General features: G+C 37.2%; 57 protein-coding genes and 1 riboswitch (1 of these 58 running past the window's edge). Of the genes, 43 read left to right on the top strand and 14 right to left on the bottom strand.

Translation table 11 applies throughout. From position 1 onward, the window contains the following. From EUBDOL_RS00730 to asnS, 7 genes are all read left to right on the top strand, one after another. Window positions 1–1,341, top strand: a 1,341-nt coding sequence (locus EUBDOL_RS00730; RefSeq protein WP_083781321.1) for a peptidoglycan bridge formation glycyltransferase FemA/FemB family protein, incomplete at its 5' end; no start/stop codon positions are given. 24 nt (window positions 1,342–1,365) lie between these two features. Continuing rightward, the gene (tsaE, locus tag EUBDOL_RS00735; protein ID WP_004797495.1) at window positions 1,366–1,836 is read left to right on the top strand and encodes a tRNA (adenosine(37)-N6)-threonylcarbamoyltransferase complex ATPase subunit type 1 TsaE; all 471 of its coding nucleotides are present in this window, start codon (window positions 1,366–1,368) and stop codon (window positions 1,834–1,836) included. Beyond that, window positions 1,814–2,416, top strand: coding sequence for a tRNA (adenosine(37)-N6)-threonylcarbamoyltransferase complex dimerization subunit type 1 TsaB (gene tsaB, locus EUBDOL_RS00740; protein ID WP_040462801.1), 603 nt, complete (start codon window positions 1,814–1,816; stop codon window positions 2,414–2,416). Before tsaE ends, tsaB begins: the two co-directional genes overlap by 23 nt. Next, complete coding sequence (gene rimI, locus EUBDOL_RS00745; protein WP_004797498.1) at window positions 2,417–2,866, top strand: ribosomal protein S18-alanine N-acetyltransferase; 450 nt, start codon at window positions 2,417–2,419, stop codon at window positions 2,864–2,866. Beyond that, window positions 2,863–3,894 (top strand): tRNA (adenosine(37)-N6)-threonylcarbamoyltransferase complex transferase subunit TsaD, encoded by a 1,032-nt coding sequence (gene tsaD, locus EUBDOL_RS00750; RefSeq protein ID WP_004797500.1) that lies wholly within the window; start codon window positions 2,863–2,865, stop codon window positions 3,892–3,894. The genes rimI and tsaD overlap by 4 nt, the downstream gene beginning before the upstream one ends. 89 nt (window positions 3,895–3,983) lie before the next feature. Continuing rightward, window positions 3,984–4,613, top strand: a complete 630-nt coding sequence (locus EUBDOL_RS00755) for a redox-sensing transcriptional repressor Rex (protein WP_022420126.1) — start codon at window positions 3,984–3,986, stop codon at window positions 4,611–4,613. A 242-nt stretch (window positions 4,614–4,855) separates the two neighbouring features. Next, on the top strand, window positions 4,856–6,238 hold the full coding sequence (gene asnS, locus EUBDOL_RS00760) for an asparagine--tRNA ligase (RefSeq protein ID WP_040462808.1): 1,383 nt from the start codon (window positions 4,856–4,858) through the stop codon (window positions 6,236–6,238). Between the two features lie 27 nt (window positions 6,239–6,265). Here asnS and EUBDOL_RS11530 read toward each other — a convergent pair whose 3' ends face one another. Further along, window positions 6,266–6,598, bottom strand: coding sequence for a helix-turn-helix domain-containing protein (locus tag EUBDOL_RS11530; protein WP_022420128.1), 333 nt, complete (start codon window positions 6,596–6,598; stop codon window positions 6,266–6,268). A gap of 193 nt (window positions 6,599–6,791) precedes the next feature. On the opposite strand from EUBDOL_RS11530, the gene EUBDOL_RS00770 reads away from it, so the two are divergent. The 19 genes from EUBDOL_RS00770 (at window position 6,792) to EUBDOL_RS00860 (ending at window position 26,053) form a co-directional block, all read left to right on the top strand. Further along, complete coding sequence (locus EUBDOL_RS00770) at window positions 6,792–7,601, top strand: LicD family protein (protein ID WP_040462811.1); 810 nt, start codon at window positions 6,792–6,794, stop codon at window positions 7,599–7,601. A 12-nt stretch (window positions 7,602–7,613) separates the two neighbouring features. Then, window positions 7,614–8,900, top strand: a complete 1,287-nt coding sequence (locus EUBDOL_RS00775) for an N-acetylmuramoyl-L-alanine amidase (protein ID WP_004797509.1) — start codon at window positions 7,614–7,616, stop codon at window positions 8,898–8,900. A 15-nt stretch (window positions 8,901–8,915) separates the two neighbouring features. Then, window positions 8,916–10,766, top strand: a complete 1,851-nt coding sequence (abc-f, locus tag EUBDOL_RS00780; protein WP_004797511.1) for a ribosomal protection-like ABC-F family protein — start codon at window positions 8,916–8,918, stop codon at window positions 10,764–10,766. Between the two features lie 199 nt (window positions 10,767–10,965). Continuing rightward, the gene (locus EUBDOL_RS00785; RefSeq protein WP_040462809.1) at window positions 10,966–12,387 is read left to right on the top strand and encodes a spore germination protein; all 1,422 of its coding nucleotides are present in this window, start codon (window positions 10,966–10,968) and stop codon (window positions 12,385–12,387) included. Between the two features lie 80 nt (window positions 12,388–12,467). Next, on the top strand, window positions 12,468–12,767 hold the full coding sequence (locus tag EUBDOL_RS00790) for a hypothetical protein (protein WP_004797515.1): 300 nt from the start codon (window positions 12,468–12,470) through the stop codon (window positions 12,765–12,767). A 311-nt stretch (window positions 12,768–13,078) separates the two neighbouring features. Beyond that, complete coding sequence (locus EUBDOL_RS00795; protein ID WP_004797516.1) at window positions 13,079–14,905, top strand: ABC transporter substrate-binding protein; 1,827 nt, start codon at window positions 13,079–13,081, stop codon at window positions 14,903–14,905. Between the two features lie 87 nt (window positions 14,906–14,992). Continuing rightward, window positions 14,993–15,976: an ABC transporter permease gene (locus tag EUBDOL_RS00800; RefSeq protein WP_004797517.1), complete on the top strand. Its 984-nt coding sequence runs from the start codon at window positions 14,993–14,995 to the stop codon at window positions 15,974–15,976. A 12-nt stretch (window positions 15,977–15,988) separates the two neighbouring features. After that, entirely contained in the window at window positions 15,989–16,918 is a 930-nt protein-coding gene (opp4C, locus tag EUBDOL_RS00805; RefSeq protein ID WP_004797518.1) for an oligopeptide ABC transporter permease, read from the top strand. Between the two features lie 12 nt (window positions 16,919–16,930). Further along, window positions 16,931–17,929 carry an ABC transporter ATP-binding protein gene (locus tag EUBDOL_RS00810; RefSeq protein ID WP_004797519.1) on the top strand — a complete coding sequence of 333 codons (999 nt, stop codon included), beginning with the start codon at window positions 16,931–16,933 and terminating at the stop codon, window positions 17,927–17,929. A 2-nt stretch (window positions 17,930–17,931) separates the two neighbouring features. Further along, window positions 17,932–18,924 carry an ABC transporter ATP-binding protein gene (locus EUBDOL_RS00815; RefSeq protein WP_004797520.1) on the top strand — a complete coding sequence of 331 codons (993 nt, stop codon included), beginning with the start codon at window positions 17,932–17,934 and terminating at the stop codon, window positions 18,922–18,924. Further along, a complete protein-coding gene (locus tag EUBDOL_RS00820) occupies window positions 18,914–19,183 on the top strand; it encodes a hypothetical protein (RefSeq protein WP_004797522.1) in 270 nt (89 codons plus the stop codon). Before EUBDOL_RS00815 ends, EUBDOL_RS00820 begins: the two co-directional genes overlap by 11 nt. A 223-nt stretch (window positions 19,184–19,406) precedes the next feature. Continuing rightward, window positions 19,407–21,110 carry a phosphoenolpyruvate--protein phosphotransferase gene (gene ptsP, locus EUBDOL_RS00825; protein WP_022420218.1) on the top strand — a complete coding sequence of 568 codons (1,704 nt, stop codon included), beginning with the start codon at window positions 19,407–19,409 and terminating at the stop codon, window positions 21,108–21,110. Between the two features lie 326 nt (window positions 21,111–21,436). Continuing rightward, entirely contained in the window at window positions 21,437–21,748 is a 312-nt protein-coding gene (locus tag EUBDOL_RS00830; protein ID WP_022420217.1) for a PTS sugar transporter subunit IIB, read from the top strand. Between the two features lie 24 nt (window positions 21,749–21,772). After that, window positions 21,773–23,086: a PTS sugar transporter subunit IIC gene (locus EUBDOL_RS00835; RefSeq protein WP_004797527.1), complete on the top strand. Its 1,314-nt coding sequence runs from the start codon at window positions 21,773–21,775 to the stop codon at window positions 23,084–23,086. Window positions 23,087–23,092: 6 nt separating this feature from the next. After that, entirely contained in the window at window positions 23,093–23,410 is a 318-nt protein-coding gene (locus EUBDOL_RS00840) for a PTS lactose/cellobiose transporter subunit IIA (RefSeq protein WP_004797529.1), read from the top strand. 3 nt (window positions 23,411–23,413) lie between these two features. Continuing rightward, on the top strand, window positions 23,414–23,629 hold the full coding sequence (locus tag EUBDOL_RS00845; RefSeq protein WP_022420214.1) for a hypothetical protein: 216 nt from the start codon (window positions 23,414–23,416) through the stop codon (window positions 23,627–23,629). A gap of 172 nt (window positions 23,630–23,801) precedes the next feature. Continuing rightward, window positions 23,802–24,242 (top strand): DUF3284 domain-containing protein, encoded by a 441-nt coding sequence (locus EUBDOL_RS00850; RefSeq protein WP_004797533.1) that lies wholly within the window; start codon window positions 23,802–23,804, stop codon window positions 24,240–24,242. A 17-nt stretch (window positions 24,243–24,259) separates the two neighbouring features. Beyond that, window positions 24,260–25,348 carry a DUF871 domain-containing protein gene (locus tag EUBDOL_RS00855; RefSeq protein ID WP_004797534.1) on the top strand — a complete coding sequence of 363 codons (1,089 nt, stop codon included), beginning with the start codon at window positions 24,260–24,262 and terminating at the stop codon, window positions 25,346–25,348. 27 nt (window positions 25,349–25,375) lie between these two features. Beyond that, window positions 25,376–26,053: a GntR family transcriptional regulator gene (locus EUBDOL_RS00860; RefSeq protein ID WP_004797537.1), complete on the top strand. Its 678-nt coding sequence runs from the start codon at window positions 25,376–25,378 to the stop codon at window positions 26,051–26,053. A gap of 361 nt (window positions 26,054–26,414) precedes the next feature. Here the strand turns inward: EUBDOL_RS00860 and EUBDOL_RS00865 are convergent, their stop codons facing one another. From EUBDOL_RS00865 to pyrR, 3 genes are all read right to left on the bottom strand, one after another. Beyond that, on the bottom strand, window positions 26,415–28,187 hold the full coding sequence (locus tag EUBDOL_RS00865) for a M3 family oligoendopeptidase (RefSeq protein WP_004797539.1): 1,773 nt from the start codon (window positions 28,185–28,187) through the stop codon (window positions 26,415–26,417). 98 nt (window positions 28,188–28,285) lie between these two features. Further along, window positions 28,286–29,323 (bottom strand): M42 family metallopeptidase, encoded by a 1,038-nt coding sequence (locus EUBDOL_RS00870; protein WP_004797541.1) that lies wholly within the window; start codon window positions 29,321–29,323, stop codon window positions 28,286–28,288. An 11-nt stretch (window positions 29,324–29,334) separates the two neighbouring features. Further along, window positions 29,335–29,844, bottom strand: coding sequence for a bifunctional pyr operon transcriptional regulator/uracil phosphoribosyltransferase PyrR (pyrR, locus tag EUBDOL_RS00875; RefSeq protein WP_004797542.1), 510 nt, complete (start codon window positions 29,842–29,844; stop codon window positions 29,335–29,337). Between the two features lie 312 nt (window positions 29,845–30,156). Here pyrR and EUBDOL_RS00880 point away from each other — a divergent pair, with 312 nt between their 5' ends. Then, window positions 30,157–30,615 carry a low molecular weight protein-tyrosine-phosphatase gene (locus tag EUBDOL_RS00880; RefSeq protein WP_022420210.1) on the top strand — a complete coding sequence of 153 codons (459 nt, stop codon included), beginning with the start codon at window positions 30,157–30,159 and terminating at the stop codon, window positions 30,613–30,615. A gap of 291 nt (window positions 30,616–30,906) precedes the next feature. Here EUBDOL_RS00880 and EUBDOL_RS00885 read toward each other — a convergent pair whose 3' ends face one another. Further along, window positions 30,907–31,491, bottom strand: a complete 585-nt coding sequence (locus tag EUBDOL_RS00885; RefSeq protein WP_148495294.1) for a hypothetical protein — start codon at window positions 31,489–31,491, stop codon at window positions 30,907–30,909. A gap of 251 nt (window positions 31,492–31,742) precedes the next feature. Here EUBDOL_RS00885 and EUBDOL_RS00890 point away from each other — a divergent pair, with 251 nt between their 5' ends. The 11 genes from EUBDOL_RS00890 (at window position 31,743) to guaA (ending at window position 43,286) form a co-directional block, all read left to right on the top strand. Then, entirely contained in the window at window positions 31,743–33,038 is a 1,296-nt protein-coding gene (locus tag EUBDOL_RS00890) for a cation:proton antiporter (RefSeq protein WP_004797549.1), read from the top strand. A 77-nt stretch (window positions 33,039–33,115) separates the two neighbouring features. Beyond that, a riboswitch (purine riboswitch) is annotated at window positions 33,116–33,216 on the top strand. A 50-nt stretch (window positions 33,217–33,266) separates the two neighbouring features. Continuing rightward, on the top strand, window positions 33,267–34,601 hold the full coding sequence (locus EUBDOL_RS00895) for a uracil-xanthine permease family protein (RefSeq protein WP_022420207.1): 1,335 nt from the start codon (window positions 33,267–33,269) through the stop codon (window positions 34,599–34,601). A 1-nt stretch (window position 34,602) separates the two neighbouring features. Next, window positions 34,603–35,100 (top strand): nucleoside-triphosphatase, encoded by a 498-nt coding sequence (locus EUBDOL_RS00900; protein ID WP_004797553.1) that lies wholly within the window; start codon window positions 34,603–34,605, stop codon window positions 35,098–35,100. Then, window positions 35,097–36,089, top strand: a complete 993-nt coding sequence (locus EUBDOL_RS00905; protein ID WP_004797554.1) for an ABC transporter substrate-binding protein — start codon at window positions 35,097–35,099, stop codon at window positions 36,087–36,089. The genes EUBDOL_RS00900 and EUBDOL_RS00905 overlap by 4 nt, the downstream gene beginning before the upstream one ends. 1 nt (window position 36,090) lies before the next feature. After that, window positions 36,091–37,056, top strand: a complete 966-nt coding sequence (locus EUBDOL_RS00910; RefSeq protein WP_004797556.1) for a FecCD family ABC transporter permease — start codon at window positions 36,091–36,093, stop codon at window positions 37,054–37,056. Beyond that, window positions 37,053–37,808, top strand: a complete 756-nt coding sequence (locus tag EUBDOL_RS00915; protein WP_004797557.1) for an ABC transporter ATP-binding protein — start codon at window positions 37,053–37,055, stop codon at window positions 37,806–37,808. Before EUBDOL_RS00910 ends, EUBDOL_RS00915 begins: the two co-directional genes overlap by 4 nt. A gap of 16 nt (window positions 37,809–37,824) precedes the next feature. Beyond that, window positions 37,825–38,598, top strand: a complete 774-nt coding sequence (locus tag EUBDOL_RS00920; RefSeq protein ID WP_040462810.1) for an FAD binding domain-containing protein — start codon at window positions 37,825–37,827, stop codon at window positions 38,596–38,598. Next, window positions 38,589–39,047, top strand: coding sequence for a (2Fe-2S)-binding protein (locus EUBDOL_RS00925; protein ID WP_004797560.1), 459 nt, complete (start codon window positions 38,589–38,591; stop codon window positions 39,045–39,047). Before EUBDOL_RS00920 ends, EUBDOL_RS00925 begins: the two co-directional genes overlap by 10 nt. A gap of 4 nt (window positions 39,048–39,051) precedes the next feature. Continuing rightward, on the top strand, window positions 39,052–41,328 hold the full coding sequence (locus EUBDOL_RS00930; protein WP_004797562.1) for a xanthine dehydrogenase family protein molybdopterin-binding subunit: 2,277 nt from the start codon (window positions 39,052–39,054) through the stop codon (window positions 41,326–41,328). After that, window positions 41,318–41,875, top strand: a complete 558-nt coding sequence (locus tag EUBDOL_RS00935) for a nucleotidyltransferase family protein (RefSeq protein WP_004797564.1) — start codon at window positions 41,318–41,320, stop codon at window positions 41,873–41,875. Before EUBDOL_RS00930 ends, EUBDOL_RS00935 begins: the two co-directional genes overlap by 11 nt. A gap of 118 nt (window positions 41,876–41,993) precedes the next feature. Beyond that, window positions 41,994–43,286 carry a glutamine-hydrolyzing GMP synthase gene (guaA, locus tag EUBDOL_RS00940; protein ID WP_004797566.1) on the top strand — a complete coding sequence of 431 codons (1,293 nt, stop codon included), beginning with the start codon at window positions 41,994–41,996 and terminating at the stop codon, window positions 43,284–43,286. Window positions 43,287–43,542: 256 nt separating this feature from the next. Here guaA and EUBDOL_RS11420 read toward each other — a convergent pair whose 3' ends face one another. The 6 genes from EUBDOL_RS11420 to EUBDOL_RS00955 form a co-directional block, all read right to left on the bottom strand. Continuing rightward, on the bottom strand, window positions 43,543–43,719 hold the full coding sequence (locus tag EUBDOL_RS11420; protein WP_154645855.1) for a hypothetical protein: 177 nt from the start codon (window positions 43,717–43,719) through the stop codon (window positions 43,543–43,545). 166 nt (window positions 43,720–43,885) lie between these two features. Beyond that, complete coding sequence (locus tag EUBDOL_RS11105) at window positions 43,886–44,665, bottom strand: site-specific integrase (RefSeq protein ID WP_083781324.1); 780 nt, start codon at window positions 44,663–44,665, stop codon at window positions 43,886–43,888. Further along, the gene (locus EUBDOL_RS10910) at window positions 44,666–45,001 is read right to left on the bottom strand and encodes an Arm DNA-binding domain-containing protein (protein ID WP_004797572.1); all 336 of its coding nucleotides are present in this window, start codon (window positions 44,999–45,001) and stop codon (window positions 44,666–44,668) included. It lies immediately after the preceding gene. A 13-nt stretch (window positions 45,002–45,014) separates the two neighbouring features. Continuing rightward, on the bottom strand, window positions 45,015–45,182 hold the full coding sequence (locus EUBDOL_RS11535; protein ID WP_004797575.1) for a hypothetical protein: 168 nt from the start codon (window positions 45,180–45,182) through the stop codon (window positions 45,015–45,017). Between the two features lie 54 nt (window positions 45,183–45,236). Further along, on the bottom strand, window positions 45,237–45,503 hold the full coding sequence (locus tag EUBDOL_RS00950) for a helix-turn-helix domain-containing protein (protein WP_050750065.1): 267 nt from the start codon (window positions 45,501–45,503) through the stop codon (window positions 45,237–45,239). Between the two features lie 540 nt (window positions 45,504–46,043). Then, window positions 46,044–46,463, bottom strand: coding sequence for a sigma factor-like helix-turn-helix DNA-binding protein (locus EUBDOL_RS00955; RefSeq protein WP_004797579.1), 420 nt, complete (start codon window positions 46,461–46,463; stop codon window positions 46,044–46,046). Window positions 46,464–46,837: 374 nt separating this feature from the next. Here EUBDOL_RS00955 and EUBDOL_RS10915 point away from each other — a divergent pair, with 374 nt between their 5' ends. The 5 genes from EUBDOL_RS10915 to EUBDOL_RS00980 all read left to right on the top strand — a co-directional run bounded on the left by EUBDOL_RS10915 (window position 46,838) and on the right by EUBDOL_RS00980 (window position 54,563). Continuing rightward, window positions 46,838–48,364 (top strand): HNH endonuclease, encoded by a 1,527-nt coding sequence (locus EUBDOL_RS10915; protein ID WP_004797580.1) that lies wholly within the window; start codon window positions 46,838–46,840, stop codon window positions 48,362–48,364. Window positions 48,365–48,599: 235 nt separating this feature from the next. Further along, window positions 48,600–50,954, top strand: coding sequence for an EcoAI/FtnUII family type I restriction enzme subunit R (hsdR, locus tag EUBDOL_RS00965; protein WP_004797582.1), 2,355 nt, complete (start codon window positions 48,600–48,602; stop codon window positions 50,952–50,954). 1 nt (window position 50,955) lies between these two features. Further along, window positions 50,956–52,440: a type I restriction-modification system subunit M gene (locus EUBDOL_RS00970; RefSeq protein WP_004797584.1), complete on the top strand. Its 1,485-nt coding sequence runs from the start codon at window positions 50,956–50,958 to the stop codon at window positions 52,438–52,440. Further along, window positions 52,440–53,993 carry a restriction endonuclease subunit S gene (locus EUBDOL_RS00975; protein WP_004797421.1) on the top strand — a complete coding sequence of 518 codons (1,554 nt, stop codon included), beginning with the start codon at window positions 52,440–52,442 and terminating at the stop codon, window positions 53,991–53,993. The genes EUBDOL_RS00970 and EUBDOL_RS00975 overlap by 1 nt, the downstream gene beginning before the upstream one ends. A gap of 66 nt (window positions 53,994–54,059) precedes the next feature. After that, window positions 54,060–54,563, top strand: a complete 504-nt coding sequence (locus EUBDOL_RS00980; protein WP_083781320.1) for a restriction endonuclease subunit S — start codon at window positions 54,060–54,062, stop codon at window positions 54,561–54,563. 15 nt (window positions 54,564–54,578) lie between these two features. Here the strand turns inward: EUBDOL_RS00980 and EUBDOL_RS00985 are convergent, their stop codons facing one another. The 3 genes from EUBDOL_RS00985 to EUBDOL_RS00995 all read right to left on the bottom strand — a co-directional run. Continuing rightward, window positions 54,579–55,379, bottom strand: coding sequence for a tyrosine-type recombinase/integrase (locus tag EUBDOL_RS00985; protein ID WP_004797423.1), 801 nt, complete (start codon window positions 55,377–55,379; stop codon window positions 54,579–54,581). A gap of 38 nt (window positions 55,380–55,417) precedes the next feature. Further along, window positions 55,418–56,932 (bottom strand): restriction endonuclease subunit S, encoded by a 1,515-nt coding sequence (locus EUBDOL_RS00990; protein WP_004797587.1) that lies wholly within the window; start codon window positions 56,930–56,932, stop codon window positions 55,418–55,420. Then, window positions 56,932–57,671 carry part of the coding region annotated (locus tag EUBDOL_RS00995; RefSeq protein WP_004797589.1) for an HsdM family class I SAM-dependent methyltransferase on the bottom strand (this coding region is incomplete at its 5' end). 570 nt of the annotated region lie beyond the right edge of the window, so 740 of the 1,310 annotated nt are shown. The genes EUBDOL_RS00990 and EUBDOL_RS00995, both read right to left, overlap by 1 nt.

Here is a 57,671-nt window from a genome sequence, read left to right on the forward strand (position 1 = left end):
CCATGTGAATCTGTTTATCTTCCTTTTCTATCGTGTTATAATAATATGCGTTTGATAAGAGAGGAAATCGTTATGGAATTTGTTGTACTTACTAAAGAAGAATACTCTTCCTTTTTCAATTCCTCCCATCTTCAAAATTTTTGGCAGTCTGTGGAAATGGCAAAAATGCGTGAAAGTCGCGGATGGGAAATACATTATGTCGGAGTAAAAGAAAATGACATACTTTTATGCGCAGCTACTTTGCAATCCCTTCAGGTTTATCGCGGATATAAGCTTTTCATGGCTTTGAGGGGATTTCTAGTTGATTATCATAATGAAGAACTTTTACGTTTTTTTATTCAAAATGTTAAAGCCTATGTGAATGATAATAAATGCTTATATATGAAAATTGATCCATATATTTCTTATCAGCCACATGATATTGACGGTAATGCGATGCCTAATGGGAAAAAGGAAGATGGATTGATTGCCTTATTTGAAGAATATGGATTTGTGCATCAAGGGTTTCGAACATACCATGATGATGAATTTGAACCACGATGGATTTCTGTTTTAAATACAGCAAATACAACAGAAGAAGAAATATTGAAAAATATGCACTCGATGACAAAAAGAAATATTGCTTTTACGAAAAAGAATAATATTGAAGTTTGTACACTTGAACGAGATCAATTATCTATTTTAGATGATGTCATCAGAGAAACTGGAGGTAGAAAAAACTTTCATTCGCAGAATTTAGCTTACTATACCTCCATGTACGATTGTTTCAAGGAACATTTTGAAGCAAAAGCTGCTTATATTTATTTTCCAACATATATTACGAAAACAGAAGGAGAAGTTCTTAATTTATCGGCACAAATTGATAAGCTTGAAATTGCATGCGCTCAAAATCCGGATGCTAAAAAGAAAACGAATCAGCTAAAGGATTTAAAGAGACAGCAAGAAGTGCTTAAGAAGCGCTTATGCGAAGCCGCAGAGCTTCAAAGGGAGCATGGGGATACTTTGTATCTAGCTGCTGCAATGTTTTTGAAATATGATAGTGAGATTTTATATTTATTCGGTGGAAGCTATGAAAAGTTTCACCAATTTAAGGGCTCTTATGCAATTCAGTGGGATATGATTAAGGAATGTATAAATAGGAAAATTCCACGTTATAACTTTTATGGTATTAGTGGGAATTTCCATGAAGATGCGGAAGATTATGGTGTTTATCTATTTAAAAAAGGATTCCATGCCGATGTGGTTGAATTGCTAGGAGATTTTATTTATATAGCTGATCCGAAACAGTATAAGCAATATCAGATGCTAAGAAAAATTAAACATAAGATTTTGCGTCGTTAATTAGGAAAGGATTTGTGTAATAGAATGAAAAAATTAAGGATATCTTCTTTGGAGGAAACTAAGCATTTAGCCGAAAAAATAGCTACTTACGCAAATGTTGGAACACTAATCACTTTAAAAGGTGATTTAGGTGCGGGAAAAACAACCTTCACAAAAGCATTTGGTAAGGCACTTGGAATTCAAAAAACAATCAATTCACCAACCTTTACAATTTTAAAAATTTATCGTGATGGTCGCTTGCCGCTTTATCATATTGATGCCTATCGTTTGGAAGGTATTTCTCAAGATTTAGGTTTTAGCGATTATTATGAAGGTGATGGCGTCTGTATTGTGGAATGGCCGGATTTTGTAGAGGAAGAATTACCGAAAGCACGCTTGGAATTATCGATATATCGCATGGACGAGCAGGAAGGACGCGAATTTGTCATAAATGGTATCGGAGAACATTACAAAGAAATAGAGGAGGCTGTGTATGAAAACATTATGCATGGATAGCTCACATAAATACTTGGTTTTGGGTTTATATGAGGATAATCAGCTAATAGCAGGATATGCAAAGGAATCTTGGAAGAATCAATCTGAAATGATTTTCCCGCAGTTGATTGCTTTATGTGAACAAGCTGGTTGGAAAAGTGATGATATTGATGAAGTCGTTATCACAGATGGACCGGGGAGCTACACTGGAGTACGCATTGCGATGAGCATTGCTAAGGTGCTATGCACCATAAAGCATATTCCACTATATGTACTGTCAAGTTTGCAGCTGTTGGTAGGCAGTCATGCGCATGCTTTAGCAGTGATGGACGCACGTAGCAACAGAGCTTATTGTGCACGTTACAGTGAAGGGAAGCTAATTGGAAAAGAAGAAATTTTAACACTGGAGGAGTTAAAGCAAATTCAGAAAGATCATCAGTTTGCTGTATATGGTGATGCCGATTTGATTGATTGTCAGGCAGCAAAAACAGATTTTTTGCTAAATTTCTTAGAGCTACGTCCATTCGTACGTGAGGTAAAAAATATTCACACCCTTGTTCCACGCTATCTCAAGGAACAAGATGCTTATAAGGTAAAATAAATGCTGCGTAAAATGGAAGAAAGAGATATCCAAGCAGTCTTGGAAATCGAAGAGCTTTGCTTTACAAGCCGTTGGAGTGAAACGATGCTGCGTTATGAGATGTCGGAAAATGAATTCGCTTCGTTTTATGTGTATGAAGCTGCTAACGAGATTGTGGGATTTATTGATTTTTGGATTACCTTTGAAGAATGTCAATTAGCTCAAATTGCAGTACACCCTTCGCATCGAAGAAAAGGAATTGCCGATTTGATGATGCAAAAAATGGAAAGTATTGCCAATCAAGAAGGCTGTGAGCGAATTACTTTAGAGGTAAGAGTAAGCAATACAGCAGCAAGAAGCTTATATGCGCACTATGATTATATGGAATTGAATATTCGCAAAGGCTATTATAGTGATAATGGAGAAGATGCACTTGTTATGTGCAAGGCATTAGGAGGTGGAAATGCATGAAAGATATAAAAATACTAGCAGTAGAGTCCAGCTGCGATGAAACGGCAGTTGCAGTTGTAGAAAACGGGAATAAAATTCTTTCCAGTGTAGTTGCAACACAAATTGATGTGCATAAGGATTTTGGTGGTGTAATACCGGAGGTTGCTAGTCGAATCCATGTGGAAAATATATCAATGGTGATTGAAGAAGCATTAAAAAGGGCCGAATTAGATATGCCGGATATTGATGCGGTAGCATTTACGCAAGGACCGGGCTTAGTTGGCTGCTTGCACATCGGTGTTCAAGCGGCGAAAACACTTGCTTGGGCATTTGATAAACCGCTTGTTCCGGTGCATCATATTGCAGGACATATTTATGCCAATCGTTTTTTGACGGATTTAGCATTTCCTCTGCTTGCTCTTGTTGTTTCCGGAGGACATACGGAATTAGTGTATATGAAAGATGAATGGAGCTTTCAAATCCTCGGAACTACACAGGACGATGCAATCGGAGAAGCCGGAGATAAGGTAGGGCGAGTCCTTGGCTTACCATATCCGGGCGGTGTTTATGTAGATAAGCTGGCAAAGGAAGGAAAACCGATATATACCTTAAGCAAGCCTAAGACCGAGCAAGCACTTGATTTTTCATTCAGTGGATTAAAAAGCAGTGTTTTGCAGTTTATCGATCGTCAAAAGCGTCAAGGATTGGAATTTAATGCAGCTGATCTAGCTGCCAGCTATCAAGAAACAGCCCTTGATGCATTGCTGTTGCGTGCAAGAAAGGCACTTACACAGTATCAGCCGAAGCAAATGCTTTTAGCGGGTGGTGTTGCGGCAAATTCACGCTTAAGAGAAAAAATACAGGAAGAGCTGGCAATCGAATATCCAACGATTGATTTTGTAATTCCGCCGCTTTCTTATTGTACGGATAATGCTGCTATGATAGGCGCGGCAGGTTATGTCGCTTATAAGCATGGAGTACGTGCAAGCTATGATTGCAGCGCCGATCCCGGCTTAGAACTGGAAAATGTAGAAGAAGCTTCTGTATAATGCAGAGGCTTTTCTATTATATAAATGTTAAAAAAAAGGAAATATTCACAAATAAGCAAAGCTGTGCTATACTTGGTAGGGTGATAAAAATGGCAGATAAAAATGTACCACGTGCAACCTTACAGCGCTATCCGATTTATTTAAAAGCTTTAAGGAAGCTTAGCAATCATGGAGTTGAACGCATCATGTCAAAGGAGCTGGCAACGGTTGTCAATATTGAACCGACAACCATTCGTCGTGATTTCTCTTTCTTGGGGAATTTAGGTAAACAGGGATATGGATACAGTGTAAAAAATTTGATTGAAATCTTTAATCAACAGCTTGGAATGGAGTTTGATGAAAAGATTATTTTGGTAGGTGCGGGGAATATGGGACGCGCATTGATGAAATATAATAAGTGGGATCATGTTGTTGGTGAAATAACCTGTGCTTTTGATATCAATCCGGATCGTCAAGGGGTTCGCTTTGGTATTCCGGTATATGATATCAACCAAATGGAACAGAAAATACCGGAAGGCTGTCGTATTGCGATCTTGGCTTTTTCCGATAATATCCAGCAAACCGTAGATCGTTTGATAGCTTGCGGCATTGTCGGATTTGTAGATTTTACTCACGAGCATATTCAAGTGCCAAAAGGGGTTGTCATAAAGAGTGTAGATGTGGTATCATCTATACAAGAGTTGGTGTTTGAGACAAACAACTTAAATGCACAGCGTTGATACGGAAACGCATGGGAAAAAGCATGGAGAAGCGAGCCGCGTTGGTGAAAGGCGGTACATGACTTACCGATGATGAACAGCCGTGGAGCTAAGCCGGAGAAAGTAAGTAGACGGCTTCGCAGGGAAAGCGTTATTTCCGTTAAGTGAGCTGCTCACTCGAAAGAGTGGGAATTAGGATGGCACCGCGTAAACATACGTTCCTAAGGGGACGTTTTTTTATTTATCAAAATGGAGGGATTATGATGTTTGAATTTATGACTATTCGTGAATTGTATGAAATCGTCATGAGCGGCTCTCATGTAGAGCTTGACAGCATGGAATATGTGCAGCTACAGGGGTGGATTCGTACCAATCGCTGCAGTGGTAAGCTTGGCTTTATCGAGTTGAATGATGGAACCTATTTCCGCAATGCACAGCTTGTTTATATGCAAGAGCTGAAGAATTTTAGCGAAGTTGAAAAATATCCTACAGGTGCAGCGGTTACGATAACCGGAAAACTAAAGTTGACACCACAAGGAAAGCAACCTTTTGAAATTGTAGTAACCGAGGCTGTGCTTGAGGGTGATTGCGATCGTGATTATCCGCTTCAAAAGAAACGCCACAGCTTTGAATATATGCGTGAGATTCCACATCTTCGTCCGCGTGCAAATACGTTTTATGCTATTTTCCGTTTGCGTTCGGTTTTATCTATGGCGATTCATGAATTTTTCCAGGATCAAGGCTTTGTGTATGTGCATACACCGATCATTACCGGAAATGACGGAGAGGGTGCCGGAGAAATGTTTCGAGCTACGACCATTGATAACACTGAGTTCGAAAATGATTTCTTCGGTAAAGAAAGCTTCTTAACCGTTACAGGACAGCTGCATGTGGAAGCCTTTGCGATGGCTTTCCGCGACGTATATACCTTCGGTCCGGCATTTCGTGCGGAAAACTCCAACACCAGTCGTCATGCCAGTGAATTTTGGATGATCGAACCGGAGATTGCTTTTGCGGATTTGGAAGATAATATGAATCTAATCGAAGATATGATCAAATACTGTATTGATTATGTATTAGAAAATGCACCGGAAGAAATGAAATTCTTTAACAGTATGATCGATAAGGAATGTATCGCACGTATTGCCAAGGTACGTGATAGCGAGTTTAAACGTATGACCTATTCCGAAGCTATCGAACTTTTAAAGCAAGCTGATGTGAAGTTCGAAAACAAAGTGGAATGGGGCATGGATCTAAACAGTGAGCATGAGCGTTATATTTGTGAGAAAATCATTGATGGTCCGGTTTTCCTAACCGATTATCCAAAGGATATCAAAGCTTTCTATATGCGCTTAAACGATGATAACCAAACGGTTGCGGCTTGTGATCTATTAGTACCAGGAGTTGGAGAGTTAGTTGGCGGTTCGCAGCGTGAGGAACGCTATGATGTGCTGGATAAGCGCATGAGTGAAATGGGAATGACGAAGGATAATTTACAGTGGTATATGGATCTTCGTCGTTTCGGAGGCTGTCGTCATGCAGGCTTCGGTTTGGGCTTTGATCGCTTGTTGATGTATCTTACAGGTATGCAAAATATTCGTGATGTGGAGCCATTCCCACGTACCCCAAGAAATCTTGTATTCTAATAAAGAAAAGAACCTCTATCACAGTGATTAGAGGTTTTCTTTTGAATTTTCATCATCAATAACAATATTGATAACATCAAAAATGACTTTCTTTTCCATTAAGGAAAGCATATTCCATTTTGCTAGAAGCTGCTTGGTTTCTTCATCATTTGGAATTTCATCACCCGGTTCATAAAAGAATTCGCTTAAAGAAATTCCCAATCCCGCACATAGTCCTTCCAAGGTGGGAATGGTAGGACAGTTTCCCTTGCGAAACAAAGAGGTAATGGTACTCAATGGAAGCCCGCTTTCCTGTGCAAGCTTATAGGTTGACATTTTCTTTTGTTTCATGAGCTGCTTCAAACGTGTGAGTGTATCCATTGATCGACCTCCATACATATTCTGTGTACTATCTATCATTGTAATACGTATTTTCGGCATATTTATTACGCATAAGCGTAATGGTAGGATAAATAAACGAAAGATAGTACGTAAAAGCGTAAGAAATAAACAGATAATAGGAAAGGGATTGTCTAAGGAGCGGTTTTCTTCTATAATGATAATGGTGATTTTTATGAAAGAATATATCATAAAAGAGCATGAAGACGGCACAAAAGTAACGGTTCGTGAAGTGCAGCTTGTGCTTTTGGAAATGTTAAAGGATATTGATGCCCTTTGTCAAAAACATCATATTAACTATTGGCTGACCGGTGGAAGTGCTTTAGGGGCAGTACGTCATAAAGGCTTTATTCCATGGGACGATGATGCAGATATCGGTATGATGCGTGAGGATTATGAACGCTTTGTGAAGGTTGTTCATGAACTTGGTGATGGATATGTAGCGCAGAACTTCGATATTGATGAGCGCTATAATGTTGTGGTTCCGATGAAGGTACGAAAAAAAGGAACCTATTGTGAAGAGGTAAACAGTCTTTTGAAAAACAAATGTACGGAGTGCGATGGATTGTTTATTGATATTTTTGTTTTAGACTATGTAAATGATTGCAAATGGAAGGATTTTATATGGAGAATGCGCAATGGCTTTTTAATGGTTGTGATTACCCTGTTGGAAAACTTGCATTTCAATCCAAAGGCTTTGAAACGTCGCTTTTTGCGTAATGCAAAGCGTTATGGACAACTTAATCAAGGAAATGCGATGATCGGATATGATTTGACATGGACCTTTAATTCGTTTTTCCACCCGGTTGTTTATCCGAAGGAAAGTGTGTTCCCTTTGCGATATGTACCTTTTGAGGATACGAAGTTACCGATACCGAAGGATCCTAAACCGATGCTGGATAATGAGGTATCTTGCAATTTTATGAGCTATCCGCCGCTTAAGGATCAACAGCCTAAGCATTTAAAAGATGCCAAACTTTCATAAGGAGGAATTGCTATGGCTTATGCGCCGAAACAAAAAAGAAAAATACGCTGGAATCTGGTTATACCGCTTTTGCTTCTTATTGCGCTTATCCTATATGCAATTGTTACTGTATTGCTTCCGGATACTGATGATGAGCACGGCTATACGATTTGCGGTTTGAATGAAGAAGAAAGCGCGAAACTATTAAATAAGCAAAATGCCCAAACCTATGAAATTCAAGATTACACATATTATGGGGAATCCCTTGGCTTATATACGGATACCTATGATACGGAAAGTAATGATGAGTTAGTAGGAAAAACCTTACAGCTACATAATTTATGCAATGATAAAGTCGCAACGATGACGATTGATGCCGATGTTGATTTAAAGATCTCCTTGAGTGATTTAGAGCCGGGATTTTATGAAATTACAGTCATTGACGATTTGGTGGAAAAGCAGTTGGTTTATAAAGAAACTTTGGAAAGTGAACCGTTTACGACCATTCGACGCAATAAGCAGGTCAAACATGCGACCTTGATTGCCAATAAGGATTTGTTGAAGGATAAGGGCATTCATTGGAAGGAAAACTATTTGTATTTACAAGTAGAGAGTGGCAAACCGGACGAAGATGTGGTCGATGTGTATTTAGATCCGTATGGTATGAATACCGATTTTCAATATGTACCTGATGAAGGAAGCAGCGGACATGGATTAAAGGAATATAAGGAAACTTATGAGGCTGCCCAAATAATCAAAAAGCAGTTGGAAAGCTATGGCTTAAAGGTGGCAATATCTCGCGCCGATGTAGATGAAACCGCTGCTCCGGCTTATGGTGAGGACGGTCGTTTTGCGCAAGCTTATGAGAGTGGTGCACGCTATTATATTTCCTTAAGAATGAATCAAAGTGAAATGAATCTTGGTGGTGTTGAGATATGGCATAGTGCGCATGCCAGCTCGGTTTTGGGACGGCAGATCATGTATGGATTGGAAAAAAATCTAGGTATGAAGGCAAGCACCTATGTCAATCCCGATGGCTCGGGAGTAGGCCAAAGCTATGTGGATAAACAGTATTTTGACAATAACATTTATTTGCGAGAAACCGGTGGACGTGCGACCTTTGCGGCAATGTATTCCGAATTATCCAGAGAAGAAAATGCTTCTTTTAAAGATGCGAATGGAATGCACGCCTTGGAAATTGATTTCGGTTATGTAACGAATAGCGAAGATGCTGCTTTTTGGAAGGCACATAAAGAGGAAATCGCAAAGCAGGTCGCGGATTCTTTCGCAGAAGCAAGAGGGTTGAAAAAAGGAAAATAGAAAGTGTGATAGAAAATGATTTATCAAATTCATAATGGAACGAAAATGTATGGTGCCAATACGATTTTCGAGAATATTCAATTTGAAATTAAAAATACCGAAAAAATTGCTTTGGTCGGTCGTAACGGCTGTGGAAAAACAACATTATTAAAGGCGATTGCCGGTGTTGAAGAATTGGAGCGTGGAGAAATTCATAAAATGAATGGTATTCGCATCGGTTATTTGGCACAGACAACGTTTGAACATGACGAAGCACTTGTCAAAGAAGAACTAGAGGCGGCTTTTTCGCATCTTAAGGAGATGGAAAGAGAACTTGCAAAATTAACCGCTAAGATGGCAGAGGATCACAGCGAAGAAGTATTAAATGCTTATGCACGCTTACAGCAACGCTTTGAGGAAGCTGGTGGGTATATATATGAAAGTGAAATGATGAATGTCTTTACACGTTTTGGCTTTCAGGAAAGTGATTTAACACGTACGATCGGTTCGTTTTCCGGAGGACAAAAGACAAGGTTGGCTTTTGTAAAGCTGTTATTAAGTAAACCGGATATTTTATTACTAGATGAGCCGACCAACCACTTGGACATTGATACGATCGAATGGTTAGAAGGGTATGTGAAGCGTTATCCAAAGGCTGTTGTGATGGTAAGCCATGACCGTATGTTTTTAGATGATGTTGCCGATGTGGTGTATGAGCTAGAATATGGAGTAATGCGTCGCTATCCGGGAAACTATACTCATTATATCCATACGAAGAAAAGTGATTTGGAACAGCAAAAAAGTGCCTATGCTCGCCAACAAAAAGAAATTCAAAGAATGGAGGAGCTGATTGAAAAATTCCGCTATAAGAAAAATAAAGCGGCTTTTGCGCAATCGAAAATCAAATACTTAGATCGTATGGGGCGAGTTGAAGATCCGAAAAAAGAAGCCCGAAGTTTTCATGCACGTTTCGAACCTCGTGTGCGTGGCGGCAAACGGGTATTGGAAGTAGCTGATCTGGTGATTGGCTATGATCAGCCGCTTTGTACAGTAAATTTAGAGATAATGCAGAAGCAGCGCATTGCGATCATCGGTCCAAATGGGAAGGGAAAATCAACTTTTGTGAAAACCTTGATGAAAAGCATTCCTGCACTATCCGGAAGTTTTTTGCTCGGTCATCAGATTGAGGTCGGCTATTTTGATCAGGAGCTGGCGCAATTCGATACCACGAAAACCGTATTGGAGGAGGTTTGGGACGATTTCAGTGATTTGACACAAAGTGAGGTTCGAACTGCTCTTGGTTGCTTTTTATTTAGTGGAGAAGATGTGTTTAAAACAGTGGATTGTCTTTCCGGAGGAGAAAAGGTACGCTTAAGCCTTGTGAAGCTGATGCTGTCGCATCCGAATTTCTTAATTATGGACGAACCGACGAATCATTTGGATCTGGCAGGCAAGGAGGCCTTGGAGGCTTCTTTACAGGATTATGAAGGAACGATGCTCTTTGTTTCTCACGATCGTTATTTTATCAGTAAGCTGGCAACGGCAATACTTGTGATCGATGAGGGAAAAGCAACCTATTATCCGCTAACCTATGCAGAATACAGCAATAAAACACCGATAGAGACAGAAACGAAAGAAATAGAAACAACGAAACCTAAACCGACGAAGCCTATCAATTATGCTTCTAAAATTAAAAAACTGGAAGCTATGATTGCGAAAAAAGAAGAAGAGTTGGAGGCTTTGCGTGAGCTGCGTTTTGAACCGGAGTATTATCATGATTATCAAAAAATGAATGAACTGGATAGTAGGATTGATGATATTCATAATGAAATCGAGCATCTCATGACACAATGGGAGGAATACAGTGAGCAGCAGGAACGCTCATAATTGAACTGCAATCGAGGAATGTAAAAATATGCCGCTATAAAAATTGCAGGATATACCTTGCTTATGGATTGGCTGTATATAAGAAATAGATCGTTGTTGATGATTGTTTTCTTATGTAAGTAGGTGCTATTCCATCTGAAAGCAAGGTCTTTTTGTATAAAAGTGTTATATGCAGTTCATGCTACTACTAGGTGATTGCATGAAAAAAGAATTCCAAAAACAGATTCAACAGTTTGAAGAAGCATTGCGGCTTCGACAAAGCTTCGATCTAGTAGTAAAACCATTATGTGTGCAAGGGATAAACATGCGCCTTTATTTCGTTGATGGTTTTGCAAAAGACGAAATTTTAGAAAAGATGCTGGAGTTTTTGATGAAAGCGGAATTGCGGGAATGTGTTGAAACGGAAGCTGCCAGCCGTTTTTGTGAACGCTATATATCGTATTTGGAAACGGAAATCAGCAGGGATATCAAGCAGCAGGTAAATGCGGTATTGAGTGGAACGGTTTTATTATTGGTTGAGGGATATACGGAAGGTATTTTGATTGATGCGAGAACCTATCCGACCAGAAGCATGGAAGAGCCGGAAGATGATCGTGTGCTGCGTGGCAGTCGCGATGGTTTTGTGGAAACCTTGATTTTTAATACGGCGTTAATTCGCAGAAGGATCCGCGATCCGCATTTGACGATGGAGTATCATAGTATCGGTTCGATGAGCAAAAGTGATATTGTGTTATGCTATATGGAAGGTTTAGCTGAGCCTTCACTTGTTGATTATATTCGAACACGCTTGCAGCAGATTCATGTAGAAGCCTTGACGATGGCACATGAAAGTTTAGCCGAAGCACTTGTGCCACATAAATGGCTAAATCCCTTTCCGAAGGTACGTTATACCGAGCGTCCCGATACGGCAGCTAGCAATATCTTAGAAGGAAAAATCCTTTTATTGATTGATAATTCACCGAGTGCCTTAATTTTACCAACAAGCTTTTTTGATTTTATTCAAGAAGCACAGGATTATTATTTGCCGCCGATTACCGGAACCTATTTACGTATGATTCGCATAGCGGTCTTTTTCGTAACCCTATTGGTTACACCGATTTGGTATTATTTCAACTGTAACCCACAGCTCTGTCCCGATTGGTTCGCTTTTACTTTGATTGACAGTAAGGCACATATTCCTTTGATTGCTCAGCTTCTGTTATTAGAATTCGGTATCGATGCCTTAAAAATGGCATCTTTGAATACGCCTAGCTCCTTGAATAGTACCTTTAGCATTATCGGAGCTTTAATCTTAGGTGAATTTGCGATCAATGCCGGTTGGCTATCGGAGGAAATTATTTTATATATGGCATTTGTAGGCTTAGCTGATTTCACACAGCCTAGCTTTGAATTGGGCTATGCGATCAAATTTATGCGGGTAATGCTGTTGATCTTCACTGCGTTGATGCCCCGTGTCGGATTTTATGTTGGTCTTGCTTGCATGCTTTTTGTTATGCTATCCAATAAGACAGTAACGAAAACCAGCTATTTTTATCCTTTATTTCCTTTTCAAGCCAAAGCGTTTAAACGGATCTTTATAAGAAAGAAGCTAGGCAATAAAGCTAGCATGCATTCTAAATAAATCGTGTTATAATAGTAATAGGTGATAGAAATGGAGAATGCATATCGTAATATGATGCTTGCCCTGCATTGGAGGTACTAATGCTTCCGGTGTTCTATTGGGTATATGATGCATACGGCTTCTTGTTTTGGTGCCTATTGTATGCAATGGACGTTTTTTTATATAAACGAATGGAATTGCTGGCACTGCTGAAAATGCAGGAAGATGAAAATCATCGTAAAGAAATGTATCGGCTTTTCTTTGTTGAAGGTTTGTTTCTATTTGGTTTGCTGATTCTTTTGTTTTTGAACAGTGAGCTTGCCGGTATTTTATTTATCAACGATATCATTTTAGAGGGCATTTGCTTATTAAATGAGTTGAAGAAAAAAGATAATGAATAACGAAATTGTTGTTTTTTCGTTAAAAATTTCAATTTTGTTACATTTTGGGCGTAAAAAACGCTCTTTTTTATTTTTTCAATAAATCAGAAATGGAAAGTATTGTAATCTATATTTAATACAGTTTAAATGAATTGTATGCGTATGAGAAACAATGTGAAAAAAAACTTTCTAATTTGTAATTGAATTACAATATTTTCATAGATATGAAAACTTTTCAAAAATTTTTTGTAATTTTCATGGAATAATTATTGTAATTCTATGTGATGTGTATTATAATAATGTCATTATCAGGGATGATAGGAGGAAATTAGATGAAAAAGTTTTTAACAGTTATGGCAGCTGCTGCTTGTGCAGTATCGCTGACAGCTTGTGGCTCTAATGGTGGAAGCGACAATACAATTGTTGTTGGTGCTCAAGAGCTTACAGGAACATTCTCACCTCTGTATTATTCATCAGCATATGACGGATACGCTGTTGACCTAGTGTACAACAAATTGTATGAGTATGATGTGAATAACACATTGCAGCCAGCATTGGCAGAAAGCTATGAAGTTAGCGAAGATGGAATGAGCTTGACATTCAAGTTGAAAAAGGGAATTAAATTCTCTAATGAACAAGAATTGCAGGCAGATGACGTTGAGTTCACTTACAAGGTTATTTCTGACCCAAGCTACACCGGACGTTATGGTGCAACTTGCCAACACTTAGTAGGCTATGCTGAATATTCTCAGCAAGATTTGATGGGACAGATCAGCACTAAGGAAGCTGAGGTAGATGCTGCTAAAAAAGCTAAAGATAAAAATGCTCAAAAGGCTGCTCAGGACGAATTAGACAAATTGAAAGAACAGTTGAAGGCTGTTGAGGAACCTGAATATCCAGGTATTGAAGTTATTGATGATTATACAATCAAGTTTAACTTTGATGAGTTGAGAAATGATAACTTGTCTACATTGCTAAGTGTAAGTATTGTAAATAAAGACCAATTTGAAGGTTATGCTTATAAGAATACAAAACCGGTAGAAGAGTTGATTAAAGAACCAATTGGTACCGGACCTTACAAATTAGATAAATGGAGTTCAGGAGCAGGTGCATCTTTCTCTAAAAACGAGTTCTATTCTGCTGATCAGTTAGGTGAAGGCTATGCAATTGAAAATGTAATCATTAAGCCAGTTGCAATGGAAACTGAATTTGAAGAATTGAAGTCAGGAAGTATTGATTATTTGGCTGCACAGATTGAACCTAAGAAAATCGGTCCTGCTACACAAAATGATGATCTAGAAGTTGTAAATTATGCACGTGGTGGTATGGGATATATCACATTCAACACTGCCGGTGGTGCAACTGCTGATAAAGCGGTACGTCAAGCGTTGATGTATGCATTTGACCGTCAGTCTTTCGTTGATTCTTATTATGAATGTGAAGACTGCAAAGGTTTAGATGAAGGCGTAGCAATCGGCTATGTTCCTACAACATATCAGAACCCACTTTCTAAATTATCAGGAGTTATTCAAGGTACTGAAAAATTAGAAGGTCTTGCAACTTATGAATATGATATAGAAAAAGCAAAAGCACTTCTTGATGAAGCAGGATGGACTGTTGGCGCAGATGGAAAACGTTCTAAGAACGGTGAGCCATTAAAGGTTAATGTTATGTCTATTAAAGATCATGATATTCTTTCTAATTTGATTCCGATGTGGAAAAAATCATGGGAAAGTGAATTAGGAGTAACATTGAATGTTGCAGAAGTTGATTTCAACGCATTGCTTGATAAAATTTATTCAGATGCTGCACTAGAAGAATGGAATTTGTTCTTCTTAGCAACTGCTTACACATCTGATGGTATGTCTGATATCTATACAACTTTCCATTCTGATTATGCAAGAGAAAATAACGATAACACTTCTCGTTTGAAAGATCCTGCACTAGATGCTGCAATGGATAAAGCAATGACAGAGCTTGATGAATCTAAAGTTCCTGCTGCATGGGCAGAAGCTGCTAAGATTATCAATGATGATGCTGCTGTAATGCCAGTATATGGTAACCGATATTTTGACTTCTATAACAAGAAGATTAAAAATATGAAAGTTAATTCTCTATATAGTTGGGTTAAAGGTTTAAAAGACGCTACAATCGAATAATTGTAACGCAAAGTAACAAAGCGCTTTAATAAGGGCAAGGGTTCCTTGCTCTTATTTGCGTCTTGTTATTGCAATGGAGGTGACCTCATGGTAAAGTATATTTTTAAAAGACTAATTAATCTAATTCCCGTAGTTTTTATCATTTCAGTCGTAATTTTTGGAACCGTCAAGGCAATGCCTGGCGATCCTGTCAATGCTTATTTAGGTGCAGGTTCTCGTGCGACGGAAGCACAAAAAGATTCTATCCGTAGAGAATGGGGACTTGATCGTCCATTACCTGAGCAATATGTTACTTGGGTAAAAAATATGGTAACAAAAGGTGACTTAGGGCAGTCAACAAAATTTAAACAGCCTGTTGCCGATATTATCGGTGAATATGTTTGGAATACATTCCTGTTAAATGTAGTTGCATTAATTATTGGTATTGCATTATCTATACCGATTGGAATACGTCAAGCAGTGAAGAAATTCTCGAAATTTGATAATTTCTGGACGGTATTCTCGTTGTTGGGTGTTTCTGTTCCAACATTCTTCTTTGCGTTATTATTAGTATTCTATATTGCAATTCCAACAGGAGCATTGCCAGTTAGTGGTATGCGTGATGCAAGTATGGCTCTGATTGGCTATGATAATATTTTCCAAGAAATTGCAGATGTGGCGGTACATATGATATTGCCAGTTACGGTATTGGCATTTAGTAATTTTGCAACCTTCTCTCGCTATGTAAGAAGTGCAATGATTGATGTTATTAACCAAGATTATGTTCGTACTGCTCGTGCAAAAGGTTTAAAAGAGAAAGTTGTTATTTATCGACATGCATTTAAGAATGCGATGATTCCATTAGTTACATTATTAGGATTATACATACCATCTTTGTTTAGTGGTGCAATGATATTGGAAAGTGTATTTGCATGGCCGGGACTGGGTAAAATCTTAGTCGATGCAATTACGAACCAGGATCAAGCCATTATGCAGGCATGTCTATTGTTTTCAGCAATATTGATGGTGCTTGGCAACTTGTTATCTGATGTATTATATTCTGTGGTAGATCCACGTGTTAAGGTTGAATAGAGGTGATTTGTAATGGCAAAAAAAGAAAAAGTAGTTGAAGTAAATAGCTCGAACCAAGTGGTTTTGGATAAGAGCGATACAATGGGACCATGGCAAATCGCTTGGAACCGTTTCCGCAAAAATAAAATTGCAATGGCAGGTTTAATTATTTTTGCGTTAATCGTATTGGCGGTTATTTTTGTTCCAATGCTTTCCGGAGTACATGTAAATGATTATGATTTTGCTGCTAAAAATCTTGCACCGAGTGCAGAGCATTGGTTAGGAACTGATGAACAGGGTCGTGATGTATTTTTCCGCTTGTTTCTAGGTGGACGAATTTCCATCTTAGTTGGTGTTTTTGCAGCCACTCTGACTGTTCTATTTGGTTGTGTGATTGGTGGTATTGCTGGATATTATGGTGGTTGGATTGATAATCTATTGATGCGCTTTGCAGAAATCGTTTACTCTCTTCCATTTACACCATTAATCTTGGTAATAGCTAGCATTATGATGTGGACACCATCAGAAATTAAGATGTATTTAGTCTCATTTCTAATTGGTATTTTATCTTGGCCGGGACTTGCACGTTTAGTACGTGGACAGATTTTATCTTTACGAGAACAAGAGTATATGCAGGCTTGCGAAGCTCTTGGTTTGAGTGATTTCTCTAAGATTTTCAAACATTTAATTCCTAACGTGCTTTCTATGATTATTGTAAATGCGACCTTATCAATGGCTAGTGCGATCTTGACGGAGGCAGGTTTGTCATTCTTAGGTATGGGTGTTACACAGCCAACACCATCTTGGGGGAACCTTATGGAATTAGCCCGTACCTCTGTTGTTTTTCAAAATTATCCATGGCAATGGATGCCTGCAGGAATCATGTGTCTATTGACCGTTGTTTCCATCAACTTAATTGGAGAAGGTCTGCGTGATGCATTCGATCCAAAGGATATACGATAGGAGTAGTGAGTTATGGAACAAGTAAAAAATAAAAAAATCTTAGACGTTCAAGATTTGAAGGTATATTTCTACACACAAAGAGGTGTGTCAAAGGCAGTAGATGGAAATAATTTCCGCATGTATGAAAATGAAACCTTAGCTATTGTTGGTGAATCAGGATGTGGTAAAAGTGTTACTGCAATGTCTATTCTAGGTTTAGTTGATGAACCGGGTAAAATTGTAGAAGGTAGTAAAATTATGTATGGTGATACGAACTTAGCTACGGTTAGTGATGATGAGATTCGTAAGATCCGTGGTAATGATATTTCTATGATATTCCAAGAACCGATGACTTCTTTAAATCCGGTGTTTACCGTAGGACGCCAGATTACGGAAAATATCTTATTACATGAAGATGTTTCCAAAGAAGAAGCAAATGAGCGTGCTGTTAAGTTATTAGAAATGGTTGGTATTGCTAGACCAGAAAAAATCGTAACAAACTACCCACATCAGCTTTCTGGTGGTATGCGTCAGCGTGTTATGATTGCAATGGCTTTGGCATGTAATCCAAAGCTGTTGATTGCCGATGAGCCAACGACTGCACTTGATGTTACAATTCAAGCTCAGATTTTGAAACTGATGAATGATTTGAAGGAGAAAACAGGTACTTCCATCATGTTGATTACACATGATTTGGGTGTTGTTGCGCAAATGGCAGACCATGTGAATGTAATGTATGCAGGTAAGGTTGTAGAAACCGCACCGGTTTTCGAAATCTTTAAAAATCCCAAGCACCCTTATACAAAGGGTTTAATGGCAAGTATGCCATCTCTAAGTACAGGTGGAGAGCGTTTGGAAACCATTGAAGGTAATGTACCGAATCCAATCAATTTACCGGAAGGCTGCTATTTTGCTGATCGCTGCCCGAATTGCATGGAAAAATGTAAAAAGGCACAGCCTAAGGACGTTAAGGTAGCAAGTCGTCATCATGTTAGCTGTTTCTTATATGAAAATGAAGGAGGGAATGATTAGTTATGGAAGATAAGAAAGTTATATTAGAAGTAAAAGATCTAAAAAAGTATTTCCCTCTTGGAAAAGGTAAATTAAACCGTAATAAAAAATATGTTAAGGCTGTTGATGGAGTTTCTTTCCAGCTTTATGAAGGAGAAACCTTAGGGCTTGTTGGTGAGTCTGGCTGTGGTAAATCTACCCTTGGACGTGCAATTTTGCGTTTGCATGAGCCAACAGAAGGTGAAGTTTATTTCAACGGTGAGAACATTCTTGAGAAAAGCCGTAAGGAAATGCGTAAGCTACGTGAAGATATGCAGATTATTTTCCAGGATCCATATTCTTCTTTGAATCCACGTATGAATGTATATAACATTCTAAGTGAACCGCTTGTGGCGCATGGCTATTATAAAAAAGGTGATGAGCTGAAAAACTACGTACTTAAGTTAATGGAAGAATGCGGTCTTCCGCCATATTATTGCTATCGCTATCCTCATCAATTTTCCGGTGGACAGCGTCAGCGTATCGGTATTGCGCGTTCATTAGCTTTAGAGCCGAGTTTTATCGTTTGCGATGAGCCAGTTTCTGCGCTAGATGTGTCTATTCAATCACAGATCATAAACTTGATGATGGATATGCAGAAGGAAAAGAAAATTTCTTATATTTTTATTTCCCATGATTTAAGTGTTGTTAAGCATATTTCCAATCGTGTTGGTGTAATGTATTTGGGAAGCTTGGTAGAACTTGCGGATAAAGATGAAATCTTTAACAATCCTCAGCATCCATATACAAAAGCATTAATGGCGGCGATTCCAAAGCCAGATCCTACACAGCGCTCAAGTATGGAGGCAATTCAAGGAGAAATCCCAAGTAATGTAAATGTGCCAAGTGGATGTAAATTCCACCCTCGCTGTCCTTATGCAAAGGATATTTGTAAGGAAAAAGCACCAGAAAGTAAAGAAATCCGACCAGGTCATTTCACATTATGTCATTTTGGTGGGGAGTTTAATGAAAAGTAAGCCAACACTTCGCAGTTTTTTTAAGAAAAAAGAAGTGGAGTATGGAAAAGAGACTAAGTTAGAAAAGAATGATTTTCTGGCACTCTTAATTGCGGCAGCATCGGTATTTGTACCAATCATTCTAGGCTTCGCAATTGCCTTAGGTGCATTTATTTGGTTATTCATTCAATTTGGACCGGCAATTGCATTGCTGATTTCAATTATTGTAGTAATGGTAGTTACTTTCATTGTAAAATTTGTAAAAAAAGACGAAGAGTAATTTCGTCTTTTTTTTTAATATAAATCAGCATAAGGAATTTAACGAAATTCTTAGCTAGGTATATCTTGTTAAAGTAGTATGAAAAGGTTACCAAAAACATAAATGTAAAGGCATTCTTCATTGATAATATGCATAAAAAATGTTATTATTAACAATAGAGGTAGAAAATAAAAAGGATACTACCACTAAACAAAGTAAAAGTATGAATTAGGAGGACATGATTATGTTAAAAGGTATTGCAGCATCTAGCGGTGTAGCAATTGCGAAGGTTTACAAGCTTGTTCAGCCAACGGTTGAAATTGTAAAAAAAGATGCTGATCCAGCAGTTGAGGTAGAAAGCTTCAACAAGGCTCTTGAAAAAACAAAAGCGGATATTGAAATGATTAAGGAAAGAGCATCTGCACGTTTATCTGAAGAAGAATTGGCAGTTTTTGATGCTCACTTAATGATGGCAAGCGATCCGGATTTCGCCGGACAGATTATCGCCATGATCGAAAATGAAAAGGTAAATGCAGAATATGCAGCTGATTGTGTTTCTAATCAGACCGTTGCAATGTTTGAGGCAATGGATAACGATTATTTCCGTGAAAGAGCGGCTGACGTAAAAGATGTTACCTATCGTTTGAAATGTAATCTATTAGGATTGAATATTCCGGATCTTTCTTTGATGAGTGAAGATTCTATCGTTGTTGCACACGACTTAACACCATCAGATACAGCGCAGTTAAACGAATATGCAAAAGGATTTGCGACAGCGATCGGCGGAAGAACATCTCATTCTGCAATTATGGCTAGAAGCTTGGAAGTTCCTGCTGTTGTAGGTTGTGCTGGTGTACTTGAAGCAGTGAATCATGGAGATATGTTGATTCTTGATGCGCTTGCAGGTGAAGTATTTGTAAATCCAGATGCAGAAACAATTAAGAAATACGAAGAAAAAGCTAAAGCATACGCAGAAGAAAAAGCAGCACTTCAGATCTTAAAAAATGCGAAGTCAATTACAACCGATGGACATGAGGTTGAACTTGCCGGTAATATCGGAAATGCTAAAGACGTTGAGGGTGTATTGAACAACGGTGGTGAAGGTGTAGGCTTGTTCCGTACAGAATTCTTATATATGGACGCTGATCACTTCCCAACAGAAGATGAGCAATTTGCAGCTTATAAGGAAGTATTAGAAGGCATGGGCGGACGCAAGGTCGTTGTTCGTACATTGGATATCGGTGGAGATAAGAAGCTTTCTTATTTCACTTTCCCAGAAGAAATGAATCCATTCCTCGGCTATCGTGCTATTCGTTTATGCTTAGATCGTACAGATATCTTCCGTACACAGCTACGTGCATTGATTCGTGCCAGCATCTACGGTAGATTATGCATCATGTTCCCGATGATTGCGACCGTTGATGAATTCCGTCAAGCAAAGGCTATCTTTAATGAAGAAAAAGAAAACTTAATTAAAGAAGGCGTGCAGGTTGCTGATAACATTGAAGTCGGAATGATGGTAGAAATTCCTGCTGCTGCAGTGAATGCAGATAACTTTGCAAAGGAAGCAGATTTCTTCTCTATCGGAACGAATGACTTGATTCAGTACAGCATGGCAGCAGACCGAATGAGTGAAAATGTTTCTTACTTGTATCAGCCATATAACCCATCAATCCTTCGTCTTGTTAATATGACGATTCAAGGTGCTCATAAGGAAGGAAAATGGGCAGGTATGTGCGGAGAAATGGCTGGAGAGCCATACGCTGTACCATTATTGCTAGGAATGGGATTAGATGAATTCTCTATGTCAGCTACTTCTATCCTTCCGGCACGTAAGATGGTAAACAATCTAAGCAAAAAGGAAATGGAAAAGCTTGCAGAAGAAGCATTGAAGCTATCTACCGCAGAAGAAGTATTAGAGCTTGTTAAGAAAACTGTGGATAAATAGTTTTAGTTTTAGCGTTGAATAGTAATATACCAAACACTCCTTTATCATAAGGGAGTGTTTTTTTATGGATAAGGACTTGGTAACTTTCTATCGGTATATACCATTGGTATATCATTATTTCGGAATATATGTAATCCTTAGAACATAATACTTATATTTATTTTAAAAATCATATTGTCATAAAGCCTTAGAAAGTAATCAAAGTTAATTTCATGAATCAAAATTTGGAAAATAATGGAAGAATAATAAATGAAAGTGCTTGCATTTTTAAACTCAGGTGGTATAATGTAACCATAGTGGTATATACCACAGAAAGGAACAATGTTATGATCAATATTTTACTTGTTTGTTCTGCAGGCATGAGTACAAGTATGCTTATGCGTAAGATGCAGAACGAGGCTTCTGCTAGGGGAGTAGAAGCACACATCTGGGCGGTCGGTGGCGTAAATGCGCGAGAAGCTGTAGATGCTGCCGATGTAGTTTTGCTTGGGCCACAAATACGCTTTCAAAAAAGCAGTATCGAGGACATGGCGAAGGGGAAACCGGTTGCGGTAATCGACATGGAATCTTATGGCTGTATGAATGGGGCCAAGGTTTTAGATTTTGCTATTGAGCTGTATAACAATGTAGCACATTAAAAAACAAATTAAAAGGAGACAATTATGAACGGGTTTACAAATTGGATGGAAAAGCATTTCGTACCAATTGCGGCAAAAATTGGTTCACAGAAATTTTTGGTTGCGATTCGTGATGCTTTTATCGCTATCATGCCGATTACTATGGCAGGGGCATTTTCAACATTATTGAATGTATTTTTTCGCGATCTACCAACGGAATGGGGCTGGACAGGCTTTGTTGAAGCTATGCAGCCGGTTATTACCGTAAATGGTAATGTTTGGTGGGGCACATTAGCTATTTTATCAATGTGCTTTGTATTTGCATTAGGCTATCAGCTATCAAAGGTATATCGTACACCGCCGTTAGCGGGAGGATTGATTGCTTTTGCATCATTTATTGCGGTTACACCACAATCTATTGAAGTAACAAGTGAAGCCGGAGAGGTTATCAGTGCTTGGGGAAATTTGAATTGGACATTGCTTGATGCACGAGGTTTGTTCACCGCATTGTTTATCGGCTTCTTCTCAACTATCATTTATGCGAAGCTGATGAATCGTAACATTACGATTAAATTACCGGATACAGTGCCACCGGCTGTTTCTAAAGCCTTTGCGGCAATCATTCCCGGAATTGTAGCAATCTATTTAAGCGGTATTTTAGCCTTTATCGTTTCCAGCCTATCCGGCTTATCCATCGGTGAATTGATTTTGAAATATGTGCAAATGCCTTTCTTGGGATTATCACAAGGCTTAGTTGCCGTATTGATCATCGTACTTGCCGTACAGCTGTTTTGGTTCTTTGGACTCCATGGAACCAATGTGCTAGGTCCGATTCTAGATGGTGTTTATCTTTCCGCAACAGCAGCTAACAACTCCGCTTATGTGATGAAAGAAAGCTTTGAATATTTGTGGACAAGAGGATCTTTTGATGCTTATGTTTGGTTAGGTGGAGCAGGCTGTACGCTGGCTCTTATCATTGCTATTCTCATCGTATCAAAACGTGAAGATTCCCGTGCGGTTGCGAAGTTAAGTTTACCGATGGGAGCCTTCAATATCAATGAACCGGTAGTGTTCGGCATGCCGATCGTATTAAATCCGATTTATTTTATACCTTGGATCATTGTGCCGATCATTTTAACATTGATTGCTTATGGAGCAACGGCTATCGGATTAATTCCACCGGTATTCAATGCAGTGCCTTGGATTATGCCGCCGGTATTGTATGCCTTCTTTGCGACAGGTGGAAATCTTATCGCAGCCGGTGTGGCACTTTTAAACCTAGTGATAGCGATTTCTATTTGGTCTGTATTTGTTATCATTGCCAATAAGGTAGAGCTTAAGGAAGCATCGGGGGAGTGAAGAATAGTGGAAGCGCTAGAACAAATTTGTTTTGAAATCATATCCAATGTAGGCGGTGCTCGTTCCAGCTATATCGAAGCTATTGATTTGGCTCGTAAGCGTGAATTTGAACAAGCACAGGCAAGCGTTAAGCAGGGGGAAGAATATTTTTTGGCAGGGCATCAAGCACATGCTCGCTTAATTCAAAAGGAAGCATCGAAAGAGGGGGTAAATGTTTCCTTATTACTGATGCATGCCGAGGATCAGCTGATGAGTGCGGAAACCTTCCGCATTCTCGCTGATTGCTTTATGGAACTGTATCAAGATTTAGAAAAGGTGGGGTAAATGATGATTACGATAACATGTCCGATAAAGCAGGACTTCATTATTGAATTGCTTAACGATGTTACACTTGATGGAATCCATTATACATTTAAACAAAAAGATGGAATGAAGCTTTTGTTTGAGCATAGCGGAAGTGATCAAGAAGCTGCGATTCGTTTGGCAAAGGAACGTATCAAAGAAACAGAGATAGGACATGTTTTGTTCTTTCAGATAGCCTAGAAAGGAAGGGATAGTATGAGCTCAAAAAATGCTTGCTTCGTATTAAGCATTGGATCTTTATTTGTATTATTGGCATCGACCATGTCAAATTCCTTATATTTAATGCTTGGTGGGATTGCTTTCATGGTGTGGGGAGCAGTCTCCTTAATAAAGAGAAAGGGGCAAAGAAGCAATGAAAGCAACAAGAATCATGAATGCATCGTGCAAGCAGATACAACAGCTGATCCAAGAGAATGTTTTAGAAGATATTTATCAATCCACCGGAAAGCGTATATCTGCCGACAAGCTTAGCGCTCCTTTTGAATATCAAAAAACATTAAAGAACCGTATGGGAAAGATGGGAAAAGTGAAGGCAAGCATTGATGAGCTAAGTACCTATGCCTATCAAGCCTCCTTCTTTAGTGCACAGGGGAAAAATACCTTACGTTATACTTGGAAGGTGATAGATGAGGGGCATGTAGAGGTTATCTATGAGGAAGCGTATGAGGCAAATACCAAAGCAAATGATTGGAATTTTCACCTCATGTCCTTTCTATATAAGCGTAATAATAAAAAGCGCATGCAGACAGTTCTTCAATATATGGAAGATGCATTGAAGCAACAAGCAGCATAAAGAAAGGTGGAGAAGCAATGGCAAGACTAGGTATATCAATCTATCCGGAGCATGCAAGCTTAGAGGAAAATATAGGCTATATTCAAAAAGCAGCAAAGTGTGGCTTTACAAGAATATTCAGCTGCCTGTTAAGCTTGAAAGATAAGAGCGATGAAGAAATTAAGAGTATGTTTTTAGCATTGTCTAAGGAGGCGCATACCTGTGGAATGGAAATCTTTGTCGATGTATCACCGGCAGTGTTCGCAAAGCTGCATATCAGCTATGAGGATCTAAGCTTTTTTGAAAGCATACAGGTAGATGGGATTCGATTAGATGAAGGGTTTGGTGGCTTAAAGGAAGCACAAATGACGCATAATCCACAAAAGCTGATAATAGAGCTAAACGCATCATTACATAATGGTATGATTGCGAATGTGGTTTCGCATCAACCGGATAAAAGTCATTTAACAACCTGTCATAATTTTTATCCGCAGCGATACAGTGGTTTATCATTAAAGCATTTTCAAAGCTGTAATGCCGATATCCGAAAGCTAGGTTTAAGGATTGCTGCCTTTGTAGGTTCCCAAAACCCGAATGCGTATGGACCTTGGCCGCTGACAAACGGTTTATGTACTTTGGAAATGCATCGCAATTTACCATTAGATGTACAGGTTCGTCATCTCTTGGCAATGGGAGAGGTAGATGATATTATCATTGCAAATGCGATGGCGTATGATGAGGAGCTAGAGCAACTTGCACAGCTGAATGGTGGGGTGTTTAGCTTACGTATTGCATTGGAAAAGAAGCTTAGTGAAGTAGAATATAAAATCTTATATGAAAGCGAGCATTTTGTTCGAGGTGATGTAAGTGAATATATGTATCGCTCTACCCAAACACGTGTAACTTATGCATCAGAAAAGCTACCAAGTGGAAATACACGCGCAATGAAAAGAGGGGATATTGTTATTGTGAATGAAGCGGATTCTCGCTATAAGGGGGAATTGCACATTGTGCTGCAGGATATGGAAAATGATGGTCGTAAAAATGTAGTAGGACATATTTTGGAAAATGAACTGTTTTTACTTGACTATTTACAGCCATGGCAAACTTTTCAATTTCTGAAATAAATAGATATGAATGCAAAGAGGTATTGTATGGATATGAAAAAGCCGATTTATCAACAAATCAAAGAAGAATTGCAAGCATATATTGAAGGTTTAGCGGCGAATACGCCTATTCCGGGAGAGCGGGAGCTGGCAGCGCGATTTCATGTTTCACGTATGACCTTGCGTAAAGCGGTAGCTCAGCTGGAGCAGGAAGGGTATTTATATCGCGAGATGAATCGCGGAACCTTTGTAGCGGATAAGAAACTGCGTAAGCAGGCTAATATCGTTCCCAGCTTGGAAGCAGATCACTGCTATCGCTATAAAATTTTATATTTTGATATTAAGGAACGCAGTGAAAGTGATGTTCAATACAATTTGGAAATTGCTTTCGATGAATATATACTACGTGTTGTACGCTTGGTATTAAATGAGAATATACCGGTGTGTATTGAAGAAATCTACTGTGCGCGTAAAAATATCAGTGATGAGCAATTGGGCAATTTAAATGCATTTTTAAACATGGATCAATATACGCAAAAAGGAAGTATCCGACAAACCTTTCTACCGATGATGATACCCACACAATATGCAAGTCTTTTACATTTGAAAATCAATACCCCGATTATTCGTGTTGATTCTTTGATTCATAAAAAAGACGGTCGGCCGTTTATTTATATTAAATCCTACAATCACCCGGAAATGAAACGAATTGAGATCACTATATAAAATAAAAAGACCTCAGGGGGATTGAGGTCTTTTCGCTTCTAAAACGGGGGATTTTAGAAGTTATTTTATGTAAGAATAAACAATATACTTTGCGATAGTAGTGCTGTCCATAACCAAATTAAAAGGAGACAATTTGTTTTTATAAATTTATAAACAGACAGCAGCTATTCTTCCTTGGAACAATGAAGATCACATATGCTTAGCAATATCTATTCTACATAAAATTCATGAGAATTATAAGGGATAAAAAAATGCTTGTCAAGCTATTTAAGATGTAAAAGTGTTGCTTTTTCTTTGAAATGTAGAAGAACAATAAAATATCGCAAAAAGAAAACGTGCACGGGCACGTTTTTATAAATACTTAAGAGAGCTTGCTTTCCGTAGCGGCTAAGAAGCTTTCAATATCCGCTTTGCATGTTTCCAAAGCACTTCTCCAGAAGCTTACATCTGTAAGATCAATATCGGCAATACGTGCGACATCTTCAACACTTGAAACCGTAGTAGCATTTAATAGCTTACGATATTTTTCCACAAAGCCATCACCTAGCTCTTTATATTTGACGATCAAACCTCTTGCGAATAAACCACCGAAGGCATAAGGGAAGTTGTAGAAGCTTAGGTGCGAAGAATAATAGTGAGATTTACAGATCCACATATATGGGTGCATATAGTTTTCATCTAATCCATCACCATAGCCTTGCTTTTGTGCATCGAGCATAATTGCCTCTAATTCATCTGGGAACATAAAGCCGTTTCTCTTGCGATTGAATACCTCACTTTCAAATACATAGCGAGAATAAATATCACACATAATTTGAGCAAGATCCTGCAGCTGTGTTTCCATAAGAGCGATTTTTTCATCGCCTTCACTTTCTTCGATTAAAGCATTCATGATGATGTTTTCATTAAAGGTTGAAGCTGTTTCGGCAACCGGCATAGAGTAATCCCAGTTAAGCGGGCGATGATTCTCGCTCATCATACCATGATATGCATGTCCTAGCTCATGTGCCAATGTAACAATATCACCCAATCCACCATCAAAATTTGTTAAAATACGGCTTTGCTTAGCGAATTGCAGGTTGGCACAAAAGGCTCCTCCGACCTTTCCGTTTCGTGGAAAGAAATCGATCCATTTTTCATCAAAGGCTTTTTCCATCATATCTGCCATATCCGGAGCAAATGGACGGAAATGAGAAATCAGATATTGTTTAGCATCTTCCACACTAAACTTTTTGTTGCTGGTGCCAAATGGTAATGGTGCGAATAGATCATACCAAGGCAAGCCGTTCTTATGACCTAGCAGCTCTGCTTTACGGCGTAAGTATTTATGGAAGATCGGCATGTATTCCTTCATTGCGCAAAGCATTGCGTCAAGTGTAGCTTTCTGCATGCGGGATTGCTTTAGCGTCATATCCAATGGACTTTCATATCCACGTAAATCACATTCCGTAATGACCTGTGCTTTGATATTGTTTAGGGAAAAGGCGATGGCATCACGTATTTTTTGATAGCTGGCCAATTCCGCTTCGTAGGCACTTTTACGTACTTGTGCATCGCTGTCATAGGCAAGGTTGCGAATATGGGAAAGGTTGGTTTTTTCATTGTTGTAATCGACCTCAAGTGTACTTGTAAGATAGCTTTGAAGATTTCCCCAAGCATTTCCTCCGCTGATGTCCATTTTCGTAAGTACTTCTTCTACTTCGTTGCTTAGCAAATAAGCACCGTCTCCTTTTAATTCGTGTAAATAGAAGCTATATTCCTTTAACAAATCATCAGCTTCAATGCAAGCATCTAGTTCTTTGGTTTCTGCGACAAAGCGATTCATGGCAGCCATGGCTTTTGAACCTCGACTTTGTAACTGCATAACCTTCTCCAATTCACTGGCGATATCAGCGTCCTTGGTGTTAGTGGATTGACGTAAGCTTAAATACTCACTTAGCTTATAGGCGCTTAGCAGCAAGCGCTCTTGCAATTCAATGATATGAACCAATGTTTCCTTTTCGTTTTCATGCGACATGCTATCGACAAAGTCATTCATTTCCGTAAGTGTTTTCTGCAATGTCTCCATATCATTTGCATAAGCGGGATCATCAAGTCCTTTATAAAGGACATCTAAAGACCATTCATTCATCATTACATTCCTCCATTCATGTCTGTATTATCTATTATAGCATAAAATAAAAGGCATCATGCGATAATCCTATAAAGATGAAAATGTAAAAAAACGAAGCACTAGGACTTCGTTTCGTTGATAAGATAGGCTAAGATCAGCTTCATTGTTTGACATACTCCGTCAATATGTGTACGTTCCATGCCATGTGATGCATGAACGCCGGGACCGATCAATGCTCCTTTGATATCATTTCCGCCGTTACGGGCAGCACTGACATCAGAACCATACATCGGATAAATATCCACTGCGTAGCTTAGCTCTGCTTTTTTTGCCAATTCGATTAAACGAGTTGTAAATTCATAATCGTAAGGACCGCTGGAATCTTTGGCACATATACTGACATCGTATTCACTGCAAGCCAAATCTTCACCGATACAGCCCATATCGACAGCTAATAGCTCACTTATTTCTTTTGGAATATAGGCCATACCATGACCGACTTCTTCATAGGTACTCATCATGATGATCGTATCATAAGCAGGTGTCAACTTTTGTTCATACAGCTCCTTAAGAACTCCGATAAGTGCGGATACACTGATTTTATCGTCTAAAAAGCGTGATTTGATAAATCCGCTATCGGTGATTTGAACCTTTGGATCAATGGCTACAAAATCTCCGTTTTGAATGCCTAGCTTTTGTGTATCCTCTTTTGATTTGACAACTTCATCAATGCGGACTTCCATATTGTCGATGGTTCTCTGTTTACTAGAAGCGTCTTTATATACATGGGCAGCCGGAGAAGTGGATAAGATCGTTCCACTATATGCTTTGCCATCTCTTGTATAAATACGACAATATTCACCGTCAAGGGTTGGAATAAGTGGACCACCTAAATTGGTAAGCGCTAGTTTTCCATCTGCTTTAATAGAGCGTACCATAAGTCCTAAGGTATCGCAATGGGCACAAAGTCCGACTGTTTTATCATGACTTTTCCCTTCTACATAAATGAGCAGATTTCCTTTATTGGTGCGCTTTGTACGATACCCCATGGATTGTACTTCCTGTTCTACAAAGGAAATTGCTTGTTGCGTATAACCGGTAGGAGAGTCGATGGATAATAACTCCTTGGCAAATTGTAACACATATTCTTTCTGCATAATGTCCTCCTTTAATTTAAAATATATACACCATCACTGCCGTCGATTTCTTTAACCTTGACCTTGATGATTTCATCAATCGAGCTTGGAATGTTTTTTCCGATATAATCGGCGCGAATCGGTAATTCCCGATGCCCGCGATCTACCAAAACGGCGAGCTGAATTTCTTTGGCACGCCCGAAATACATGATCGCGTCCATGGCAGCTCGAACGGTTCTTCCTTTAAATAAAACGTCGTCTACTAGGATTACTTTTTTATCTTTTACGGGAAGCTTGGCTTTTGGCAGTGGAGATGGATTTACATGGTCGTCGCGCCAATGAAAAACATCAAGGGCGTAGCATTCGAGCTGCTTTCCTTCTACTTGGGCGATATGCTCGCATAAGCGCTTGGCTAATACCTCACCACGTGTTTTGATTCCGACCAATACAATATCCTCGATTCCTTTGTTGTGTTCGATAATTTCATGTGTAATACGGCGCAAAGAGCGCTGCATTCCTAAGGCATCTATGATTTCCTTCAATTTTTAAAACCTGCCTTTCTTTCATTACTTTTAGTATAACGAATTGCCTGCTTTTCTGCAATCCTTTCCAAGAATATGAGAGTATTTTCGTTTGATAAGACAGTGCTTTTGATGGATTGATATGGATAAAACGATAGTTTTTTGATTGGAATGCTAAAAAAGTAGAGGATAGCGGTGGATATATGTTTTGCGGATATAGAAACATTTGATGGGGAATGGTATAATAGGCGTGTTGATGCAAAGAAAAATATCAAGGTATGAAATAATATAGATTTCATGAAAAATATTAAAAATGTGAGGAGTTATAGAAATATGATACATGTGCTTTTCGTATGTCATGGTAATATTTGCCGCAGTACCATGAGTCAGTTCGTGATGCAGTATTTAGTTGAAGCGCAGCAGCTGCAAGATCAATTTTATATTGATTCAGCAGCTACCAGTCGTGAAGAAATCGGCAATGATGTACACTATGGTACAAAGGCTAAATTAAGGGAAATGAATATACCGTTCACGCATCACGCTGCTCGCCAAATGACGAAAAAGGACTATACGGATTTCGATTATTTAATCGGTATGGACGAAGCCAATTTGCGCAATATGCAGCGTATTAGCGGTGGCGATCCACAGCATAAGATATATAGCTTGTTAAGCTTTGCTGGTCGCAGAGATAGTATTGCAGATCCATGGTATACCGGCAATTTTGATGCGACTTTTCAAGATGTATGGGAAGGCTGCAATGCATTATTGGAAACATTAAAAAAAGAGCTTTAGTATTGGTTATGATAAGTTAGGAATAAATAGAGGGAAGCAGATAGAAAATATCGGCTTCCCTTTTTATCAAAAATATCAATATTTTTATAGTACGTAATTTCAATCATTTGCTAATTACATAATAGTAGTATTTATAGTAGCTTTATTTCTGACCTATACCTTTTAAGCTTTCGCATATCCTTAACCAAATATGGCAATGTGATGTCCGGCATGTATGAAGTATATTTTCTATACGAAATCTGTTTTTACTACTCTCATTGTTTAAGCAACTGTTAAATCCATAATATATGGTTATTGATTGCCTTCATCGCTTTCGTTTGAATCCATTGCTGTTTCGTCCATTGCCGCATGAATCATTTTTTGTGTAATGGTAAATTCTGCTTTCTTACCGGAAGCTGCCTCAATCGTAAGGGTATAGGTGGCAGTGTTATCAGCATTGAGTAAAAAGTAGACGGTGAAGTCGCCTTTTTGAATGTCAATAGGACCGACGTTTGTTGTTGCACCATCTGTTAGATAAATTTTACCGTTTTCATCTCCGCTGCAAGTTAAATCTAAACGCAGCATATCATCATCAAGAGAGGCCTCCAAGCCGGATAGTGTAGCATCATAATCACCTTTTCGCTCACTCTCCTTTACTATCTCTTTTTGGTTGGAGGGAGTGGAAGCGGTATTGTCTTTTTCCTTCTTTGCTTGATCCTGCTTTGCATCATTCTTTGAGGTAGCTTCCTGTTGTGATGTGGAGGTTTGCTGTGAAGATTTTTCGGGCTTAAGCTTTTCCTCCTTACTACAACCTGCTAGTCCGAATACAAGTGCTGCGATAAAGCATACCACGAATAGTTTTTTCCATAATACAATTTGTTTTTTCATAGCTATCATAAGCATGGAATCCCATACTTCTCCTTAGCTTTATTGTATCACGCTTTTCTTTAAAAACAATATATAAGAGTATTGCATAGCCATCAGAAATGCAAAAGACCTACTAGGAAAAAGCAGGTAAAAATTGTGAAAAAAATAACGAATATCGGAAATCGAAAATGCTTAACGCTTTCATATAAATTTATGTTTTAAATTTATTGCTTTTATCGAAAATGCGAGTATAATAGGTTTTTGTTTTTGGAGGAAATACTATGGATTCTTATGGTTTTTTATTAGACGTTGCGCTTATTTTGATAAGTACAAAGCTATTTGGCTTAATAACAAAGCGTATTGAAATGCCTCAGGTTGTTGGGGCGTTGTTAGCCGGAATTATTTTAGGTCCGGGTATGTTAGGAATTCTGCATGAAACAGAATTTATGAATCAGATTGCGGAGATCGGTGTTATCGTGCTGATGTTTTCCGCCGGTTTGGAAACGGATATGGAGGAGCTTAAAAAGACCGGAGGCTCCAGCTTCGTAATTGCGGTCATCGGTGTACTTGTACCTCTTGCCTTCGGTTATGTGCTGACTTCTTTCTATAATACCAGTCCAAATGCCTTTTTGGAAAATATGTTTATCGGTATTATCTTAACAGCAACCTCCGTAAGTATTACAGTTGAAACCCTAAAGGAAATGGGCAAGCTGAATACAGCAAGTGGAAATGCAATTTTAGGAGCTGCCTTAATTGATGATATCTTGGGGATTATCGGATTAACTGTAATTACCGGAATGGCAGATACAAGTGTAAATCTTATGGCTGTATTGTTGAAAATCGTATTGTTCTTTGTATTTAGTGGTGTGGTTGGCTTCTTTGCTAGAAAGCTTGTTAAGTATTGGTTTGATCGCCACGATAATACTTTGCGTAGATTTTCCGTATTATCATTTGCATTCTGCTTGATTTTCGCTTATGTTGCAGAGCACTTCTTTGGTGTAGCCGATATTACCGGAGCCTTTATTGCCGGTTTGATTATTTCCAATACAAGTAAATGTACGTATGTAGCATCACGTATCGAAACTTTATCTTATATGCTGATTTCACCGGTTTTCTTTGCTAGCATCGGATTGAAGGTCGTATTACCAGAACTAAGTACACAAATCTTGATCTTCTCTATCTTGCTTTGCGTTGCTGCATTGTTATCGAAAATTATCGGTTGTGGTTTAGGAGCTCGTTGCTGCGGCTTTACAAATGTACAGAGCGTACGTATCGGTGTCGGTATGATTTCACGTGGTGAGGTTGCCTTAATTGTTGCGTCTAAAGGAATTGCATTGGGACTTATGCAGGAGCAATTCTTCGGACCGGTTATCATCATGGTTGTATTCACTACGGTAATTACACCAGTATTATTGAAATTTGTCTTTAAGGAGCGTGCAAATGATCCGGATATTGCGGCTGTTCATAGTGAATTGCTTGAGCATTATGAAGAAGTAGAGGCTTACGAGGCTGCTTCTCAGGCGATGTTGGATCAGCATATTCGTATGAAAGAAAACGAAGCAACTCAAGAAAGTTAGATGTCCGATTGCGACATCTTTTTCTTTATGTGGAGAAATTATAAAATGTAAAAAATAGTTACTTATTTTTCAAGTTCTATGGTAAAATAGTAACGTTTCGTATATTTCTGCTAGTATGGTGCAGATGTTTCTACCCCAAGCCAGACACTTTGGGACTACGAATCAGTTTTTGTAATGAATGCTGATTCTCGTAAATCTGGTTGCGAGAATTTTTATTTTGGAGGAAGTATGGAAGAAAACAAAAAAGACACAATTTATCAACTCGATGGTACCGTACCATTGAAAAAGGCGATTCCACTTGGAATCCAGCATATCTTAGCAATGTTCTTAGGGAACATTTCACCATTGATCATCATTTGCGGAATGCTGCAAATGAGTGGTGCATTGAAGATGACCTTGATTCAGAATGCGATGTTTGTTGCCGGTGTAGCGACTCTGATTCAACTTTATCCGATTTGGAAAGTTGGAGCACGCTTGCCAATCGTTATGGGAACAAGTTCCGGCTTTATCGGTACGGCAAAAGCAATCGGTGCATCGTTTGGATACGGTGCTTTGATGGGGGCAAGCTTTATCGGTGGTATTTTCGAGATGGTGCTGGGCTTCTTTATTAAGCCATTGCGCAAATTGTTTCCACCTGTTGTTACCAGTCTTGTAATCATTTCTATCGGTTTATCCTTATTGCCGGTTGGAATTAACTATTTCGGTGGTGGCAGCGGTGCAGCTGATTTCGGTGCACCGAATCACTTGTTGGTTGGTACTTTTGTTATTATCGTTATTTTGGTTGCTAAGCAATTTAAAGGAACGATCAATAATGCTTCGATCCTAATCGGTATCGTAGCCGGGTATCTTTTGGCAATCTGTCTTGGTATGGTAGATTTCACACAGGTTAAAGAAGCTAGTTGGATTGCTTTTCCACAGCTTATGCCGGTAGGATTTGAGTTTAATATGCAGGCAATTATCGCCATGGGAATTATGTTTGTTGCGACAACGGTAGAAACGATTGGAGATACCAGTGGAATCTGTAATGGTGGTTTGAATCGTGAGCCAAGTATTCGTGAATTGCAGGGATCTGTATTGGCAGATGGTTTTGGTTCTATTGTCGGTGCGCTTTTTGGGGTGCTGCCAAATACTTCCTTTTCTCAAAATGTCGGCTTGGTAACCGTAACTAAGGTCGTTAATCGCTTTGTCATTATGACCGGTGCCGTATTCCTATTGCTTTGTGGCTTCTGTCCGAAGCTGAGTGCATTATTTTCGGTAATGCCACAGTCTGTGCTGGGGGGAGCTGCGGTTATTATGTTTGCGATGATTTTAGTAAGTGGTATTCAATCTCTTACCAGACAGCCACTAACAGAACGTGATGGCTTGATTGTTGCATTGGCAATCGGAATCGGAGTTGGAATCGGAAATGTACCTGCGGTGCTTGCTCAGCTTCCGGAATGGGTAAGCAATATCTTCGCTCAAAACGGTATCATTATGACCTTTGTAATTGCAACGGTATTAAATTTGATTTTGCCAAAGCGTGCAGAGGATAAGGCGAAGGAAGTACAGCTAAGCGAGGAATAAGATGAAGATTTTTCTAACCGGTGAAAAGGGAGTAGGAAAATCCACATGTATTCAAGAAATTATCAAGGAGTGTCAGATAAGCGTTTGTGGCTTTATGACACTTCCTTTTTATGAAGAAAATAAGCGTGTTGGCTTTATGTTGCATGCTCTAGTGGATAGAGAAATCAATGATGTACGTTTTTCAAAACAAAAAGAGGTAATTCCCAATGTTTTCAATAGCTTTGGGGTTGAGGTGTTAAAGGAATGTTTACATTATCGGAATCGTTTTTTGATTTTAGATGAAATCGGCTTCTTAGAACAAAATGAAACAGCATATTTAGCACAGCTTAAAGAAAATATTGATGCCTTTAATAACATTATTGGTGTTTTACGCAAATGTGATATACAATATATAGTAGAGATAAAAAAACGGAAAGATGTCTTGCTTTTGGATTTTGACAAGCTGTCAAAAAACGAGGTTAAGACCTTACTGAAAATGTATGTGGAGGATAGCTTATGAAAAAAATGACGGCTTTCTGCCTTGCAGTCATGATGAGCCTTTCTTTGTTTGGTTGCAGCCAAGCGCAGCAGGTAGAAGGAATTACAATCGTTGATCAAGGTGGACGTAAGGTAACGTTGGAAAAACCGGCGGAAAAAGTTGCAAGCGGCTATTATATCGCTACAACAACGATCATCGGCTTAGGTGGAGAGGACATGCTTACCGGTGTGGAAATGAAGGCGGAAACGCGCCCGATTTATAAAGCGGCAGCTTCGAAGCTCTTAGATTTGCCGGCTTTGGGAAATAAAAAGATGTTTCATGTGGAAGAATGTGCAAAAGCAGATCCGGACGTTGTTTTTTTGCCGGTAAGCTTAAAGGAATATGCAGCACAGCTTGAGGAATTGGGAATCGCAACGGTTTTATTAAATCCGGAAACCCAGGAGCAGTATGACGAGGCGGTTCAAATCATTGCTAAGGTATGCGGTAAGGAAGAGGCTGCGGAAGATTATTTTGCTTATCGTAAGGAATTGTATGATACGTATTTGGATTTTGAGGCAGATGACAGTAAGCAAGTATATATGGCAGGACTTGATTTGCTTCAGGCTGCGGGTAAGGATATGTATCAGGCAGAGGTGATTCATGATGCAAAAGGCATCAACGCTTATGCGCAGGAAGGTAATCGTGGCTGGCAAAGCATCAATGTGGAAACTCTATTATCCTTAAATCCGGCTTATATCCTACTTGAAAACGGAGGAATAACAAGCGAGGAAGTGTATGCGGATGAAAGTCTGCAAGAACTGAGGGCAGTTAAAAATAAACAGGTATATGTTTTTCCCAGTGCTTTGGAAACATGGGATACCCCAAACCTTTCCAGTTGTTTAGGAACATTATGGTGTGCTGCGATTCTTTATCCGCAAGAGGTTTCTATGGAGGCTGTGGAAAAAGAGGCAATAGACTTCTACAAGCAGTTTTATGATATTGATGTAACAGGAGAACAATTAGGTTTCTGATATGAAAAAGGGAATGATGGCAGCGCTCTTGTTTACAACAATGTTGGCGGCTTTATTTATAGGACGATATGGCAGCAGCATAGAGGAGGTTTTGCAGGCACTTATGCAGCAAGGAGATATGCTTACGCAAAGGCTAATATGGAACATACGTATGCCACGCATGCTGCTTGTGGTAATGAGTGGAGGAGCCCTTGCTGTTTCCGGCTATATCTTTCAAACGATTTTCAAAAATCCCTTAGCTAGCGGTGATGTTATTGGGGCAGCAAGTGGCTGTTCTTTAGGAGCGGCAATTGCCATTTTAACTGCCGGAGGTATGTTTGCCTTGCAGCTGTATTCCTTTCTTGGAGGAATGCTGGCAGTAGTATTAACGATGCTGTTGGCACATCGTATAAAAGGAAATCGTGTGTTGAATCTCGTTGTAATCGGTATTGTTGTACAAGCAATCATGAGTGCTGCTTTGATGCTTTTAAAAATCAGTGCTGATCCAAACCAAGAGCTTGCCAGTATAGAATATTGGTTGATGGGAGGCTTTTCCAATGCTACTTGGACAAGTGTCGGAATTGCGTTCATCTTGATTGCGGTTAGCTTTGCTTTGCTGTATCTTTTTCGTTGGCAAATACAAATGCTGGCTTTTGGTGAGGAAGCAAGAACCATGGGAATTTCCACACGAATGATAACTGTGATTGCTTTGCTGTTAGCCACTTTGCTTGTTTCCAGTGTGATAAGCTTTGCCGGTGTGGTAAGCTGGGTAGGTCTGCTGATTCCGCATATCGTACGTCAAATACATAAACAGATGGTTTCAAAAAGCCTGGGTTTTACCTTTTTATGTGGTGCTTGGTTTTTATTAGTCTGTGATATTCTTTCACGTTCGTTATTTGTAATCGAATTGCCGATCAGTATTTTAACAAGTTTTTTCGGGGCGGTATGTTTGCTTGTGCTTTTTGTGAAGGGAAGATTGCGATTATGATTCGGGTAAGACAATTATCACTTTGCTTGCAAAAGCAAAAAATACTAGAAAGCATTAGCTTTACGCTTCATAAAGGACGCATGGTTATGCTGCTTGGAGAAAACGGAGCAGGTAAAACCAGCTTATTAAAAAGTATGTTGCGCTATTATCCATTAAGTGGTGGACAAGTTTTATATTGTGGCATTGATTGTGCTGCCTTACGTGATAAAGAGCATGCGGCAATCTTTAGCTATGCTGCACAGATGAAAGAGCTGGTTGAAGATATGCTTGTGGAGGACTGCATCGTAGCAGGACGTACACGTTGCTTATCCGTATTGGCAATGCCTAAGAAACAGGATTATGAAGCAGTGGACAGCTGGCTGAAAAAATTAAATATTGAGCATTTAAAGGGCAAGTATTTACATGAAATCAGTGGCGGTGAGCTACAGCTTGTATATTTAGCGAAGGCATTGATACAAGATGCACAGGTGATGCTGATGGACGAGCCCTGCACATATTTGGATATCCATAAGCAGCATGTCTTTATGGAAAAGATAAAGGAGCTGAAGGGAGAGGAGAAAAGCATTCTTATGAGCATGCACGATCCCCGTCTTGCCTTAGCTTATGGAGATGAAATTTTAATTTTACATGAAGGAAGTCTATACGCCCATCTGCGTAAGGAAGATGGAAATATGAAAGAGCAGCTTTATGAAGCTTATAAGGAATTGTATGGCAGCAGCTTTGCTGTTGATACAAAGGAAGATCGAATATAAAAAAGGAGAGATACTTATGCTGCGTATTCAACAATATGTTAAAGCACAATCGCTAGAGGAAGCTTATACATTGCTAACTAAAAACCGCAACAATCAAATTCTTGGTGGTATGTGTTGGCTGAAAATGGAGGATCGCCTGATTCCCTGTGCGATTGATTTAGGTGATTTGGGATTGGACAAAATTGAAGAAAGTGAAGATGTATTTACCATCGGCGCAATGACAACATTGCGAACTTTAGAAACACATGCTTCCTTGAACGCATGGTGTGATCATATTATTCGTGATAGTGTAAAGGATATCGTTGGTGTACAGCTACGTAATTTAGCAACTCTTGGTGGCAGCCTGTATTCCCGCTTTGGCTTTTCTGATGTATTAACCGCTTTTTTATGCTTGGATTGTGATGTCGTGCTTTATCATGGCGGAGTCATACCATTAGCGAAATTCGTACAGATGCCATATATGCGAGATATCATTACCCATGTGATCGTACATAAAAACAAAGAGCGAAAGGCATTTGCCTGCGTACGTAAAAGTGCAACGGATTTATCACTATTAAATATATCCGCAAGCACGTATGAAAAAGGCTATGTAATTTGTGTTGGAGCACGACCATATAAGGCGGTACGTTTCGAGATTGAAAAGTTAGCAGTCGAAGAGGTTTGCCAAGTGGTAAGTGAGCAGGTAGAACTTGATGATAATATGCGTGCTAGTAAGGAATATCGCCGAAAATTAGTAGGGGCTTTATGCAGACGAGTGTTAGAGCAATTGGAGGGAAAGGTATGCAAGTAAGTATTCATGTAAACGGAACACTTATCAAAGATGATATTCAGCCGGATATGGTGCTGCTTGATTTTTTAAGAGCGCATGGCTATTTTAGTGTGAAGCGTGGTTGTGAAACAACAAACTGCGGACTTTGTACAGTGTGGGTAGATGAAAAGCCTATTCTTTCTTGTAGTATGTTAGCTGTTCGTGTAGATGGAAAAAAGGTTACTACTTTAGAGGGATTAGAAAAGGAAGCACATGAATTCGCACAGTTTATGGCGAAGGAAGGTGCTGAACAATGCGGATATTGTTCTCCTGGCTTTATTATGAATGTGCTTGCTATGGAACGTGAGCTAAAGAATCCAACCCGTGAGGAAATTAATCATTACTTAGCAGGAAATTTATGCCGTTGCACTGGCTATATGGGACAGATGCGAGCTTTGGAAAAGTATTTCGCACGTCATAAGGAGGCATAGGATCATGAAATATATCAACCAGCCTATCGTGAAAAAAGATGCGTATGCTCTACTTAGTGGAAAACCGGTTTATTGCGATGATTTGGCATTAAAGGACTGCTTGATTATTAAGCTTTTACGCTCCCCTCATGCACATGCCAAAATTCGTAGCATTGATACAACAAGCGCTTTGCGCATTCCCGGTATTGTAGCTATTTATACATATAAAGATGTACCATCATCTCGTTTTACCTTAGCAGGACAATCTTATCCAGAGCCTTCTCCATACGATCGTAAGATCTTAGATGAAATTGTGCGTTATGTAGGAGATGAAGTCGCGATTGTTGTAGGAACAGATGAGAGTTGCTGCGAAAAAGCGATGAAGCTTATCAAGGTTGATTATGAAGTATATGATGCGGTAATTGATTTTCGTCAGGCAATCGATCATTCGGTAGTCGTACATAAGGAAGATGACTATAAAATGCTTTGTGAGATTGGAAATGAGCGTCAGCGTAATATCTGTTGCAGCGGAGCAAGTGTAATCGGTGATGTTGAGCGTGTTTTATCGGATTGTGATGTGGTGTTGGAACGAGTTTATCATACGAAGGCCAATGCACAGGCAATGATGGAAACCTTCCGCAGTTATGCATATATAGATGCCTATGAGCGCTTAAATGTAGTAAGCTCTACACAGATTCCTTTCCATGTTCGCCGGATCTTATCCAATGCATTGGAAATTTCGAAAAGTAAGATTCGTGTTGTAAAGCCACGCATCGGTGGTGGCTTTGGAGCTAAACAAACCGGCTGCTGTGAAATTTTTGCGGCTTTTGTAACATGGAAACTTAAAAAGCCAAGTAAAATTGTATATACACGCGAAGAGACCTTTACAGCCAGCAATTCACGTCATGAAATGCAGATGCGTGTGAAAATCGGTGCTGATAAAGAAGGTATCATCAAAGCGATTGATTTGTATACCTTGTCCAATACCGGAGCGTATGGAGAGCATGCACCTACAACGGTCGGTTTATCCGGACATAAGTCTTTACCACTTTATAATCATGTGGAAGCAAGTCGTTTTACGTATGATGTAGTATATACCAATACGATGCAAGCAGGTGCTTATCGAGGCTATGGGGCAACGCAAGGTTTGTTTGCAATAGAATCCATTGTAAATGAGTTGGCAGATGAACTGCAAATTGATCCATGTGAGCTGCGCTTGAAGAATATGGTTCGTGAAGGGGAAGTTATGGGGCAGTATTACAATGAAAAACTTCAAAGCTGTACATTGGATCGCTGTCTGTTAAAAGCGATGGAAATGATCGATTGGAAGAACAAGCCGTTAAAGCGTGATATGGGGGATAAGGTACGTGGTTTAGGTGTTGCACTTGCTATGCAGGGATCCGGTATTGCTAATATTGATATCGGTACTGTAGATATTAAATTACAAGATGATGGTTTTTATACGTTATCCATTGGCGCAACCGATATGGGAACAGGCTGTGATACGGTTTTAGCGCAAATAGCAGCTGAATGTTTAGAATGTGATATTGATCAAATCGTAACCCTTGGTGTAGATACCGATGCTTCTCCTTATGATACGGGCTCCTACGCATCGGCAACAACCTATGTAACGGGTATGGCTGTGGTAAAGGCTTGCGAGGAATTAAAACAAAAAATGATTGTTGAAGCGAGTGTTTTTATGGAGGTTGATCCTTCGCATATCAGCTTTGATGGCAATATGATTTATGCCATTGAGGATCATAAAGAAATGAGCCTAAAGGATTTTGCAGATGCATGCTTTGGCGGACATAAAGGAATTGCGATGATAGCTAGTGCATCGCATGTTTCACCAACTTCACCGCCTCCGTTTATGGTAGGTATTGCCGAAGTTGATGTCGATAAGGCAACCGGTGAAATTATTTTACATGACTATGTTTCTGTTGTGGATTGTGGTACGATCATCAATAGTAATCTTGCTCGCATTCAAGCTGAGGGAGGCATTGCACAAGGAATCGGCATGGCTTTATATGAAGATGTTACATATTCTACGTCCGGTAAAATGCGTAATAATTCTTTTATGCAATATAAAATACCAACACGTATGGACGTTGGAAAGATTCGAGTTGATTTTGAAAGCAGCTATGAAAGCAGTGGACCATTTGGAGCAAAATCCATCGGAGAGGTTGTTATCAATACACCGGCTCCAGCGATTGCCTCTGCTTGTGCACATGCAACCGGATTTCAAGTGCGTACCTTACCGATTACCGCTGAAAAGCTGCTGTTGAAAAAAGATGAAGATTGATTTGATCATTCCGGCGGCTGGTTTTGCCAGTCGCTTTCCTGTAAATAAACTGCTTTACTCTTTGCATGGAAAATGTATATTGGAGCATGTTTTAGATGTAGTAGAGCAATTGGATTTTCATGCTATTTATGTGGTTACGCAGTATCCAGAGATAAAGCAGCTGCTAAGCAAACGAAAGGCTGTCTGTGTTTGGAATCCACAACCGCAAAAAGGCTTATCTTCTTCCTTGTTGGTGGGGTTGCAGGAATGTAAAGATGCAGATGCAGTAATGTTTTTGAATGGAGATATGCCATATATTAAGAAGGAAAGTCTTGTACGTATGATGGTGCTAGCAAGCGATGAGCATATTGTTTGTGGAAGATATCAAGGTATGATTCAAAACCCGATGCTTTTTCCGATTTGTTATCGTGAGGAATTGGAGAGGCTGTCGGGTGATCGGGGGGCAAAAGGGATAGCGCTATATCATTTAGAAAGCTGTCGGTTTGTAGAGTTAAGTGAAAAAGAGGTATGTGATGTCGATACCTTAGCTGATATTTATGAAAATTAGCATACGGATTGCTTCATAATAGTTTGTGAAGGTAGAAAAAAAGTATAATTACATTTATCTCTTTAGGGGATTGTGGTAAACTAAAGGAGTAAAATACATACATAAGGAGAGTTTGAAAATGAAACAGGATATGATTGTTATTTTAGACTTAGGAAGCAGTGAGAATACGACACTTGCCAGAGAAATTCGTGCTCTTGGTGTTTACAGTGAGATTCACCCGCATGATATTACGAAGGAAGAATTAAATCAATTGCCAAATGTTAAGGGTGTAATTTTGAATGGTGGAGAGCATCGTCATGTTGATGGTAAGGATATTGATGTTTTGCCGGAAATTTATGAAGCTGGCTATCCTGTGATTGCGATTGATCATGCTTTGGCATGCTGCGAGGTAAAATTAAGTGCTTATCCAACAGAAGAACAGCTGAAGGATTTTGTGTTTGCTACTTGTAAGGCAGAAGCGAATTGGAATATGAAGAACTTTGTTGCGGATCAAGTGGAACGCATTCGTTCGCAGGTTGGTGATAAAAAAGTATTGTTGGCATTATCCGGTGGAGTGGATTCTTCTGTTGTTGCGGCAATGCTGATCAAGGCTATTGGTAAGCAATTGGTGTGTGTGCATGTAAATCATGGCTTGATGCGTAAGGGCGAGTCTGAAAGTGTTGTGGAAGTATTTAAAAATCAAATGGACGCAAATCTTGTTTATGTTGATGCAAGTGAACGTTTTTTGAAAAAGCTTGAAAATGTTGACGATCCCGAAGCAAAGCGCAAGATTATCGGTGCTGAGTTTATTCGCGTTTTTGAGGAAGAGGCTCGTAAATTGGAAGGAATTGATTTCTTAGCACAAGGAACGATTTATCCGGATATTGTGGAGAGTGGGACAAAGACTGCGAAGGTAGTTAAATCACATCATAATGTGGGCGGTCTTCCTGAAGATTTGGAATTTGAATTGGTAGAGCCATTGTATTATCTGTTTAAAGATGAAGTACGTGCATGTGGTGTGGAGCTAGGTTTACCTCATGATATGGTATATCGTCAGCCATTCCCGGGACCGGGCTTAGGTGTTCGCTGTCTTGGAGCGATTACAAGGGAACGTTTGGAGGCAGTTCGTGAATCTGATGCGATTCTTCGTGAAGAATTTGCGAAGAGTGGTTTGGATCAAAAGGTTTGGCAGTATTTTACCATTGTTCCTGATTTTAAATCCGTTGGTGTGAAGAATAATGCTAGGTGCTTTGAGTATCCGGTGATTCTGCGTGCGGTGAATACGATTGATGCGATGACGGCTTCTATTGAACAGATTGATTGGGCAATCTTGGAGAAGATTACAGATCGTATTTTGAAAGAGGTACCGAATGTAAATCGTGTGTGCTATGATTTGACACCGAAACCATGCGGAACGATTGAGTGGGAATAGACCGTCATAGTTTATATTTTATAGTGAAAGCCCAAAATACTGGGCTTTTTTCTTATGTTTGTGGGAGATACCTGTTATAAAGTATCTGATTTTAATGTAGATATCCCAAAAATTAAAGTGTTGTGAGTACAGGAAATGTACTCGTGATGTAAATGTGATGTAAAAAATATTGATAGCCATGAGAATGGAGATAAAAAAGAAGAAAACCATGATGATTTTCTTCTGACTTACAAATAATAATCCACCGAATTGGTGTTTATTTTTGGTTGCTTTCAACTATATGTGGATTTGGGAATCCATCAGTAAATATTCTAGTAAGTAATTCGTTACACTTTGGGCAATTTACATCTTCGAAATCTCGATTTCCTTCCCAAACAGATTTATCTTCATACTCCACGATGCATCCACAATTAGGACACTTAATTTTCTTCATTAATTTCATCTCCTTTTTACTTTTCATAAAATATGATTTATTTTTTAACTTTAATGAGTCGCCTATATTATATCAAATCTAACTTATCATAGATACCACTGTGACAAAATTGATATATTAGAAATTAACAAACGAAAAAGAAGGCGGTTAAGCCTTTATAGATGCTCTATCTTGCCTGCTCAATTAAGAGTGGGGAAGTAGGTGGAGAATCGATTGCTTCTTGATCTTTAATCTGAATGATTTGATCAAGGTAATCTGCTAATTGATTTTGTTTATTAGGATATAAATGCGAGTAAGTTTGAAGTGTTGTTTCAATCTTTTCGTGTCCTAATCTTTCTTGCACAAGATTTGGTTGCATACCTAATTCAATTAAATAACTGGCATGACTATGTCTTAAATCATGAACTCTGATATGTTTTACATTTGCTTTATCAGCATAATAATCAAGATCTCTTTTGAGTCTTTGTTTATTGGTCATGAAGACTTGTTCATTTTGATCGATGAAGTAAAACTTATCGATGTATTGTTTGATCATATCACTCAAGAATTTAGGCATAGTAACATGTCGTTTTGACTTTGGTGTTTTCGTATCGGTTACGATATATTGTCCATGCTCATATTGTGCTGATTTATTGACATCAATATATCGTTTGGCGAAATTTATATCTTTTAGTTGTAATGCAATGAGTTCGCCAACACGTAGTCCAGTATAGAATAAGACATTAAATTGGATGAAGCAGGATTCATCATCTACTACTTCGATAAATCGATCAAATTCTTCTTTTGTCCAAAAGTTGATGGCTTGTGGATTTTTTGTGCCAATCTTTTGTACTTTTCGTAAAGGGTTATTAGTTAATCCATAGAACTTTTCCGCATGGTTGAAGATGGCTCTTATTTGATTATAAATCGTTCTGACATAAGTAGGTGCTAATCCTAAACTTAAGATTTAGTTTTGCCATCGTATGATATCGGATACCAATATTTTTGACATGATCTTATCGCCAAGTAAGGGCAAGATATATTTCTTACAAATAGCATCTTTTGTTTCTTTGGTATTATATCGAATGCGATGTTCTAAATCTTTGGAATAGATTTCATAAAATTGATTGATTGTCATATCAACATCATTTGTATGGTTAGCTAGAAAATCATTTTCCCAAGCTTTTGCTTCTTTCTTGGTCTTAAAACCACGCTTGGCTGTTCGTTTCTTTTCACCATAATAATCTTCATAGGTAAGGGTAACAATCCATGTACCTCGTTTTTCATCTTTATAAACCGACATAACATTACCTCCATTAATTGCTGTTAATATAATAGTTTTCGAAGAAGAATTTTCTTGATGTTTTACCTCGAACTGTCATATAGCCTTTCTTTTCTAATTTGGTATTTAAGATAATGATAATGCGATATGCAGTTGCTTTACTGACACCTAGTAATTCCATAATTTCATATACAGTAATCATAATGTTAACCTCCTTTGTTACTGATACTAAAAAAGCACCAGCAAGAAAGAATCATTACTTGGTGCTTAATTTACACTCTTTTACTAGTTCGCTGACAGAAATACCCAAAGCTCTTGCGATTTTGCATAGAACATAAATGGTCATATTTCGTTTTCCAGTTTCCACATCAAACAAGTATTGAACATGTAGATCACATTGTCTTGCAAGTTCAGCTCTTGCCATATTCTTTTCGCTTCTTAATTTCGCAATGCGTATTCCTAAATCCTGTATTAGAGTCTTTTCTTCTTGGTCGAATACCATTTTATGCGATCTTGTCGTCATTTCGTCATCACCTTTCGTTACTATTGCCTTTGGCAATACAACATATACCACAACACTTTGTATATATCTAGCGCAAAGAATTCAATAACTTACAAAGCAGGCAGAATCTATATAAACTCTGCCTGTTTAATCTGTTATCAAATCAAAATAATTGATTGCTTATCAATAATCGATATTTTTCGTGTCCCTCGATCTTGGGCATGACTAATCAATGATGGGTATCATTTCACTGGAATTACACCACTCCCGACCTAGGAGGCACTTTCGTGGAGTATCATTACTATAAGGTCATGGCGAAATAGATTACCAATCTATTTCATCGTCTTGTATGAATCGCTCGCTAATACTATTAGGTCTTGGCGTACAAACGAAAGTCGCTCTCTTATAACAGCTACGAACTGTATGTAGTTAACCATGGCTATTCAAAATGTCAAAGAACCACACTCTTATTTCATTTGAAAGAAGAGAGGAGAGGGAGTAATGGGGAAATTCCCCCTCAAGTAGATAAGGAATTTCAAGACAAAGTGAGTACTTTTATTTTCATATTTTTAATAACTTTCTTAATTTACGAAGTAATGCACGATGTCTTTTGCTGATGGTTGTTTGTTTTTGGTTGGTCTTTCTAGCATATTCACGATCAGACATTCCATCATAATAAACAGCTTGAATGAGATTTCTTTCTTCATCAGATAAAGAAGCTAATTTATCTCTTAATTCTTCAATCATGATATTTTTCATAGCATTATCATGCGTTGGATCTAAATCTTTCACAGTTTCTAGTTCTACTGAATTTCTTTCATAGTCATCTAAAAGATGATCTAGATAGATGCAAGTGTTTTTGATTTGACGAATAAGATAGCGTTCATGTTCCACGCTTTTCCAATAGGCTTGATAAACTTCTTTTGATACTTCAACTTTTTGCTTATTGACATAAATTGCATACTTTTTATTGTTTTCCATTTTTTATACCTCCGTTTCTGCAATCAATTTCTTGATTCGAAACAGAGGCGGAGAGCGTGCATGAGGCTTTAGAAACATAAAAAAGCCCTCCTATCTTAGAAACGCGTGTTAAAAATATACGAGTGTATATGATAAGTTGGTTTCTACTATATTTGGGCTTTTGATACTGTTTATATTTGATACAAGTAGCGATTTGTTACTGAATTTTAAACTCCTTTCACACCTTAATTTTAACACATTAAAAAACTAGGAGTTTTTGATATCTAGTGACAAAATAGTCATATTCACAGGATAGTGAATTTATAGTCTAGTTAGGCATATTTGAAACTGTTATAATTGTAGTAACGATATTACATTCAAGGAGATTGAAATAGATGATAAAGAGAGCATATTATGAGCAGGATTATGAAGATAAAGAGTATTATGAGTTAAATAAACCTAGAATATCTTCGGTTGAAGATTGGAAAGCTATTTTGCGTAATGAATTAGCTTCCAATAAAAAGGGATTTGATTTTATCGGCAATGTTTTAGTAGAAACATATTATTCGCCTAATAAAACAGTTTTTTGTCGTGATTTAGAAAAGAAAATTGGCTTAGGTGGAATTAATTTAAGGGTTGGTGATTTTAGGAATCGAATTTGTAAATCTCATATAGTGGAATTTGAAGAACAAATTAGAGACGACTCAGGAACTGATCGCTCATGGAACATTCCTTTTTACTCTAACGAAAAATTAAATAATCTTCCTGAAAATAAAGGGAAGTTCAGTTGGGTATTAAGAGATGAACTTGCTCAAGCTATGGAAGAACTAGGAATCGTAAGCAACAATGAAAGAGTGTTATTCTGCAATATCGCTTATATGAAGCACTATGATTGTTTGAATTATGAAGAAAAACCAATCAACGGTGGACAATATATTATCGATACTGGAGATGCTTTTGAAAAATATAATTTCCATAGATGTGAAGATGGCATGGTACGAGGTTTTGTTGAAACAAAATATGTTGGTGGTTATAAAAATGGAAACAGAACACCTAAACAATTACATATAGAAAATATTGATCCTAGCTATAAAGAACAAGATGAGATTGATTATGTAACAGTTGTTTTCTGTGCGAAAAATCCTGATAAAAATATTGATAAGACCGTAATTGTTGGATGGTATAAAAATGCAAAAGTATATCGTAATCGAAAAGAATATTTAGAGAGACCTTTTAATCTTGAAACGAAATATGAACATGCCATCTTATTGTCTGAAGATGAAAGAACTTTTGAAATACCAAGAGCGAAATCGAATGATGATAATATCGGATTTGGTCAAGCAAATATATGGTACGCAAATAAAAACGAGCATAAAAGTTTTGTGGATGAAGTCTTAAAATATATTGATGCGTATACAAAAGAAAAATATGAAAAAGATGTTTCAAAAGAGAATTTAACTCAAGATGATGAATTAAACGAAGAAATAACGAATCATAGATTTAATGGGGATGAAACATTTGAATATACAAAGGAAGTAGTTAAAAAGCAGGAACCTAAAATTTCATTTCATGGTGTTTTAATATATAAAAGAGAAAGAAAAAGAGCAAATAATGCCATCATTCATTCTAAACATCAGTGCGAAATTGATGCAAAGCATATTTCATTCAAGCGTAAAAATGATGGGTTTCCATATATGGAAGCACACCATCTAATTCCTATGTCAAAACAAGATTTATTCGAGTATTCACTTGATGTTGAAGAAAATATTGTTTCATTATGCAGTCAATGTCATAGAGAAATACATCATGGTGAAAATGCTGATGCATTAATAAAGAAATTATATAACGATAGAAAAAAATTACTGAAGAATAAAAAAATAGGTGTTAGTTTAGATGAATTGTTATCATATTATGGGTTTTGATAGAAAAAACAATCAAAAAATGTAACATAACACTTGAATTTTAGTGTAGTATATTCTTTTGAAAAGTTATAAATGTTATAATATTTATATTGAATCTTTGAACTATGTCATATGATTTGAAAAAATTGAATTGGGTATGTGTGAATAAACTATTTTATGCACATAGTGGGAGAAGTGTTTTTTGAAGTTTCTAATAGTTTATTATGATTCATCGATCGTGTAAGAGGTGATTTATATGATACTAACTAAAAAACAAATGACCGAAGAAGATGTTAAGCGATTGTATATTACCCCTGTTCTTGAATCAAAATGGGATAAGAACAAAATCACAATGGAGTATAGAATCACAGATGGTCGAATTAATTTAAAAGGAAATGTAGTACGGCGAATGTCTCCGAAGAAAGCAGATTATGTCTTGTGGTTAAATAAGGGGAAACCGATTGCGATTGTAGAAGCAAAAGATAATAATCACAGTATTTCGTATGGTATGCAACAGGCGAAAGAATATGCAAAAATGATGGATGTTCCTTTTGCATATAGTTCAAATGGAGATGGGTTTCAAGAATATGATTTTTTGTCAAACGAAGAAAGAACAATTGCATTAAATGAATTTCCAACTTCCGAAGAATTGCTAAAGCGATATAAAAGTGAATTAAATAAAGGAGCAGGAATATCGCGTGATGAAGAAACGGTTTTAGAGCAACCTTTCTATTCGAGTCAAAAATCATTTGATCCAAGATATTATCAGAGAAATGCAATTAATAGGACTTTAGAAGCGATCGCAAAAGGACAAGATCGTGTTTTGCTAGTTATGGCGACTGGTACTGGTAAAACATATACAGCATTTCAAATTGTATATCGCTTATTAAAAAGTGGGTTAAAAAGAAAAATATTATATTTGGCGGATAGAAATATTCTTGTGGATCAATCAATTGATCAAGATTTTTCGCCTTTGAAGAGAGTAATTCATAAAATTAATTTCAATGAAGATGATCCAAATACAATAACATCATATCAGGTATATTTTTCACTTTATCAACAACTAGCAGGAAATAGTGATGATAGTGATGACGAAGAAGTTACATCTAAACTTGCCAAATTATTTAAGAAGGACTTTTTTGATTTAATCATTGTCGATGAATGTCATAGAGGTTCAGCAAAAAAGGAAAGTAACTGGAGAAAAATTTTAGAATATTTTTCGTCTGCAGCTCAAATTGGTATGACTGCTACTCCAAAAGAAACAAAAGAGATTTCCAATATCGATTACTTTGGTGAGCCAGTGTATACTTATAGTCTAAAAGAAGGTATTGAAGATGGTTTCCTTGCTCCATTTAAAGTTATTAACATTATGACAGACATTGCTGAAGGATGGAGACCACTCGCAGGTCAAACTGATATTAATGGAAATATCATAGAGGATAGAATTTATACAAACAGTGACTTTGATTACAATATCGTCATTGAAGATCGCATCAATTCTGTAGCAAGAGAAATAACAAATTATTTGAAAAGTACTGATCGGATGCAAAAGACAATTGTATTCTGTGCGAATGAAGCTCATGCAGAACGGATGAGGATTGCACTTCATAATTTAAATAAAGATATGAATCATGATGACTATGTTGTTAGAATAACTGGCAGTGATGAATATGGAAAAAGTAAATTGAAATATTTTATCTCAACATCTCAAGAGTATCCTGTAATTGCGACAACATCCAAGCTTTTATCAACAGGTGCAGACTGTAAGATGACAAAACTGATAGTTTTAGATCAAATGATAGGATCTATGACAGAGTTTAAACAGATCATTGGTCGTGGTACGAGAATTAGAGAAAAAGATGGTAAAACACATTTTGTAGTAATGGACTTTAGAAATGTGACTAGACTATTTAGCGATCCTGAATGGGATGGACCGATTGAAGTAAACGAAGGTTATACAAATGAAGAAAAACCTGGACGACCAATAAAAGAAGTTGATGGAGATAATCCTAATGGTAAAGGTGAAGATATTATAAAAACAAAACCATTTATAGATGCGAATGGTTGTAAAGTAGAAATTATAAATAAAAAAGTTTCGGTTTATGATGCTGAAGGCAAGTTATTAAGAGTAGAAAATATTATAGATTATACAAAGACCAATATCAAAGGGGAATTTGCATCTTTAGACAATTTTATTAACACTTGGACTTGCAATAAGAAAAAAGAAGAAATATCTAATTTATTGTTACAGCAAGGCATTGACTTAAATGCATTAAAAGAAGAAAAGAATATGTCAGATGTAGATGATTTTGATTTTATTTGTCATATTGCTTTTGATCAAAAACCATTAACTAGAAAAGAAAGGGCAAATAGTGTTGAAAAATCAGACTTCTTTGGTAAGTATAGCGGAGTAGCTCGTGAAGTATTAGAAATACTTTTAGAAACATATAAAAATGAAGGCATTTATGAAATTGAAACTACGGAAGTATTGAAATTAGAACCATTCAAAAAGTATGGTACACCTTCAAAAATTGCGAGTTATTTTGGTGGGAAAACTGGCTATATAAATGCAGTTCAAAGTTTACAAAATGTTATATATGGAGTGATTTAATATGAGTAATTTATCAGGATTTGTAAAAAGTATCCGAGATATTATGCGTAACGATGCAGGTATCAACGGCGATGCTCAAAGAATTGAACAAATTGCATGGATGCTATTTTTAAAGGTATATGATGCAAAAGAACAAGACTGGGAAATGGATGAAGATGATTACATTTCTATTATTCCTGATCAATTCAAGTGGTCTAATTGGGCACATGATGATGGTTCAGGTAAGGCGATTACTGGTGATGAATTACTAGATTTCGTTAATATTGAATTGTTCCCTGCATTAAAGAATCTTGAGGTTAATAAAGAAACACCAATCAAAAAATCGATTGTTAAAACTACTTTTGAAGATGCAAATAACTATATGAAAGATGGTGTTTTGCTTCGTCAAGTTATTAATGTAATTGATAAGCTGGATTTAGGAGATTATGAAGAAAGCCATGCATTTGGAGAAATATATGAATCTATTCTGAAAGAACTTCAAAGTGCAGGTTCTTCAGGTGAGTTTTATACACCTAGAGCAGTTACCGATTTTATGGCTAAAATGATTGAACCTAAAATAGGAGAAACCATGGCAGATTTCGCCTGCGGGACAGGGGGATTTTTGACTAGCTGGATTAAAGAGTTAGAGAATAAAATACAAACAAATGAAGATAGAAGAAAATTCGATTCTTCAATTTATGGAATTGAAAAAAAGCAATTTCCTTATATGTTATGTATAACAAACATGCTTTTGCATGGTATTGATATCCCAAGAATCGAGCATGATAATTCTTTATTATATGATGTTTTAGATTATACAGATGATGACAAATTTGATGTAATTTTAATGAATCCACCCTATGGAGGAAATGAAAAAAGTGATGTGAAGAATCACTTTCCATCGGATTTAGCTAGCAGTGAAACAGCTGACTTATTTATGTCTGTGATTATGTATCGGTTGAAAGAAAATGGTAGAGTAGCAGTTATTTTACCTGATGGTTTCTTGTTTGGAACTGATAATGCAAAAGTTTCGATTAAAAAGAAATTATTGAATGAATTTAATTTGCATACAATCGTAAGAATGCCACATAGTGTATTTTCACCATATACTTCAATAACAACTAACATTTTATTCTTTGATAAGACAGGAAAAACGAAAGAGACATGGTTCTATCGTTTGGACATGCCAGAAGGATATAAGAATTTTTCTAAAACAAAACCAATGAAACTTGAACATTTTGATCCTGCGATTAAATGGTGGAATAATCGAGAAGAAATTTCAATTGATGGTTTTGACAAAGCAAAAAAATACTCAAAAGCTGAACTAGAAGAGAAAAATTACAATTTAGATTTATGTGGTTATCCTCATGAGGAAGAAGAAATATTACCTCCTAAAGATTTGATTAAAGAGTATCAAGAAAAGAGAAAAAGTTTAAACGCTGATATAGATAGAATTTTAGGACAAATTTCTGAAATCCTTGGTTTTGATTTTGAGGAGGAAGAGTAATGGAAGATAGAATGACAGCCCAACAATTGAAAAATTCAATTCTTCAAATGGCTGTTCAGGGAAAACTTGTACCTCAAGATTTAAATGATGAGCCAGCATCAGTTTTACTTAGAAGAATAAAAAAAGAAAAAGAAGAACTAATTAAGGAAGGGAAGATTAAAAAAAGTAAAACAGAATCTTTCATCTTTCGTGGTGCCGATAATCTTCATTATGAGCAGATAGGTAAAGAGGTACGATGTATTGAGGATGAATTGCCTTTTGAGATACCTGATAATTGGGAATGGGTACACATTAATGATATTGCAGAATCTTATTTAGGAAAAACACTAAATAAAACAAAAGATATTGGTGAATCTGTTCCATACTTATGTAGTATTAATATCCAATCAGATTACATTGATATGAATACTATCAAGATTGCAAAATTTAATGAGGCAGAAAAACAAAAATATTTGCTTCAAGATGGAGATTTATTAATTTGTGAAGGTGGAGATGCAGGAAGGTCAGCAGTGTGGAACAAAAATAAAACAATGTATTATCAAAATGCGTTACATCGTGTTCGCTTTTATGAAAAACTTAATCCAGTTTTTTATCAAAGAGTTCTATCTTTTTATAAAGTCTCCAAAATATTGGATAATTATTTTAAAGGTGTAACTATTAAGCATTTTGTACAAAAATCATTATTTTCAATTTATTTTCCTCTACCCCCACTCCAAGAACAACATCGAATAGTTGCAAAACTTCAAGAATTAGAACCGTTGATTGAAAAATACAGAATTGCTGAAGAACAATTACATGAACTAAATTCAAATATCAAGGATCAATTAAAGAAATCGATTCTTCAATATGCAATCGAAGGTAAACTAGTACCTCAAGATCCAAATGATGAACCTGCATCTGTATTATTAGAGCGTATTCGAGAAGAAAAACAACAACTTATCAAAGAAGGTAAAATCAAAAAAGATAAGAATGAATCCATCATTTTTAGAAGGGATAATTCTTATTATGAAAAGATAAACGGAATTGAGTATTGTATAGACAATGAAATCCCGTTTGAGATACCAAATTCATGGCAATGGGCAAGACTTAACAATATTGGGAATTGGGGAGCAGGCGCTACTCCTAGCAAATCAAATAACGAGTATTATTCGAATGGTACAATACCTTGGTTATTAACTGGAGATTTGAATGACGGATATATCACAAATATTCCAAATCATATAACAGAATTAGCTTTAGAAAAAACTTCTGTTAAACTTAATCCATCTGGTTCTGTTTTAATTGCGATGTATGGAGCAACAATTGGAAAGTTAGGAATACTGACTTTTCCAGCAACTACAAATCAAGCATGTTGCGCATGCTTAGTATACAAACCATTCTATTCAAAATACTTATTTTTCTATTTACTAGCTAATAAAAGAAACTTTGTCAAAAAAGGTGAAGGAGGGGCTCAACCTAATATTTCAAAAGAAAAAATCATAAAAACACTTATAGCAGTTCCGCCTCTCAAAGAACAAATAAGAATAGTAAATTTGTTAGGAAAAGTTATTTAACATTATTCTTATTATGAGAAGTTTGCCGAATTTACAAATAAAATTGATGATCTTATACCATTTGAAATTCCAAATACTTGGGAATGGATTAGATTAGGTACTGTAGGTGAATCAAATATTGGTTTAACATATAAATCGTCAGATATAACTAATTCAAAAGGAATTTTAGTTTTAAGATCAGGAAATATTCAAAATGGAAAAATGTCATATTGCGATAACTTATATGTTTCATGTGAAGTGCCACAAAAAGCAATGATATATAAAAATGATCTACTTATTTGTGCTAGAAACGGAAGTCGTTCTTTAGTTGGAAAGTGTGCGATTGTAGATATTGAAAAAGCATCATTTGGGGCTTTTATGACTAAATTTAGTAGTAAATTTAATCCTTATATAAAAATATTTTTAGATTCACCTACTTTTAGAAATCAATTAGATAATGTCAAAACAGAAACAATAAATCAAATCACGCAAAAAAATCTACAAAATCAATTACTTCCTTTACCTCCTTTTGAAGAACAAATTAAAATTGTTAATACGATCAACAAAATATACTCCATTCTAGATTGTTAGAATGGAGTATTGTTTTTACCAATCAATTAAATTATCAACAAGTTCTTGTTGTTCTGTGGAAGTTTTTCTTAAATATATTCTTGTGGTTTCTATACTTTCATGTCCCATTAAATCTGCTAAAAAAGCAATATCATTGCACTTTGCTAAAAAATTTTTTGCAAATCTATGGCGGAACGAATGCGGATATACCACATTAGGATTAATATCATATTTCAAAGCAAATTTTTTTAATTGCCCCGAAATTCCTCTGGTAGTAATTCTGTTCCCATATTTGTTTAAGAATATAAATCCTGTTTCCTGATTCCTAGATTTTAACCAAATCAATGCCTCTTTCTTTAATTTAACAGGAATATATATTCGTCTTAATTTACCACCTTTTGAATAAATATCGATATAGCCTAATTGCACATGTTCTACTTTTATTTGAATCAATTCACTCACTCGAGCGCCTGTAGCAGCTAGAAATCTAACTACCATATACCAATCCAAATCATCTTTTTTCAAACAATTCTTTAAATAGTTATAGTCTGCTTCGCTAATAACATTTTCAAGATAAGTTTTTTGTTGAATTTTGATAAATGGTAATTTCAAACTTCCTTTACTTAAAAATTCTAGGTAACAATTAATAGCTCTTAAACGAAGATTCACTGTTTTAGGCTTATAGTTTTCTATTAACCAAGTTTTATACTGTTTTAAATTTTTTTTATTTATATCCTCATACTGTATAAAATACTGATCAACAGCAAATACATACGAATCAATCGTATTTTTTGAAAAATTTGTTTTTTCTAAATATTCTTTAAATTGTTTACTCATAACAATCCTCCTTCGGAAGAAAATTATAAGTACAAATATTAAAGTAAGTGTGTTATGAGATTAATTTTTTCTAAAATTCGTTGTTGTTCGGTTATTGGTGGCAAAAAGATAAGCGTATTATTAAATAGTTCTTTATCTAAATGAGGTATTGCAGCGCCTTTTTTGTTATGTTTGTATTTAATTCTGTTGCATTGAAATATGATGTCTACATATTTTTCGTTAACAAAATTAGAAGTTTGTAATATTTTAAAAGTGCTTCCCATATACCCTCGGTATTTTATTTTCATTACTTCTCCCGAATTTTCACCATCAACTAAAATAACATTAGTGCCACGGGTCACTATCACTCCACTATCTTTTGTTTCTGCTTCCTTATTTCCACGTAAAACTTTTACTTCTAAATAAGGAAGTATCTCACCTTTTGATAAATTCCCGTTATTAAGCCAACAAAGATTCTTTTGTCTTGTTAAAATCCAATTAATTGGAACGCTACATTTTATTTCATCATCAATACAGAACTCTGTATTTCCAAACTTCTCATAATAAGAATTATCCCTTCTAAAAATGATGGATTCATTCTTATCTTTTTTGATTTTACCTTCTTTGATAAGTTGTTGTTTTTCTTCTCGAATACGCTCTAATAATACAGATGCAGGTTCATCATTTGGATCTTGAGGTACTAGTTTACCTTCGATTGCATATTGAAGAATCGATTTCTTTAATTGATCCTTGATATTTGAATTTAGTTCATGTAATTGTTCTTCAGCAATTCTGTATTTTTCAATCAACGGTTCTAATTCTTGAAGTTTTGCAACTATTCGATGTTGTTCTTGGAGTGGGGGAATAGGCAGTATCATTTTTGAGAGTGTTTGTCCATTACAGTTAGGTTGGGCAGTTGCAATTGTTCCTTTTTTTAGTTGACTCCAGTATAAAGAAGTTTCCATAAAATACTTAAGATATTTGGGATTAATTTCGTTATAGTTATAAACAGTTCTAATTAGATATCCTGCAAATACAGAGTCCTCGTTGATATTTTCTACCAGAAACGACTTACCAACTGTACCTCCCGTTCGAGCAAACAATATATCAAAATTATGTAGTAAATAATCAGGTATTTCATTTTCTTTAATATTACAAAAAGGAACACTATCCCATAAAACTTGATTATCCTGTATATCCGTAATTCTAACCATTTTGATTACTCCTGTATCTTTTGCAGGTGCATTATATCCATATTGGATTTTATACGAAACTTCTCCCCACGACTTCCATTCCCAATTATCAGGTATCTCAAATGGCAATTCATCTTCAATACATCGTACTTCTTTACCTATCTGCTCATAATGAAGATTATCGGCACCACGAAAGATGAAAGATTCTGTTTTACTTTTTTTAATCTTCCCTTCCTTAATTAGTTCTTCTTTTTCTTTTTTTATTCTTCTAAGTAAAACTGATGCTGGCTCATCATTTAAATCTTGAGGTACAAGTTTTCCCTGAACAGCCATTTGAAGAATTGAATTTTTCAATTGTTGGGCTGTCATTCTATCTTCCATTACTCTTCCTCCTCAAAATCAAAACCAAGGATTTCAGAAATTTGTCCTAAAATTCTATCTATATCAGCGTTTAAACTTTTTCTCTTTTCTTGATACTCTTTAATCAAATCTTTAGGAGGTAATATTTCTTCTTCCTCATGAGGATAACCACATAAATCTAAATTGTAATTTTTCTCTTCTAGTTCAGCTTTTGAGTATTTTTTTGCTTTGTCAAAACCATCAATTGAAATTTCTTCTCGATTATTCCACCATTTAATCGCAGGATCAAAATGTTCAAGTTTCATTGGTTTTGTTTTAGAAAAATTCTTATATCCTTCTGGCATGTCCAAACGATAGAACCATGTCTCTTTCGTTTTTCCTGTCTTATCAAAGAATAAAATGTTAGTTGTTATTGAAGTATATGGTGAAAATACACTATGTGGCATTCTTACGATTGTATGCAAATTAAATTCATTCAATAATTTCTTTTTAATCGAAACTTTTGCATTATCAGTTCCAAACAAGAAACCATCAGGTAAAATAACTGCTACTCTACCATTTTCTTTCAACCGATACATAATCACAGACATAAATAAGTCAGCTGTTTCACTGCTAGCTAAATCCGATGGAAAGTGATTCTTCACATCACTTTTTTCATTTCCTCCATAGGGTGGATTCATTAAAATTACATCAAATTTGTCATCATCTGTATAATCTAAAACATCATATAATAAAGAATTATCATGCTCGATTCTTGGGA

It is taken from the genome of Amedibacillus dolichus DSM 3991, from assembly GCF_000154285.1.
GTDB classification, from domain to species: Bacteria; Bacillota_I; Bacilli_A; order Erysipelotrichales; family Erysipelotrichaceae; genus Amedibacillus; species Amedibacillus dolichus.

Excerpts from the sequence above, each read along its gene's own strand:
- EUBDOL_RS00890 (WP_004797549.1), top strand. The coding sequence starts at position 31,743 with ATGGATTCTTATGGTTTTTTATTAGACGTTGCGCTTATTTTGATAAGT.
- EUBDOL_RS10910 (WP_004797572.1), bottom strand. The coding sequence starts at position 45,001 with ATGTCGGTTTATAAAGATGAAAAACGAGGTACATGGATTGTTACCCTT.
- EUBDOL_RS00790 (WP_004797515.1), top strand. The coding sequence starts at position 12,468 with ATGCTTCCGGTGTTCTATTGGGTATATGATGCATACGGCTTCTTGTTT.
- tsaD (WP_004797500.1), top strand. The coding sequence starts at position 2,863 with ATGAAAGATATAAAAATACTAGCAGTAGAGTCCAGCTGCGATGAAACG.
- EUBDOL_RS00835 (WP_004797527.1), top strand. The coding sequence starts at position 21,773 with ATGAACGGGTTTACAAATTGGATGGAAAAGCATTTCGTACCAATTGCG.
- asnS (WP_040462808.1), top strand. The coding sequence starts at position 4,856 with ATGTTTGAATTTATGACTATTCGTGAATTGTATGAAATCGTCATGAGC.
- EUBDOL_RS00785 (WP_040462809.1), top strand. The coding sequence starts at position 10,966 with ATGAAAAAAGAATTCCAAAAACAGATTCAACAGTTTGAAGAAGCATTG.
- EUBDOL_RS00855 (WP_004797534.1), top strand. The coding sequence starts at position 24,260 with ATGGCAAGACTAGGTATATCAATCTATCCGGAGCATGCAAGCTTAGAG.
- EUBDOL_RS00880 (WP_022420210.1), top strand. The coding sequence starts at position 30,157 with ATGATACATGTGCTTTTCGTATGTCATGGTAATATTTGCCGCAGTACC.
- EUBDOL_RS00935 (WP_004797564.1), top strand. The coding sequence starts at position 41,318 with ATGAAGATTGATTTGATCATTCCGGCGGCTGGTTTTGCCAGTCGCTTT.
- EUBDOL_RS00895 (WP_022420207.1), top strand. The coding sequence starts at position 33,267 with ATGGAAGAAAACAAAAAAGACACAATTTATCAACTCGATGGTACCGTA.
- EUBDOL_RS00925 (WP_004797560.1), top strand. The coding sequence starts at position 38,589 with ATGCAAGTAAGTATTCATGTAAACGGAACACTTATCAAAGATGATATT.
- EUBDOL_RS00975 (WP_004797421.1), top strand. The coding sequence starts at position 52,440 with ATGGAAGATAGAATGACAGCCCAACAATTGAAAAATTCAATTCTTCAA.
- guaA (WP_004797566.1), top strand. The coding sequence starts at position 41,994 with ATGAAACAGGATATGATTGTTATTTTAGACTTAGGAAGCAGTGAGAAT.
- EUBDOL_RS10915 (WP_004797580.1), top strand. The coding sequence starts at position 46,838 with ATGATAAAGAGAGCATATTATGAGCAGGATTATGAAGATAAAGAGTAT.
- EUBDOL_RS00775 (WP_004797509.1), top strand. The coding sequence starts at position 7,614 with ATGGCTTATGCGCCGAAACAAAAAAGAAAAATACGCTGGAATCTGGTT.
- EUBDOL_RS00905 (WP_004797554.1), top strand. The coding sequence starts at position 35,097 with ATGAAAAAAATGACGGCTTTCTGCCTTGCAGTCATGATGAGCCTTTCT.
- EUBDOL_RS00865 (WP_004797539.1), bottom strand. The coding sequence starts at position 28,187 with ATGATGAATGAATGGTCTTTAGATGTCCTTTATAAAGGACTTGATGAT.
- EUBDOL_RS11535 (WP_004797575.1), bottom strand. The coding sequence starts at position 45,182 with ATGATTACTGTATATGAAATTATGGAATTACTAGGTGTCAGTAAAGCA.
- EUBDOL_RS00955 (WP_004797579.1), bottom strand. The coding sequence starts at position 46,463 with ATGGAAAACAATAAAAAGTATGCAATTTATGTCAATAAGCAAAAAGTT.
- EUBDOL_RS00870 (WP_004797541.1), bottom strand. The coding sequence starts at position 29,323 with ATGCAGAAAGAATATGTGTTACAATTTGCCAAGGAGTTATTATCCATC.
- EUBDOL_RS00755 (WP_022420126.1), top strand. The coding sequence starts at position 3,984 with ATGGCAGATAAAAATGTACCACGTGCAACCTTACAGCGCTATCCGATT.
- EUBDOL_RS00920 (WP_040462810.1), top strand. The coding sequence starts at position 37,825 with ATGCTGCGTATTCAACAATATGTTAAAGCACAATCGCTAGAGGAAGCT.
- EUBDOL_RS11420 (WP_154645855.1), bottom strand. The coding sequence starts at position 43,719 with ATGAAGAAAATTAAGTGTCCTAATTGTGGATGCATCGTGGAGTATGAA.
- abc-f (WP_004797511.1), top strand. The coding sequence starts at position 8,916 with ATGATTTATCAAATTCATAATGGAACGAAAATGTATGGTGCCAATACG.
- EUBDOL_RS00915 (WP_004797557.1), top strand. The coding sequence starts at position 37,053 with ATGATTCGGGTAAGACAATTATCACTTTGCTTGCAAAAGCAAAAAATA.
- EUBDOL_RS00885 (WP_148495294.1), bottom strand. The coding sequence starts at position 31,491 with ATGATAGCTATGAAAAAACAAATTGTATTATGGAAAAAACTATTCGTG.
- EUBDOL_RS00810 (WP_004797519.1), top strand. The coding sequence starts at position 16,931 with ATGGAACAAGTAAAAAATAAAAAAATCTTAGACGTTCAAGATTTGAAG.
- tsaE (WP_004797495.1), top strand. The coding sequence starts at position 1,366 with ATGAAAAAATTAAGGATATCTTCTTTGGAGGAAACTAAGCATTTAGCC.
- EUBDOL_RS00845 (WP_022420214.1), top strand. The coding sequence starts at position 23,414 with ATGATTACGATAACATGTCCGATAAAGCAGGACTTCATTATTGAATTG.
- EUBDOL_RS00970 (WP_004797584.1), top strand. The coding sequence starts at position 50,956 with ATGAGTAATTTATCAGGATTTGTAAAAAGTATCCGAGATATTATGCGT.
- hsdR (WP_004797582.1), top strand. The coding sequence starts at position 48,600 with ATGATACTAACTAAAAAACAAATGACCGAAGAAGATGTTAAGCGATTG.
- EUBDOL_RS00900 (WP_004797553.1), top strand. The coding sequence starts at position 34,603 with ATGAAGATTTTTCTAACCGGTGAAAAGGGAGTAGGAAAATCCACATGT.
- EUBDOL_RS00990 (WP_004797587.1), bottom strand. The coding sequence starts at position 56,932 with ATGGAAGATAGAATGACAGCCCAACAATTGAAAAATTCAATTCTTCAA.
- EUBDOL_RS00860 (WP_004797537.1), top strand. The coding sequence starts at position 25,376 with ATGGATATGAAAAAGCCGATTTATCAACAAATCAAAGAAGAATTGCAA.
- EUBDOL_RS00950 (WP_050750065.1), bottom strand. The coding sequence starts at position 45,503 with ATGACGACAAGATCGCATAAAATGGTATTCGACCAAGAAGAAAAGACT.
- rimI (WP_004797498.1), top strand. The coding sequence starts at position 2,417 with ATGCTGCGTAAAATGGAAGAAAGAGATATCCAAGCAGTCTTGGAAATC.
- EUBDOL_RS00985 (WP_004797423.1), bottom strand. The coding sequence starts at position 55,379 with ATGAGTAAACAATTTAAAGAATATTTAGAAAAAACAAATTTTTCAAAA.
- ptsP (WP_022420218.1), top strand. The coding sequence starts at position 19,407 with ATGTTAAAAGGTATTGCAGCATCTAGCGGTGTAGCAATTGCGAAGGTT.
- EUBDOL_RS00795 (WP_004797516.1), top strand. The coding sequence starts at position 13,079 with ATGAAAAAGTTTTTAACAGTTATGGCAGCTGCTGCTTGTGCAGTATCG.
- EUBDOL_RS00850 (WP_004797533.1), top strand. The coding sequence starts at position 23,802 with ATGAAAGCAACAAGAATCATGAATGCATCGTGCAAGCAGATACAACAG.
- tsaB (WP_040462801.1), top strand. The coding sequence starts at position 1,814 with ATGAAAACATTATGCATGGATAGCTCACATAAATACTTGGTTTTGGGT.
- opp4C (WP_004797518.1), top strand. The coding sequence starts at position 15,989 with ATGGCAAAAAAAGAAAAAGTAGTTGAAGTAAATAGCTCGAACCAAGTG.
- EUBDOL_RS11530 (WP_022420128.1), bottom strand. The coding sequence starts at position 6,598 with ATGGATACACTCACACGTTTGAAGCAGCTCATGAAACAAAAGAAAATG.
- EUBDOL_RS00910 (WP_004797556.1), top strand. The coding sequence starts at position 36,091 with ATGAAAAAGGGAATGATGGCAGCGCTCTTGTTTACAACAATGTTGGCG.
- EUBDOL_RS00800 (WP_004797517.1), top strand. The coding sequence starts at position 14,993 with ATGGTAAAGTATATTTTTAAAAGACTAATTAATCTAATTCCCGTAGTT.
- EUBDOL_RS00830 (WP_022420217.1), top strand. The coding sequence starts at position 21,437 with ATGATCAATATTTTACTTGTTTGTTCTGCAGGCATGAGTACAAGTATG.
- EUBDOL_RS00820 (WP_004797522.1), top strand. The coding sequence starts at position 18,914 with ATGAAAAGTAAGCCAACACTTCGCAGTTTTTTTAAGAAAAAAGAAGTG.
- EUBDOL_RS00770 (WP_040462811.1), top strand. The coding sequence starts at position 6,792 with ATGAAAGAATATATCATAAAAGAGCATGAAGACGGCACAAAAGTAACG.
- EUBDOL_RS00815 (WP_004797520.1), top strand. The coding sequence starts at position 17,932 with ATGGAAGATAAGAAAGTTATATTAGAAGTAAAAGATCTAAAAAAGTAT.
- EUBDOL_RS00930 (WP_004797562.1), top strand. The coding sequence starts at position 39,052 with ATGAAATATATCAACCAGCCTATCGTGAAAAAAGATGCGTATGCTCTA.